Source organism: Curtobacterium sp. LFS079, assembly GCF_047977865.1.
Taxonomy (GTDB): Bacteria; Actinomycetota; Actinomycetes; order Actinomycetales; family Micrococcaceae; genus Arthrobacter.
Window position 1 is genome coordinate 284,748 of sequence record NZ_JBFPFO010000004.1, and the last position, 57,671, is coordinate 342,418.

Below are 57,671 nucleotides of genomic sequence, written 5' to 3' on the forward strand. Positions count from 1 at the left end.
CCGGTCACCGGGCCGAGCACTGTGGCGTAAATGTCGCCGCGGGCCGTCGTGAATCGGATGTCCCGATCCGTATACGGCTGACGCTCCGTATCCGTGAACGCACCTTCCGCGACGGCGGTCGGCCCTTCCCCCGGAACAATCCACGGTCGGGTGCCGTAGATGGCCTCTCCGTTCGTTGCCAACCACGACCCGACGGCCCCGAGCAGAAGCACCTCCTCGGCGGGAATTGTGCCGTCCGCCTTCGGACCGATGTTAAGCAGGAGAGCACCGTTCTTCGACACGATGTCCACGAGATCGCAGATGAGATCCACCGGATCCTTCCAGTGCTGCGGCTCAACGTGAGACCACGATGTCGTCGAAACGGAAGTGTCGGTCTGCCAGAAGTCCGGCCTGATGCTGGCGAGTTGGCCGCGTTCCACGTCGAAGACAGCAGTGCCCTCGGCGAAGGCGTCGTACTTGTAGTTGATCGCGACGGTACGCCCCCACTGCTCGGCACGCGTGTAGTAGTACGCGGCGAACCGGCGGAGATACGGCGCGAACGCGGGCTGCTCGATCCACCAGTCGAAGTACACGATGTCGGGCTGTTGCAGGTCGACCAGTTCACAGGTGCGCACCAGCCAGTCCTCCAGGAATGCAGTGCTTGGCTGCACCTCCTCCGGCGCCGCGGGTCCGTATAGATCAAGCGTCTCCGGGGCGTCGACGTCCGAGGGGAAAGTACGCCCGCCGTTGAAGAAGAACCAGTGCTCCGCCCGGTGAGTCGATACCCCGAACGCCATCCCCTGTGCGCGCACCGCATCGGCGAGTTCGGCGATGACGTCGCGCTCCGGACCCATCTCCGCTGCATTCCATCGAGACAGGGCCGTTTTGTACATCGCGAAGCCGTCATGGTGCTCTGCAACCGGCACCACGAACCGCGCACCCGACTTGGAGAGCACCCGGGCCCACTCGGCGGCATCGAACTTTTCGGCGCGGAACATCGGGATGAAGTCCTTGTAGCCGAACTCGCGCTGGTCTCCGTAGGTGAGCCGATGGTGAGTGTATTCGGGCGTCCCCGGCCGGTACATGTTCCGCGAATACCACTCGTTGGCGAACGCGGGAACGGAATACACGCCCCAGTGAATGAAGATGCCGAACTTGCCTTGGACATACCACTCGGGCGGGGCGATACGCAGTTTCTCCCATTCGGCTGCCCACGGGCCCGTCTCGATTACGGCGTCGATCCCTTCCAAGCGCGCGCGGACGTCAGTCTGGTCAGGGTAGTTCATCGCCCGGCCCCGTGAGCAGGCGTGTACTCAGCACGCGAGAACAGCACCTCGCCAGCAACCGCTCGAAGACCGACCGTCCGCCCAACGAATCCGCCGGCGACTTCGGTGGAGAGGTAGCGGCCGTCCAGCCTTGCCAGTTCCCTCTCGCCGTCGTCGTCCTGGACGGCAAGGACAAGATCATCCGGCCCCCCTGTTGTCGCCGGCTGCGATTCGATGATCAGGCGACGGGATCCGTCTGCGAGTTGCTGATCGTCTGCCACGGTTTGGCTCAACGCACCCACACGAATCCGGGCCTCGGCCCGCCCATCGACAAGTACTACTTCGGCCCAATGCCGCTCGTCCATGCGAACACGCACCGCGGCCGAATCGGACACCTCGGTGACGGCCGCGAAACGCCAGTGTGGGTCGGAAACACGGGCCGCAAGCATCGACGGCGCCCCGTTCGGTGAAGCGACGGAGACGATCTGCACGCCGTCGGCAGTGGGCCGGGCTATCTCAGCAGGGGCGCTTCCCGGCGAGATCCAACGTGCGTCGAGCGGGCCATCGAAGGTATCGGCGAACGCCGTGCTGGGCGCCGCGAATCGGAATCGATCCGGCACCACAACAGGCCAGCCATCCACCCAATCAATACCTGCCAGGAAAGTTTCCCTGCCATTCACATGGAACATCGGAGTGGCGCCGCGCGGTCGAACGCCCAGATAGACCATCGCCCAGGAACCGTCGAACATCTCGACCATATCGGCGTGACCGACGTTCTGCACAGGGAACACAGTGCTTCGGCGGGAGAAGATCGGGTTCTGCGGATGCAACTCATACGGACCGTCCGGAGACGAAGACCGTGCGATGCCGACGGAATGGCCACGCTCGGTACCGCCCTCCGCGTAGAGCAGGTACCAATATTCGCCGTGACGGAACACGTGCGGCCCTTCCGGGTATGCCAAGCCGCTACCTCGGGTCAGGGTACGCGGCTCATCGAGCAACCGTCCGGATTCCAGATCGACACGCACCTGCGCGATTCCCGGCACGGACGGCATGTTCGAGCAGAAAGTCAGATAGCAGACTCCCTCATCGTCCCAAGCCAGATCGGGATCGATTCCGAGGAGTCCCGGGAGCAGGGTGCTCGGCCCCCAGGGGCCTTCGATGGACGGCGCAGAGGAGATCAGCTGTCCGGGCTCTCCCGATACATTAGTAGTGATCATCCAAAAGCGACCGTTGTAATGACGAAGCGTGGGCGCATACACGCCCCCGCCCGCGCCGGCTTCGCCGGCTACCAGATGTGGATCGCCATCCAGCGCATGGCCCACGAGACTCCAGGTAACAAGATCCGGGCTCCGCCAGAGCGGGACTCCCGGCGAGTACTCAAACGTTGAATGCGCCAAGTAGTAGTCACCACCTGCTCGACAGATCGTCGGATCAGGGTGAAATCCCGGAACGATCGGGTGCTCTGCTGCCGAAACCAGCAGAGCGGACGCCTCGGCGGCGTCGAAACCTTGGGAACCATCCAAACTCGCAACATCCATCATTGGATCTTCTCCACTCGCCATCGGGTCGGAACTAAAGTCACGCAGTTCGAAACAGCCATCGAAAGTCGGCTTGGATCGAAGCGGTTCGAACAATGATCCTAGGGTGACGGGATGATTAGCGCAAGAATTTTATCGAAGCGCTTCCGCAACCAGATTCCAAGCATTATTCTCGACTGCATGCCACTGACTGACATGCCTCTTGACGACCTCCGTACATTCCGCCCCGAAGTCGCTCAGCCTGCTGATTTCGATGATTTTTGGGAACGCACCTTGGTTGAATCACGCGCGCTCGCGACTCAGGCCACGCTGAGTCCGGCCATGACCCCGATCACCGAAATCATCGTCGAAGATCTGACATTCTCCGGTTTTGGCGGTGAGCCGGTCCGCGGATGGGTCACCCGCCCCCGCAAGGAGGGAAAACTTCCCACCGTCGTTGAATTCATCGGATACGGTGGTGGACGCGGTATTCCCGGCGAGCACTTGAGGTGGGCCGCCACCGGCTACGCCCATGTACTGATGGACACGCGAGGACAGGGCTCCGGGTGGGGCTCTGGTGGCGACACTGCCGACCCACATGGATCCGCCGGCTCCGTGCCCGGATTCATGACCCGCGGCATCGGCAGCCGGGACACCTACTACTACCGACGAGTGTTCACTGACGCGGCGCTGTTGATCGATGCCGTTCAACAGTTCGAGTTCGTCGATGTCGAGCGCATCGCCGTTACCGGAGGCAGCCAGGGCGGTGGGATCTCCCTCGCCGCGGCCGCTCTCAACCCGGCTGTCCACGCGGCAATGCCCGATGTTCCGTACCTGTGCCACTTTCGCCATTCTGTTGGGCGCACACCAGAGCATCCGTTCCGCGAGATCGAGCAGTACCTGGCGGTGCACCGCGAACGCGTGGACACAGTGTTCGAGACCCTTTCGTACTTCGACGGTGTGAACTTCGCGCGCCGCATTACCGTCCCGTCATTGTTCTCAGTGGGCCTTATGGACTGCGTGGTACTGCCCTCCAGCGTGTTTGCGGCATACAACTACTCCGCAGCGGTTGACGCCGAAATCGAGGTATATCCCTTCAATGGCCACGAAGGTGGCCAGATCTCCCAGTGGGTACGCCAGACCGAATGGCTCGCCAAACGCTTCGGAGTCTTGACTCCCGCCGACACAATGGTTGGCTCCCGGTAGGGCCGCCGATGAGGGCCCCAGTGCGCCAATCGAAGCTGGCCGCGCCGCAAAAGCGGCGCGGCCAGCTTTGTGGAGTTGGTCGGTAAGTGGCGGTGTTCTTTGATCGGTATCTGTCGCTAGTTGCCGATGACGAGGACGCTGGCGGCTGCTTCGATGACGTCGTCTGTGATTGTTTCCAGTTGGTTGGTTTTCAGGACGCGGGTGATTTGGGGGAACAGCCGCTCGAGGAGGCGGAAGTTGCCGCGGGTTATCCGCTCGATTGCGGCGATGGCTTGGGCGTCGGTGAAATCCTCTGGGTCCAGTGTTTTTCCGAGGCGTTTCCAGTGGCGGTCCAGGACGAAGAGGAGTTCTTCGCGGCCGAGGGTTCGGTAGCGGTGGGAGAAGCCGAGGCGGCTATACAGCTGTGGGTAGTGGCGAAAGCGTTGGTCAATGCCGGGCATGCCAATAAGCATGATCGCGATATGGGTGCGGTCGTGTTTGTCTCTGAGCTGCTCGAGGATGGTCGGAGTAAGCCGTTCGGCTTCGTCGATGATCAGTAGTTCGACCCATCTGTTGGTGTTACTGGCGTGGACACCCGTGACCTTGCCGATAAGACGTTGGTGTTCGTCCGCGCAGATGCCGATCCTGACCTGTAGGTGGTCGATGTCGCGCATGAGGTCCTTGGGCCTGGGTAACACTTCGGGTGTGTAGAAGACCGTGCGGGAACTGTTGGCCAGAGCGTAGTGTTTGGCATCATGGTCGCCCCGCGGGCCCCATTCTGTGATGTAGGGCTCCAGCTTGTCCCAGTTGGCGTAGCGGCGTGCGGACTGAGTCTTGCCTACTCCGGCATCACCATGGCAGATCCCGATGGTTTGTTCTTTGCGGACGGCATTAGCGAACTCCGTGAAGCGCCTGTGCTCCTTGGTAACGATGAAGTCCTGGTTCATGGTCAGTCCTCTTCATAGGTTCGAAGCCGGCGCCTGGTTGGTGTTGGTGTTGTTTGTCGTGGTTCCTCGCGGGTTACGAGCGCCGGTACGCAGTCGTTGATGGTCCGGCGCAATTCGCGCCGGCGGGCCCGGCGGGCGGCTTCGATGTCACGGAGGCTAAGCCTGAGGTTGGGATGGTTTTCGTCGATGGCAATGCAGATGAAGGTGTCGTGGTCGTAAACCCTGATTTCGGAGATGTCTCTAGGGTCGTAGCGGATCGTCACTGTATGCCCAACGAACGGTGCGAGGGTTGGAGCCAGGTAGCGCTGGCCCTGAAAGTGGATTCCGTCGCGCTGGACCGTGCGGTGTTTAGGCACTGTGAGCAGCAACCCGTCGAGCTGTTCGAGGCTATCAGGCATCCGGGGAAGCCAGCCGCCTGCAACCCAGGCGTCCCGCGGAGATCGCCCGAGTTCCTGATGAGGCCGTTCGTTGTAAGTGGCGATGAAGGAGCCGATGGCGCCGTCAAGGGCGGCAAGATCAAGCGCAGGTTTGGGCTTGCGGCTTCCAGATCCAAGATGGCCAGGGAGAGCCGCGAGGACTTCGGTGTTGATGGTGCCAAAAAAGCGCTCGATCTTCCCTCGTCCCTGGGGCCTGGCAATCGTTGAGAACATGAGGCGGATGTGAAGTTCGATGGCGGTGCGTTCACGGTGGTGGCTGGTGAAATCGGAGCCATGGTCGACGTGCAGCACATCAGGAATGCCGCACATCGCCCAGGCGGCATCGCTCTTGCGCCAGATGGCCTGCCGGAGAGCGAGGGCTGTGTTCATGGCCGAGGGTGCGCCGGTGAAGACCATATATCCGCACAGTGCCCTGGAGTGATCGTCCATCACGGTTGTCAACCACGGCCGGTCCGGTTTCCCGTTCGCTCCGATGATGAGGATGTCGAGTTCAGTGTGGTCGGCTTGCCAGATCTGGTTGGGGTGGTCGGCGCGGTGACGGAAGACGAGTTCGTGCTGGTCGCGGTAGGAGGCGGGGCCTTCGAGGGCGAGGGTTACCAGAGCTGGATCGAGGGCTTGAACAATGCCGCGCACCGTGGCGTAGCTGGGCGCGGGCAAGCCTCCTTGCGCTGCTTCGGAAGCGGCCAGGCGGTGCAGCGTCGCCAAACTCGGCCGCGGTTTAGTCAGGGCCAGTCTTTCGACGAACGCTACCGTCTGGGGATCCGTGTACCGCTTTCCTGTGTCGGAGCGCGGGTTCTTGTCCAGCGCCTTGATACCGCCGGCCTTGCATAGCCGGTGCCAGCGTTGGAGGGTGCGGGCACTTATGCCCGTGTAACGTGCGAGAGCGGCGAGGGGAACCTGGTCCTCGACGTGAAGTCGGAGGATCTTCCAGCATTCGTCGCCTCTCATTGTGGCCTAGGCGCCGGTACGCCTACGGGCCGCTATGGCCTGCTGATGCCGATACAGGGTTGCCCGGCTCCAGCCTACGAGGCGCGCAGCGTCCGGTCCACGCGCCACACCACGACCGTGTCGCCTTTCTCGGCGTAGGCGAGCAGCTTCTTCATCCCGGGCCGCTCAACCGCAGCCTTGCTCCCGGAGGTGACATCGGCGAAAACATCACCCTTCTGAACCCCAGTAGCAAGCAAGGCATCGAGCTGCAGTTGGGCATCCTGGCTCGAAGTGCTCACCCGCGTATATCCGAGAAGCCTCACCCAGCCATTATGCCTCAAAAAGTCCCAGCCAGACGCCGTCCAAGACAGATTTCACCGAGACGAGTTTCCAAGACATGCTGCGGGCCGAAACAGCGCGGTGCTGCGCAAACACATTCGCCTCCAGACAAGTGACTTGAAAACCTGTGGCTTTTTGAGGCATATGACTTGCCGCGGGCGACAAACTATGACATTGTCCTCTCGTTTTTGATATCTATTGGGGGGATTTGCCTTGTACAGAAAGATGGCTGTTGCCGTTGGCGTGACACTGTTGATGTCCGGCCTTACCGCTGGATCAACAACGCCTCTGCACACACAGACGGCGTTCCTACGGTGAAAATAGGGGTGAAGCCCAGAGTCGATGATCCTGGGCGCGGATCCGTGAAACTGCTCGAAGAATCAGCAGAGACGGGCGAGAAAGTCTACACGGGGACACTGAAATCAGGTGAGCCCATCCACGTCATTCAGTACGAAAGCCCAGTTGACGCGTTTGAGTCGCCGAGGCAGAAACCGCAGATAGATACTAGGAAGATGGACTGGATCGGAACATCCTCCGCCGAGAATCCAGGGTTGGTGGACGCATCCACCAATAAGAACCAGGTCGATGTCCGACCGGATTCGATGAAACCGAACCTTGCCGTCGCCACGACGGACCACACTGTGAGTCTAAGCTGGCGCGTCTCCGGGGCCGACACCGTCTATCAAGTCTTCCGGGATGGCGGCCTCTTGTCTGAGGGTGTGACTAACAATTTCAAGGAAGGCGGGCTGAGCCAAGATTCAACACACGAATACAAAATCGTTGCCAAAGGAACGTCCGATGCTCCATCGGCGGTTTCCGAGAAAACCCTAAGGATATCCGTATCCGGGACAACGAAGCCCGCCCCGAGGGCTTATCAGCCGTATACGAACGCTGTCGAGTACAAGACCTTTATTCCGGACAACAGGGTCACTCTGGACGTTGCCGGGGCGATCAGCTGCGGCGTGGTAGGCCAGGATGGCTGGAGCTTTGGCGGCGACAACCGGAGCTACCGGGCTCCGACGACAACAGCGCCCGCCGGTGAGTCGCAATTCCGGACGTTCATGTGGGCGAACGTCAATTGGGGTAATCCTGATAGCCAGTCGTTGGTCCTGCTCAAAGCCGTTGGGCCGACGACGCGGTACCGCAACGGTGTCTTTGTGGATACCCGCACGGCTAGCTCGGCGGGTATGGAGTTTCTGGAAGCCTATCGGAGTGGTTCCTACGCTCAGGTCAGGTTCAAGCACAACGTCGGAAACCCTTACTGCAGCATCGGGTCCATCCAGTACAACGTAATGAACCGGATCTACCGCTCGGGTCTCATTGAAATGGTTGGCTGGCGGTTCCAGGCTCCCGCGCACGAAGCGTACGCTCGTTTCAACTCGACAGGATCTGACACATGGAAGACATTGATTCAGCGTCCCAACCTCGGTTTCTCATGCCTGTTCGAGCCGGCCTGCGCTACCGACAACATCAACGTCTCTGTGGCTGGATGAGAAGCCTCATCCAGCTCCACGAGCTGAAGGTTTATGCAATATTCCTCGGCGCATCACTGGTTCTGTGCTCGGTGTATGTCTTCGTCATTCTGGCCAAGCCGGTAGTGCCCGGAAGTATTTTGACGTCGTACGCCATTACGCTGGCCGTCGCACTGGCGATGACCCAGTTTCTATGGGCCCCGATATTTTCCCTGCTGAAACGTTCCGAGACACCGAAAATATTGATCCCGGCGGCCCTCGTGGCAGCTACCCTGCTTCTCGCCTTGGTCTTCGGCATTTTTGAGATGAGTCTTCTTCATTCGGCAGCTGTGGCCATTCTCGTGGGGATTTATTTGAGTTCTATTGCCCTCATTGGTGGATGTATTTTAATGATGCTGGAAACGCGCGCGTCCTCATGATCGGGCCAACCAGGCGGTCCATCTTTCGCCGTTCCGGAAAAGGACTGAACACCACGTCACTGATGTGACCTTCTCGGAAGCGAACTGACGACCATTAGCAGGGACCGGGCCAGTTGCCCGGTCCCTGCTCTTGCACCCTCACCTTGCAGAAGATGAATTGCGAGATTGCCGGAAACACACCTCGACAGCGGGGTAAGCGTCTCAGAGGCACGGCAACTTAGCTACTCCTCCACGGCTAGCGTCCTCGTCATAGGCAACTAGCGACAGATACCGATCAAAGAACACCGCCAATTATCGATGAACTCCACAGCCAGCTTGGCCTGTTTAACGGGCTGCGACTTTAACGGGCTGCGACCTGGATGATGATGCTTTTGGCGTCGGCGGATTCCTCGACGGCTGCCAGGATCCGTTGGACGGCCAGGCCGTCATCGAACGACGGCGACGGTGCGGTTCCGTTGTTGATGGCGGTCAGGAGGTCGCGGATCTGGTGGGTGAAGCTGTGTTCCCAGCCGATCACGTGGCCTTGCGGCCACCAGGCGCCCATGTAGGGGTGGTCGGGTTCGTTGACCAGGATGCGCCGGAACCCCTGTTCCCGGACGGGAAGGGTGGCGTCGAGGAAGCCGAGTTCGTTGAGGTTTTCCAGGTCGAACAGCAGGGAACCCTTGTCCCCGTAGATCTCCAGGGCCAGGGAGTTCTTCCGGCCGGTGGCCATGCGCGAGACTTCCACGGAGGCGATGGCCCCGGAGGCGAGGGTCAGCGTGGCCCAGGCGGCGTCGTCGACCGTTACTTGTTCCGGACCGCCCGCGCCGGGGCGGTGGTTCACGAAGGTGTGCAGGCGGCCGGAGACTTCGGTGACGGTGTCCCCGAGGAGGTACAGGACCTGGTCGATCGCGTGGGAGGCGATATCCCCCAAAGCCCCGGACCCGGCGGTTTCCTTGTTCAACCGCCAGGTCATGGGTGCCTGGGCGTCGGTTAGCCAGTCCTGCATGTACGAGGCGCGCACGTGCCGGACCGTGCCCAGCCGGCCCTCGGCGATCAGTTCCTTCGCCAGGGCCAGGGCCGGGACGCGGCGGTAGTTGAAGCCGATCATGGACTGCACACCCCGGGCCCTGGCTTTGGCGGCCGCGGCGGTCATGAGTTCGGCTTCGGCCAGAGTGTTCGCGAGGGGTTTTTCAACCAGAACGTGCTTGCCTGCCTCGAGGGCCGCGATGGCGATTTCGGCGTGCATCCAGCCCGGGACACAGATATCCACGATATGGATGTCGTCCCGGTCGAGGACCGTGCGCCAGTCCGTGGCCGATTCCGCCCAGCCGTACTTCCCGGCGGCCGCGGCGACCTGTTCCGGGTCCCGGCCCACGAGCACTTTCTGCTCGAAGGCCGGAACATCGAAGAAACTGGCCACGTTCCGCCACGCATTCGAATGGGCTTTGCCCATGAACGCGTATCCGATCATCGCCACGCCCAAGGTCCTGGCGCTGTCAGTGCCCTGCGGGCCGGCGCCGTCCTTGTTTTCGGTAGAGTTCATGGCCTGATTCCTAGAGTGCGGATGCGGTGGGGATGCTGTTCGAGGCCGTGCGCAGGTCCAGCCACGATGCCTGCTCCTCATTCAGTTCGATGCCGAGACCCGTCATCGTGGAGCGATACTCCGCGATGGACCGTGGCCCAACCAATGCAAAGGTCGGGAATTGCTGGGCCAGCACGTAGGCCAACGCCACAGCAGTAGCCGGCACTCCGAATTCCGCTGCCAACTGTTCAGCGCGGCGCTTCCGCTCAAAGTTCGCATCGCCGTAGAAGCAACGTACGAGATCTGAGTCACTGAGGTTGTCAGGGTTCGCGCGGGCGAAAAACCCTCGGGCCTGTGAAGACCAGGGCAGGAGCGCTACGTCGCGTTCGGTGAGCCATCGCTTGGACGCCGGGTCAGTAGCAGTTCGACATCCGGTCCAGGGGACATCGTAGGCCTCCGCCAAGCCGAAGTAGTTGCTCAGTACCGTAAGGGGCCGCTTGCCATTCGCGGCCGCCCAGGCATTGGCTTCATCGAACCGCTCCACCGTCCAGTTCGAACCGCCAAAGGCCGTAATGCGCCCTGCGCCGGCGTGCGCGTCCAGTACATCAACAAACTCACCGACTGGGATGTCAGGATTGTCCCGGTGCATGAGGTACACATCGGCATACTCGAGTCCCTGCCGGTCCAGGGATTCCAGCAGTTGCCGGGACAGGGAATCTGGATCACAGTGCGGCGTGTGCGCTCCTTTCACAATGACGACCGCCTCCTCACGGACCCCGCGGTTGGCGAGCCATTTTCCGAACCGCTTCTCGTGTTCACCGTCATTGCCGTACAGCCATGCCGTGTCGAATGCGTTGCCCCCGGCCGACCAGAACGCGTCAAAGAGTGCCGAGGCATGCGCCAGGTCCGGCTGGTTGTCACAGCCCATGACAAGCCTGGAGACGGGTTTGTCCAACCTCGGAATCTGCGCGTAGCGCATGGGTGCATCCGGCATTACAGCCAATGGCAGGCCGGAGACGGTAGGAATGTTGGCCTGATCGGCTTCGAACGGAAATTGCACGCCGACCTGGTCCCGCCAGCGGTCCAGTACAGCGGAGGTTCCCAAGGTGTCGTCAAGGAACATCTCTACGGGCTCCTGGCCGGTTGCGACCGCTTTGGCGAGGGCGTCGGCCTCCAGGGCGTAGGCCCGGTTGGCCGGGTTGTCCGAAGCGAACGTGAACGTCTGCGGCTGCTCCCCCACGCGCCGGAGGACCAGCTCCTGGCGGTCGTGAATTGTCCACGGATCAGAGAGGAACAGGGTGCCCTCCGAACCGGAGACTGTCACCTCTTCGGGGTTCTCCATACGAATCCCCGCACGCAGAGTTGCCGTGAGGTTTGAGGGAAAGGTCAGCTGTGCAAGCGCCCACTCGTCCACGCCCGTGCCGCCGACATATCCGGCCGCCCGCAAATCGATGGGTTCAGCGAAGGGGCGCCCCAGAGCTGCGCCTGCCACGGCACGTGCCATCGTCACGGGATAGCCACCGACGTCGAGAATGCCTCCACCGGCAAGGTCCGCGTCGAACAACCGGCCCTTCTTCTCCGGCACGTCAAAGCAGAAGCTGGCGTCGACGTGTTGGACGCGCCCGATGGCTCCCTCGCGGATGAGCTCGAGGAGCTTCACGGTCTGCGGATGGAACCGGTACATGTACGCCTCGATGAGGATGACGCCCGCCGTGCGCGCGGCGTCGACAACTGCCATGGTGCTCCCATGATTCGGCGCGAGCGGTTTCTCACACAGCACATGCTTGCCCGCGCGCACCGCGGCCAGGACGAGCTGCGCGTGACTGGTGTTCACAGTTGACACGTAGACAGCGTCAACGTCCGGGCTCGACAGCACCTCTTCGTATGTGCCGGTGATCGCGTGCGGGACACCGACTTCGACCGCGAAGTCCTTCGCACGGGTCCGGTCAGAACTGCCGACCGCTACGAGTTCCCCTGTCTGGCTGGACGGAAGTTCCTTTGCGAATTTCCTGGCGATGTACCCCGGGCCGAGGACACCCCACCTGATGGGCTCCGTGACAGACGCCTTCATGACAAACTCCTTTGCGCTTCAACTTTCATGGAATGACTGGGTGCCAGGGATTCAGAGGGCGACGGCGACCGTCCGGCCGCCTTCCACGGTCACCTCAAAACCGGCAAAACCGCCGTCGGCCTTGGGAACGACCACGGTGCGCCGGTGCCCGTCCACCGCGGCGAAGGCCTTGAATTCCAGCTCGTTGGCCCAGTCATATTCAGGCCTGTCGCTGACAGTTCCGAGGGGTAGCACTGCACCCTGGCGGACGTAGACGGCGGCCTCCATCACCGGGAACGCCTTCCTGTGCCAGCGGGGTCCGGACAGCTGTTCACCGCTTTCCAAATGCGTCCACGTTCCCTCCGGCAGGTAGAAGTCCACCGAGCCGCCGCTTCCCATGACTGGAGCCACCAGCAGTTCGGACCCCAGCATGTACTGGCGGTCAAGGTGGGCGCAGGCGGGGTCGTCCGGGAACTCCATGAACATGGGCCGCATCAGCGGTGACCCTTTCTGGTGAGCGTCCTCGGCTGCCGAGAGCAGGTACGGCATCAGCCTCATCTTGAGCTCGGTGAAGTGGCGCAGGACGTCGCTGGATTCGTCGTCCACCAGCCACGGCACGCGGTACGAGTTTGAGCCGTGAAGCCGGGAGTGCGAGGACAGCAGCCCGAACGCGATCCACCGCTTGAACAGCTCCGGATCCGGCGTGCCCTCGAACCCGCCGATGTCATGGCTCCAGAACGCGAACCCGGACGAGGCCAATGACAGGCCGCCGCGCAGCGATTCGGACATCGCCGGGAACGTGGACTCGCAGTCCCCGCCCCAGTGCACGGGCAGCTGCTGCCCGCCGGCAGTGGCCGAGCGGGCAAAGAGCACGGCCTCCCCCTCGCCGAGCTCTTTGCTGAGCAGGTCGAACACGGTCCGGTTGTATAGCTGGGCGTAGTAATTGTGCATCTTCTGTGGATCCGACCCGTCGTGCCAGGCCACGTCCGTGGGGATCCGCTCGCCGAAGTCCGTCTTGAAGGAATCCACTCCCTGGTTAAGCAGGGTGCGCAGCTTGTCCTGGTACCAGGTGACGGCGTCCGGGTTGGTGAAGTCCACCAGGCCCATGCCGGCCTGCCACATGTCCCATTGCCAGACGGAGCCGTCGGCCCTTTTGACCAGGTAACCCAACTCGGCGCCTTCACCGAACAAGTGCGAGCGCTGCGCGATGTAGGGGTTGATCCACACGCACACCTTGAGGCCCCGCTCGTGGAGACGGCGGAGCATGCCCTCGGGGTCCGGGAAGGTGGCGGGGTCCCAAATGAAGTCGCTCCAGTGGAAGGCACGCATCCAGTGGCAGTCGAAGTGGAACACGGACAGCGGAAGCCTGCGCTCAGCCATCCCGTCGATGAAGGACATCACGGTCTTTTCGTCGTAGTCCGTGGTGAAGGACGTTGAGAGCCAGAGTCCGTAAGACCATGCGGGCACCCGGGCGGGCGTTCCGGTCAGCTCGGTGTAGCGGCGCAGGATGTCTTTCGGCGTCGGTCCGTGGATCACAAAATACTGGAGCTTCTGCCCTTCGACGCTGAACTGGGTGCGGGACACCACTTCGGAGCCGATTTCGTAGGACACCCGCTCCGGGTGGTTCACGAAAACGCCGTAGCCCGCGTTTGTGATGAAGAACGGCACGTTCTTGTAGGCGAGCTCACTGGACGTGCCGCCGTCCTCGTTCCAGATGTCGATCGACTGGCCGTTCTTGACCAGCGGCCCGAACCGCTCGCCCAGGCCGTAGACATTGGTGCCAACGCCGAGCGTCAGCTGTTCGTGGATATAGTGCTTCCCATCCTGGTCCGTGATCAGGCCGATGCTGCGGGGCATCGAGCTGGTCAGCAGCCGGCCGTCCCCCAGGAAGTCAACGTTCCACTCACCCGCTGTGCTGATACGCGCGGTGAGGCCGCCCGAGGTGAACGTTGCCGTGCCGCCGTCGTTGCCGATGCTGACGTCCGCGGTGCCGTCCTTCAGCCCGAAGTGCGGGCCCTTGTTCACGCCGCCCTGGAAGTGTTCGATGGTCACGCCTATGACATCCGGCAGGGGGGACTCGAAGGTGATGGTCAGCTGGGGGCAATTCAGGGCGTCACCGCGGTGCGCGATCCTCTTGGTGGGCGCGTAGACCCGCAGCGTGTCTTCTGAGGCTTCAACATCCGATACATCCCGCGGATGCAGCGCTGACAGGCCCTTACGGTAGAGCCAGTAGCCGTCCGTGAATTTCATGGGTTCCCCTTATTTCGCTGGTTCTTTGAGTACGAGCGCCCCGAAAGGCGGCAAGGTCAGGTGCTGGTTGTGCTCGGCGCCTGTGAGCAGGTCTACGGAGGCCCAGCCAAGCTGGACCGGCTGCGGCAGGTTCGAATGGTTGAGCAGGAACAGATGGCCGCCACGGCTGGCAGCTTCCACGGGTTCGGGAAGCGGTGCGGCCAGCGGAGAGGTGATGCCGGCCGAGTCCAGGGCTGCAGCCATGACCAGGTCCAGCGCCTCCGCCGGAAGATCCGCGCCGACGTACCATGCACTTCCCTCGCCTTTGCGGTTCCGTACGACGGCGGGCTTTCCTTCCAGCCGTCCCGCGCCAAAGTGCGCCACGGCTTCCGCGGTTTCCTCCCTGAGTGCCAGGTTTTCGGCCCAAATGCCGGCGTGCCAGGATTCCTTGGTCCCTTTGGCGGGTACGGTGCTGCCAAACTCAACGCCCAGCGGCGCGGGGAGCGGCAACCACTCCTCGCCATCCACACCAACAAGTTCCGCCAGCACTCCCGGGAAGCGTCCCGGAACCAGATGTCCGTTTACATCCGCCACTGCGCTGAACGGACCCACCACCAGGTGTCCGCCGGACTGCACAAACGCGCCAAGGGCGTCCGCGTTCTCCGCCGCAAGCATGAATAGGCTGGGTGCCAGTACAAGCTCGAACCTGCCCAGGTCCGCGGACGGATGGACCACTTCAACGGCCAGCCCTCTCCCAAGGAGTGGCGCGTAGTAGGCCTGGACCTGTTCCAGGACACCCAGCCGGTTGGTGGGAGTGTCCGGTGATTCGGTAGCCCACCAACTGTCCCAGTCAAAGAGGACCGCGATCTTTGCCCTGCATGGCGTGCCCGCCAGCTGGCGCAGGGAGTGCAGGTCATTGCCGAGTTCTGCCACTTCGCGGAACACTCGTGTCTGTTCTCCAACCAGGGGCACGACCGCTGAGTGGAAGCGTTCGGCGCCGAAGCTGGACTGGCGGAACTGGAAGTAGCAGACGCCGTCTGCACCACGGGCAATGGCCGACAAGGCATCCACCCGCAGTTCTCCCGGTTCCTTGGCGACGTTGTGGTCGCGCCAGTTCACTGCCGAGGTTGCGGACTCGATGAGCAGCCACGGTTCGCCGCGGGAGAGCCCCCGGCACAGGTCGTGGGTCAGCGAGCCCAGCTTGTGGGACTTCGGATCGGACGGGTCGGTGTACCAGTCGTTGGCCACAACATCCGTTTCCTTGGCGAAGGAGAAGTAGTCGGCGCCGCGGAAGAACCCCATCAGGTTGGTGGTGATAGGGCTGGTGGCGTCGTAGCGGCGGATGATGTCCCGTTGGCTGCGGTAAAGGGATAGCAGCTGGTCGGACGTGAAGCGCTGGAAGTCCAGGGCTTGGCTCGGGTTGATAAGGTACGGCGCCCGTCGCGGCGGCATGATCTCGTCCCAGCTGCCATACAGCTGGCTCCAGAAGGTGGTTCCCCAGGAGCGGTTCAGTTCCTCCAACGATCCGTAACGCCGCATCAGCCACGCACGGAACGCCAGGGCACTTTCGTCGTCGTAGCTGACCTGGCCCAGCTCATTTCCCACGTGCCACATGGCAACTGCAGGGTGGTCCGCATACCTTTCGGCCAGCGATTCCGTGATGGCTGCCGCGGCACGGCGGTATCTCGTGGATGACGGGCTGAACTGGTTGCGCGAGCCATACCAGAGCGTGCGCCCGTCGGGGTCCACGGGCAGCGTCTCGGGGTTAACGTGTCCCAGCCAAGGCGGCGGTGATGCCGTGGGGGTGGCGAGGCAGACCCGGATGCCACCTTCGTGCAGCAGGTCCAGGACGTCGTCCAGCCAGCCGAAGTTGCGGGCCCCTTCCCTGGGTTCGAGAAGTGCCCAGCTGAAGACGCCGACTGTGGCGAGGTTGATGCCGGCCTCCTGCATGAGCCGGATATCCTCCGGCCAGCTTTCCGCCGGCCACTGCTCGGGGTTGTAGTCCGCGCCGTGGATGAGTCCGAGTGTCTCCGTCAGAGAGGCCAAGCCGGGCTTGAGGGTGGACGCGGGAGAATGGTCAAAGTTGGTCATGGTATCGAATCGCTTCAATCAAGGCTGAACGGTGGGCTAATCTAAAGCTGAGCTGGTACGCGCCGGGGCAATCGAATTTGATCGAAATGGTGCGGCGTTCCACGAAATTTCAATGGCTATGATGGTGGGTGTCCCACCCGCGGAGAAAGGAGTGGCCCGTGGCCACCATGAGTGACGTCGCCAGGACTGCAGGAGTGTCCACCAGCACCGTGTCTTACGTGCTGAGCGGCAAGCGCACCATCTCCGAGGAGACCCGTGAACAGGTCCTCGCAGCCATCAGGAAGCTGGACTACAGCCCCCACTCGGGCGCCAGGTCCCTTGCCTCCAGCCGGTCCAACGTGCTCGGACTGATGGTTCCCCTGCGGGCCGACGTGAACGTCAGCGTGATCATGCAGTTCGTGGCGGGTGTTGTGACCACCGCCCGGGATTACAACCAGGACGTGCTGCTCCTGACCCAGGACGACACCGACGGCATCCACCGGGTGACTTCCCAGTCCATCGTGGACGGGCTGCTCATGATGGATATCGAAGCCCGCGATCCCCGGATCCCCCAGCTTGCAAAGCTCCGGAAGCCGGCTGTCCTGATCGGCATCCCGGACGATCCGCAGGGCCTGAGCTGTGTGGACTTCGATTTCGCAGCCGCCTCCCGCACTGCCGTGCGGCACCTTACGGAACTCGGCCACAGGAGCATTGGCTTCATCGGCTCCCCGCAGGCCTCCCTGGAGCGCCACGCCACCTACGCCGACCGTGCCCGCAAGGGCTTTGAGGACGCCTGCCAGGCTGCCGGCGTCGTCGCCGCCCTCAGGGCCGCTGAGCCTACGTCCGGCGCGCTCGCCGGCGCCCTGGACGACATGCTCTCGGGTCAGGAGCCACCCACTGCACTGGTGGTCCACAACGAAGGACTGCTCCCCCTGCTGCGGGAGGCCCTCGCCCTCCGCGGGCTGCAGGTCCCTGGGGACATCTCGGTTGTTGCCATCGCTCCCGAAGACGTGGCGATGGCGTCCGCCCAGCCGTGGACGGCGGTTTCCATACCGGCCCACGACATTGGACGTACCGCCGTCGAGATGGTCATGGACCGGCTCAACTCGGACAAGCCCGTGGAGATCCGGCTCATTGTGCCGTCCCTGGTGCAGCGCGAAACCTCTGCGGCCCGCAGCTAGGATGGCCTGTCCGGCACTGTCGAAAGTCACCCCTTCACCGCACCGATCATGACTCCCTTGGTGAAGTGCTTCTGCACCAGGGGGTAGACCATCAGGATGGGCACCACCGCCACCACGATCACTGCCATCTGCAGGGCAAGGGACGGCGCTGCCCCCTGCCCCACGGCAATCTGGCCCGGAATCATCACGCCCTGCAGGACGTAGGAGCGCAGCACCACCTGGAGCGGGTTCATGGCGCTGTCGTTGATATAGAGCACCGCATTGAAGAACGCGTTCCAGTACCCCACCCCGTAGAACAGGGAAATTACAGCGGTCACTGCCTTCGACATCGGGAGCACAATCTGGAACAGGATCCGCCATTCGCTGGCCCCGTCTATCCGTGCGCTGTCCAGGATTCCGCGGTCAATCCCCATAAAGAATCCGCGCAGGATGATGATGTTGAACACCGAAATGGCACCCGGCAGGATCAAAGCCCAGTAAGTGTTGATCAGGCCAAGGCTCGAGACCAGGAGGAAGGCCGGAATCATGCCGGCGCTGAAGAACATGGTCAACAGCAGGGTGAACAGGAGCGGCGTATGGGCAAAGGAACCCGGCCGTGACAAGCCGTACGCGCAGAGCACCGAGACCACCATGCTGAGCAGGGTCCCCACGGCGGTGACGCCTACGCTGACCAGCACGGCCCTGGTGACCACTCCCCCGCTGATGATCTGGCGGTATGCGTCCAGACTGATCTCCCCCGGGACAATCACCATTCCGCCCGCCGCTGTAATGGTGCCCTGGGAGGAGAGGCTGGTCAGGACGATTGAGTACAACGGCCCCAGCACGGCAATCACCACTATGGTGAGCACCGCCGCCTTGCCGATCCTGGCCGCCGGGCCCGGCTCCTCTTCCCATGCCGGCCTGGACGAATTCTTGCGGCGCAGTGCCGCTGAACCCGATGCCGCTGAACCCGTTGCTGCCTGTTTGGTTATGGTGCTCATGATTTTGAGTACACCCCGCTCTCTCCGAATAGGTGGGCCAGTTTGTTGGCCCCGAGAATGAGTGCCAGCGATACCACGCCCTTGATCAGGCCGGCCGCCGCGGCATAGCTCCAGTCGCCGTTACGAATGCCCGTGTAATACACAAAGGTGTCCAGGACCTCGGATGCTTGCGCTCCTACGGCGTCGCGTTGCAGGATCAGCTGTTCGAAGCCCACCGACAAAGCATCACCCAGGCGAAGAATCAGCAGCAGGATGACGACGCTGCGCAGCGCTGGCAGCGTCACGTACCACATCCGCTGCCAGCGGTTCGCTCCGTCGACGGCCGCTGCCTCGTACTGCTCCTGATTGATGGCGCTGAGAGCGGCCAGGAAGACGATGATTCCCCAGCCGGCGTCCTTCCAGATTGCCTGTGAGGTAATCAGGAAGAGGAAAGTGTCCGGGTTGGTCATGATGTCCGTGGCCTGCCAGCCATGTGCCCGCAGGCTCTGGCTCAGGAGGCCTGCCCCCCCGAACACCTGCTGGAAGACAGACACCACCAGCACCCACGAAAAGAAGTGTGGCAGGTAGACGATTGCCTGGATGGTGGAACGCAGTGCCGGAGACAGCAAGGAGTTGAGCAGCAGTGCCAGCAAAATGGGGATCGGAAAGAAGAAGACCAGCTGGAAGGCCGTGATCACCAGCGTGTTCGTCACGGCGAGCCAGAAGCCCTGGTCCCCCAGGACGCGGGCGAAGTTGTCGAGCCCGACATAGGGGCTGTCCGGGATGCCCACGAAGGGTGAGTAGTCCTGGAATGCCACAACGTTGCCGAGCATTGGGATATAGGCGAAGACCAGGAGCAGGGCAATGGCCGGCAAAGTCATCAGCACCAGGGATTTGTCCCGCAACAGCCTGGCCCGCAGGCCCGCGCTCTTGCGGGTTGTGGACGTGCCCCCTTGGCTGGCGAGGTCCGGGCCGCCCGGGCGATCGGCGCGTCGTGCTGGAACCGCCGAAGCGGTCAGGGTGGATTCGGAGGTGGTCATGGCGGCCGTCCTAGGCATTCAGGAATCCTGCGTAGAACTCACGCAGCTCATCTCCGCCGTTCTTCTTCCAGGTGGCGACCGCTGCGTCCAGATCGGAGAGGCTCTTTCGTCCACGGAGAATGTCCTTGTAGAGGTCGTCGAACGGTTTCCCGAGGGAACCGAACTTGCTGGGTTCCTGGATCTGCATGCCGTAAAAGAGGGGATCGACCACGTACGGGGCTTGGCGGACTTCCCAGTCCGTCTTGGTCTTCACGAAGCCGGGGTACTGGACGGAGTTGTTCACCGAAGCGGAGTTCACCAGGAACGCGTACGTGCTGGTGACTTCCTCCTTGCCCTTGGCCGTGGCCTGCGGAACATTCTGTGCGTCGCGGGTGTAGTGGATGCCTTCAACGCCGTTGACGATCAGCATGTTCTCCTCCGTGCCGAAGGGCGCGGCCACAAAGTTGGCCAGGGCCAGCATTTCCTCCACCTTCGAAGGATCATCCGTCTTCTTGATGAAACTGAAGATGGCGGCAGGTGAGCCGCGGAACAACGTTGGCTTGCCGCCGTCGGCAGCAAAGAAGTCCATGGGCTGCATCTGGAACTTCGGGTTGCTGGACAGGTTCCGGCCCAGGGCTTCACCCCAAGCACCCACCCCGTCGCAGGTCATCAGCACCGCGCCGGACTCAAAGCGCTGCTTCTCCTTCTGGGAGTTGCCGGCCACGGCATCCGGGTGGACAGCGCCTGAGGCGAAGAGTTTTGCACCCCATTCCAGGGCAGCCCGGTATTCGTTGGACTCAAACTTGTTCTGGAGCTTGCCGTCCACCAGTTTCCAGTTATCCACGCCATGCATCATCTGCGCGCCGGTCCATACCTCTTCCGAACCCCAGCGGTTCTTGGCCGGGTTCGTGATTTCCTTGGCCACTGCGATGTATTCATCTGCGGACTTTGGCGGTTCCAAGCCCAGCTCATCGAACAGGTCCTTACGGTAGAAGAAGGCGTTCGTGACCTGATCGGACGGGTACGGCAGCCCATAGAGCCCGCCCTCGAAACAGCTGTACTTCCAGGCAGAGGTGGGGAGATTTGCCAGGTTGGGGTACTTCTTGATCTTGTCGCCGGCAAGGTACTCGGAAAGGTCCGTGAAGAGACCCTTGACTGCCTGGCCAAATCGCGGCGGGATGTTCCAGGAGGGGATGACCACCCAGTCCGGCACGTCCTTGGGTGAGGCCAGCACTGTCTGGATCTTGTCCCCGTAGGTATTTCCGTCACTGACCTGGAAATTCAGCTTTGCACCCAGCCGTTCGTTGACAGCCTTGAAATAGCTGTTGTCGGACTGCGGGATTGCCCACCAGGCCGGTGTCATGACGGTGTAGCTGCCGCCTTTGCCCGGAATGCCCTGCACTGACTTGACTAAGGATGAGGGGATCTTGGTGAAACCGGGCGAGGAGCCGTTCACACTCGGAATGTCCGGTTTGACGATGTCGAGCGGGATGTAGCTGGGCACGAGCTTGGACGTGGCGGCGGACATCCCCGCGGAACTGGTGGGCTGCGCCGCCGCTCCCCCGCCGCTGCATGCGGTGAGCGCAGGGAGGGCGGCAAAGGCCACGGCACCACCCACGAGGCCCAGGAAGGACCGGCGGCCTACTGCGGTACGGCCGAGCCCATTCAGGGACGGGCTGCGTTCCGGTGAGGCATTTTTTCCAAGCATGATTTGCACTCCTTCGTGTGAACTTCTCTTGGTATGAGGCAGGCCTGACTGCCGGACTGGCTGCTGCGCTGCGCAGCTTCGCGACGGGGCGGCTTGGCCAGGAAAATGTCGAAGCGATTCGATTGGCTCAGCTTAGGTGATGCCAAATCAGACCGCAAGGGTTTTTTGTGTTGCAGCTCACACGGCAGAATGCCACACTGGTTGTCGAGTTATCGGCACGCAAGCGTTTAAACAATTCGGCTCCAAGGACGGACCAATCATGCCAACCGCATTAACCGCCACCACCGCTGCCACTCCCCAGGCCCTGCTGGCCCGCCTCACGTTGGACCAGAAGATCGCGATGCTCCACCAGCACGCGCCCGCCGTCGTCGAACTGGGCCTGGCCCCGTTCCACACCGGAGCGGAGGCCGCCCACGGGGTGGCGTGGCTGGGACCCGCCACAGTATTTCCGCAACCCGTGGGCATGGCCGCCACCTGGGACGAGGACCTGATCCGGCGTGTGGGAACAGCCACCGGCCACGAGCTTCGCGGCAAGAAGGCGGCCGACGCCTCAGTCGGCACCAACGCCTGGGCCCCTGTGGTGAACCCGCTGCGGCATCCGCTGTGGGGGCGGAACGAGGAGGGATTCTCGGAGGATCCGCATCTCACCGCAGCGTTGGCCGGCGCGTACTGTGCCGGGCTGAAAGGGGACCACGAGGATTTCTGGCTGACGGTGCCCACGTTGAAGCACTTCCTGGCCTACAACAACGAGGCCGACCGGAACGTATCCAGCAGCCAGCTGCGGGCCCGCGTGCTTCACGAATACGATCTTCCGGCCTTCCGCGGGCCCATCGAAGACGGCGTGGCCGGCGCCGTGATGCTCTCCTACAACCTGGTCAACGGACGGCCGGCCCACGTTTCCGAGCTGGTGGGCAGCGAGCTGCGGCAATGGCGGAACGGTGATGACATCACCATCGTCACGGATGCCGGCGGACCTTCCGCGCTCTACACGGCGGAGAAGTATTTCGACGACGGCCCATCGGCCTACGCCGCTGCCCTCCATGCCGGTGTGGACAACTTCACGGAAGACAGTGACAACCCCGGGCCGTCCCTGCGACACCTCCACGACGCCCTGGACCGGGGACTGATCACAGAGGCCGACATCGATCGCGCGGTCCTGCGGCTCCTGACCCTGCGGGAGCGGACCGGGGAATTCGAACCGGACGGCGGCCCCTACGGTGCCCTCGGAGCGGAGCTCGTGGGCGATCCGGCCCACGTGGCACTTGCCCGGGAATCCGCACGGAAGGCCGTGGTGCTGCTCCGCAACGGGCCCGCCGGCGGCACCGAAGCACCGCTCCTTCCGCTGGGTTCGGCCCCGGGGAAGATCGCGGTTATTGGCAGCTTGGGCTTCACGGTCCTCAGCGACTGGTACAGCGGCACTTTGCAGAACGAGGTCAGCATCGCGGCCGGGCTGTCCGGGCGGTACGGGGAGGTGGTGGCCGAGGCAGCCCTTGACCTGGTCTCGCTCCGCTGCGTCCGTACGGGCACGTACCTCGGTGCCGCGGATCCCGGATCCAGCCTCACGGCCGGCGCTGCAACCCCCGGACAGGAGCACATGTTCCAGCTCAAGGACTGGGGCGCCGGCGAATGCACGCTGCAGTCCCCTGCCACGGGTAAGTTCGTGACCGGCGACGGCTATTATCTTTCCGCCTCCGCCGACCGGGTGGGCGGCTGGGTGGTGCAGGAGACCTTCCGCCTGCACCGTGGAGCGGATGGAACCACAGCCATCCAGCACATCGGGACTGGAAAGTGGGTGCGGATCGAGGCGCACACAGGCAGCGTGGCCCTGTCCGCCGCGACGGAGGACACGGCGGACCGCTTTACGCTGCGGACCGTGCGCTCCGGGCAGCAGTCCGCCCGGGAGGCTGCCGCCGCAGCCGATGTCGCCGTCGTCGTGGTGGGCAATGATCCCCATCTCGGTGGCCGGGAAACCCTCGACCGGTCCACCCTGGCACTCCCCGAGTCCGAGCAGGAGCTCATCAGGCTGGTCCGGGAAGCGAACCCGCGCACGGTCCTGGTGATCGTGTCCTCCTACCCCTACTCGCTGGGCGCCTTGGCAGACACTCCCGCAATTGTGTGGACGTCGCACGCCGGGCAGGAGCTGGGCAACGCACTGGCGGACGTGCTCAGCGGCGACTTTGAACCCAGCGGGCGGTTGGCCCAGACCTGGTGGCAGCGGGACGAAGACCTCGCGGACATCCTGGACTACGACCTCATCACCTCCCGCAGCACCTACCTTTACAGCGACGCCGAGCCGCTTTTCGCGCTGGGGCACGGGCTGGGCTACAGCACCGTCAGCTACGAATCTGCTGTACGGGCCGACGACGGCCTGGACGTGGTCCTGCGCAACACCGGAAGCCGCACTGCGCACGAACTGGTGCAGGTCTATGCCGCCTCCCCCGGCCACCGCTTCGACTTTCCGCGGCGGTTGCTCGTTGCGTACCGGCGGGTTCGCCTCGAACCGGGCGCACGCAGCACCGTACGGATACCCGTGCCTGTGGACCGGCTCGCCACGTACAGCGTTACCGCCGGCAGGATGCTGGTGGAACCCGGCACGTACGAGCTGATGGTGGGTCCCTCGGCAAACGACCTTCCCCTGGGCGTTGAGTTGACGGTCGCCGGCGAAGGCAGCGGCCCGCACGCCCGGGGCGCCTGGATCCGGGCGGAATTGTTTGACGAATGCTCCAACCTTGCGCTGGTGCCGGAGAGTCGGATGGCAGGTACCGCCGTCGCACCGGCGTCCCCGGCGGAGAGGGCGACGGCGGTCTACCGGGGCTGGCGTGGCAGCTCACCCGAGTGGGTGTCGCTCCGGCTCTCAGCCACGTCCGCCGGCAGGGTTGCGGTGCAGCTCCCGGGCCAGGGCGGGACCTGGCGGGACTGCGCCAGCGCAGCGATAAAGCCCGGGTTCAACGGTGGGCTGCGGCTGGAGGTTGCCAGCCGCAGCACTGATTTCGAGGCTGTGCGGATAGTCCTGGAGGGGCCGGTGACGGTGAGCGCGCTGCAGCTGGGCGAGTAGAACGAGCAAATCTTTTCCGGCCAAAAGCCGCGTCCTGATCGCGGCGCTCAACGAGTGGCTGTGATCAGGACGCTTGGCCGCTGAACAAACTAGGTGCCTGTCCTTGCTCTCTTGGGGGAGCTGGTCGAACTCCGTGTGATGAGACGCGTTGCGAGCTCAATCCTGGGCCCGTCCGTGTTTGGGTCGATGCCTTCCCTCTGATTCGTCAGGCGCAGGAGCATGCGAAAGGCGGACGCTCCCATTTCCTGAATGGGCTGCCGGACAGTGGTCAGTTGCGGTGTCGCCCATGTTGCTTCGGGAACGTCGTCGAATCCGACGACGCTGACGTCTCCGGGGATGTCGAGCCCGAGGTAGCGTGCGGCGTCGTAGACGCCGAGAGCCATCATGTCCGATGCCGCGAAGATGGCCGTAGGCCTGTCCTCCCGGCTCAGGATCTCGACGGCGAAATCGCGTGCCTCGTCGCGGTTCCAATCGGCAGCGCCGACTAACCCAGGCTCGACTTGCAGGTCCATGGCCGACAGGGCAGAACGAAAACCGTCGAGGCGCGCCCGACTGTAGAGGTGATTCTTCACTCCTCCGATGAGGGCGAAATGGTTGTGCCCGAGGCCCAGGAGGTGTTCTCCCGCAATCCGTCCACCTTCCCAGTTCGCCACGCCCACGCTTGCGGTATTACGCGGAGCAGGACTCATCGGATCGACGAGGACGACGGGGATGCCAGCCGTATCGAGTGCACTCAGCTGTGTCGACGTGGGATCGACCAGGACGACGATGGCTCCGGTTGACGGGCGGCGCAGGAGCCGGCTCACCCAATCGCGACCCGCGCGGGCGATCGTAAGGACCACATCGCAGTCCGCGACCGCCGCAGCTTCTTCGACGCCAGTGAGGATGCTGTTGGCCCATGAGCCTTCGATGTTGCTCACGACAAGATCGACGAGGCGAGGCGCGTTCTCGGCCGAGCGACCCACTGGGCGTGGTCCCTTGGTCTTCGCGTAACCCATCTCCTGCGCGATCCGGACCACGCGCTCACGCGTTGCGAAGGACACATCTGTCGCTCCGCGGAGAACCTTTGACACTGTCGGTGTGCTGAGGCCGGCCGCGGCCGCCACGTCCGCCAAAGTCGGCTTCTTGCCGTCAGCCACTGAACTCAGCTCTTTTGCGCAAAATAATTACCCTTTGATCTCTGTATTCCGATATGTATACTCTCTCTGCGCAAAAGCATATTTGAAAATTGCGCAACTTTTCAAATAACTATGACCCGGTGGCGGGTCGAGGAGGAGAGTCGATGGAGACTTCACGTCTTACTACATCCAGGCGGGGCTTCTTGGGCCTTGTGGGAACCAGCGCGGCCGCCGCCGCCCTCGCGGCTTGCTCAACCGGGGGTGGTGGCGGTGGTGCGAGCGGTAGCTTGAAGTTCTGGAACATGCCGTGGGGTACCCCCGCGTTCAACACGCTCGACAGCAAGATCACCCTCGGCTACAAGCCGGCGTCGGGACTTCCGGCGGCGAGCTACCAGGCGATCCAATGGGCGAACTTCAACCAGTCCTTCTCCTCAGCCCTCGCATCGAAGACCGGACCGGCCGTATCGTCGGGCGGCGGGACTCAGGCGTTCCAGTTTGCCAAGCAAGGCTTCATCGCCCCTGCGGACGACCTCCTCGAGAGCTGGAAGTCCAACGGGATCTACGACGACTTCCTCCCCGGAGTCCTTGACACGATGAAGACCGACGCCGGCTACGTAGCAGTTCCTTACAACCTGGACATGCGGGTGAACTGGTACAACAAGCAGCTCCTCGAAAAGGCGGGGGCGACCCCTCCCACGGACTGGCAGTCCTACCTCGACGCCGCAGCCGCCCTGAAGAAGATCGGTGTGTTCGGGTTCGCGGCCAACGGCAACGCCAGCGGCGGTAACGCCTTCCAGATGATCGTCGGCTTCATGATCAACAACGGCGGCGGCATCTTCGACGAGGAGCACAAGCCGAATCTGGTGACCGCGGCGAACATCGAAGCACTCGAGTTCGTGCAGGAGAACATCAGCAAGGGCTACATGGACCCTGCCGCCATCAGCTACACGGCGACGAACGCGAACTCGCAGTGGAAGGCCGAGAAGTTCGGCATGGGGGTCGACGTCCCCAACCTGGCGGCCAACGTCGGTGGAGCGGCCGCATCGCAGCTTGTCGTCAGTGACCCGCTCACCAGCGCCAGCGGCAAAAAGGGCGCCCTGTACTTCCCGAACAACATCATGATGTACAAGAACACCCCCAGCCAGAAGGGCTCGGAGGCGTTCATGACCTATTACTACCAGAACATGAAGTCCCTGTGGACCCAAAATACGGGCATCGGCCTCCCGGTTTTGAAGTCGATCGCGGCGACCCCGGAGTTCCAGTCGGACGCAAACCAGGTAAAGATCGTCAAGATGTGGCAGCCCATCGCCAAGACATGGGCAGCCCCGGGCGGAACCGCCCTTTTCTCGAACATTTCTTACGTCGACAGCACGCCGGCCATCTCCGACTTCGGCCAGAACGTTCTCTCGGGCAAGTCTCCGAAGGACGCGCTGACGACGCTCCAGACGACGCTGACGTCGCTCATCAAGGACTGATCCGTGACATCCACCAGCATCGCCGAGAGCGTCAAACGTGCACGCCGTGGCGTCGGACCGGCCGGCACAGGACGCCCGACCGGCCCGGCACCGGCCCGGCGGGCGGCAAAGCGGTTTACACCGCGGACCTGGACCCTCATCGCGTTCGCGGCACCCTCCCTCCTCCTCCTTGTCCTCCTCAACGTCTACCCGCTCGTCTATGCCTTGATTCAAGCGCTCCATGACGGCACGCTCCTCGAAACCGGCCCCTTTGTCGGATTGAAGAACTTCGGCGACGTCCTCAGCCAACCCTCGTTCTGGTCAGCGACTTCCTTCACTGTGGTCTTCACAGTCGTTGGCGTGTTCGGCTCCTGGCTCGTCGGACTCGCGATCAGCCTGCTCCTTCGGACCCACATCCCCGCCGGCGGACTGTTCAAGGTACTGCTTCTCCTGCCGTGGATCGTTCCCACCGTCGTCTCCGCGACGTCATGGAACTGGCTGGTGGCAACACCGCAGAGCCCCCTTCCGGTGATCGCCGAGCATCTGGGCTTCGGAAACGTGCTTTTCCTGGCCGACCCGGTGCTCGCGAAGGTCGTCGTCTGCCTCTTCAAAGTGTGGATCTCGTTCCCGTTCATGATGATGATGATGTCGTCGGCTCTCGCCTCCGTTGACACGAACGTCTACGAGGCCGCGAGGGTCGACGGGGCCACCGGGTGGCAGTCGTTCCGGCTCATCACACTCCCGCTGATTGCCCGAACGACTTTCGTGTCGTGGATTCTGATGACGATCTTCTGCGTGAACGACTTCCCCACGATCTTCCTGCTCACCGGCGGAGGCCCGGCACACGCGACCACGTCGCTGGTCCTCCTCGCCTACCTCACCGTCTTCCAGAACTTCCAGACCGGCCCCGGGGTCGCCATCGCCTTCCTGATGACGTTCGTCCTCGTGGTCATCTCGGTCGTTCTCTACCGCCAGATCCGAAAGGTCAACATCGAATGAGAACGATCAGTGCTCCCCGCGAAGACACCCGGACAGGATCCGGAGACAGGGTAGCGGCTCCGGCCAACCGCCAGACCGCGCAGGATCTCCGCATGAGAGGCAAATGGTCCCGCTTCGTCTTGATCCTGGTCATGACCGCCGTCGTCCTGGTCCCGATAGTCGCCGTCTTCGGACTGTCCCTGACGCCCTCCCTCGGCTCGAACGCGGAAGGTTTCACCTTCGAGAACTTCGGAAACGTCTTCACGCAGACGGCCGTCCTGACCTGGCTCGGCAACAGCCTCGTCATCACCGCCGTCACTGTCGTCGTCGCCGTCGCAGTCGCTGCACCTGCCGGCTACGTGCTGTCGCGGGCCCGCAACCGTCTCGTGTCGGGTTACTCGCTCATCCTCTTCGTTGTGCAGTCCCTGCCCGTCGTCACCTCGGCGATCCCGCTCTTCATCCTGTTCGCGAACCTCGGGTTGGTCGACAACCTCTTTGGCGTCGTGATCATATACGTCGGTGCCACGATGTCCGTTGCAATCTGGATGATGGCCGCCTACTACGACTCGATACCGATCGCTCTCGAAGAAGCCGCCTGGATAGACGGTGCTTCCATCTTCGGTTCGTTCACCCGCATCGTCCTCCGGAACTCTCTCCCCGGCATCCTCTCAACAGCGATCTTCTCGTTCCTCCTGGCCTGGAACGACTACCTGATCGCCGTCGTGTTCCTCCGGTCCGACCCGAATTACACCCTTCCGGTCGGCCTGGAAACCTTCTTCCAGCAGAACGCGACCAACTGGGGCCTCGTCATGGCGGTCGCCGTCGTGATGATGCTCCCGCCGATCATCCTGTTCGCGTTCCTCAACAAGTACTTCTCAGTCGGCGGAATCGGCGGCTCGCTCGCCGGCCGCTAAGCGGCGTCCGCAAGAACGTATACACGAACCATGCCGCACCGCGGCAGCAAGGAACACATGAGCACCCCCGATCCACGATTCACGACCAAAACCGCACTTGTTGTCCGCGGCGGCTGGGACGGACACCAACCCGTCGAGGCCACCAACCTCTTCATCCCGTTCCTCGAGGAGCGTGGCTACACTGTGCGTGTTGAGGAATCACCCGCCGTCTACGCCGACAGCTCCTACATGCCCTCGGTCGACCTCATCGTCCAGTCGAACACGATGACCTCGATCGAGCAGGAGGAGTTCGAAGGCCTCCGATCCGCCGTCGAAGCGGGAACCGGCCTCGCCGGCTGGCACGGCGGCATCGCCGACTCCTACCGCAACAACTCCGACTACCTGCAGCTGATCGGGGGCCAGTTCGCTGCCCATCCCGGCAAAGCGCCCGATGAACTGACCGGCGACCAGGCCGACAACTACCGCCCGCACACCATCACCATGACCGAAGCGGCAGCTTCGCATCCCATCACCGACGGCATCGTCGACTTCGAGCTCAACACCGAGCAGTACTGGGTGCTCCACGATGACTACAACGACGTGCTCGCAACCACCACCCAAGCCGTCCGGCCTTGGGATCCGTGGAACCGCGAAATCGTCTCCCCCGCCATCTGGACCAGGCAGTGGGGCAAAGGACGCATCTTCGTCTCGACCCCCGGCCACCGCGTCGACATCCTTGAGAACCCGAACGTCAAGACCATCATCGAAAGGGGATTGCTGTGGGCGTCCCGCTAACCGTCGGAATCATCGGCGCCGGAAAGATCAGCGAGCAGTACTTCGAGAGTCTCCCGAAGCTGCCCGGCCTCAAACTCGTCGCTGTCGCAGACATCAACGAAGAACGTGCGCGCGAAGTCGCGGCTGAGCAGGCTGTCGAAGCCCTGAGCGTCGACGAACTCCTCGCCGACCATCGAATCGACTCGATCATCAACCTGACCATCCCCGCCGCGCACGTCGAAGTCGGGACGCGGGCGCTCCGCGCGGGCAAGCATGTCTTCGCCGAGAAGCCACTGGGGCTGTCCCCGGAAGAAGCCCTCCCCATGCTGGAACTCGCTGACTCTTTGGGACTTCGGGTCGGAAGCGCGCCGGACACCGTCCTCGGCACCGGCGTCCAAACTGCGCTTCAGCTTCTCGACACAGGTGCGATCGGCACACCGGTAGCGGCGCAAGTGCATTGGTCCGCGCCCGGACACGAACGCTGGCACCCGTCACCGCTCTTCTACTACCAACCTGGCGGCGGCCCGCTGTTCGACATGGGCCCCTACTACCTGACCAGCCTCGTCATGTTCTTCGGCCCCGTCGTCCGCGTATCGGGAGTGGCCACGAGATCCGACCGTGAGCGAACCGTCGAGACCGGCCCCCTGGCCGGCACACCGATCCCGGTGGAGATCGATACCCACGTCAGTGCCCTCCTCGAGCACGCGAACGGGGTGACCACCACGATCACGGTCAGCTTCGAAGTCTGGGCCACCAGGACACCACTCTTCGAAATCTACGGCACCGACGGCACCATCACTGTCCCCGACCCGAACCGGTTCTCCGACCCTGTCGAGCTGGCAACCCGCGAAGAACCGGAACGGCGTGAGGCGCCCATCTCCGCTGGCTACGAGGATGCCGGGCGGGGTTACGGACTCGCAGACATGGCCAGGGCCATCGAGACAAACCGCCCGCATCGGGCCTCCGGGCGGGTAGCGTTCCACGTCCTCGAGGTGATGGATGCCATCGCACGCGCGAGCCGGGAGCACCGGGTCATCGACGTCGACAGCACCGTGGAGCGGCCAGCCGTAGTGCCCTTTGGGGCGGCACCAGACACCTGGTAGGCGGTGGTCGAGCACCCGCGAATCCCAGGCGTCGTTTCAGATAGGGCGCAGCCGATCCCCTTCCACGATTCAGAACCAAATCACCTGTTGTCCAACGAAAGCAGAAGCATACGAACAGTCCGGCCACGACCTAGGCAGTTTCCTCGCCTCGGCAACGGACATGGACCGGTTCATCGAATCGGTCGTTTCAACTGCCGACGCTGTCAAGGCAGAGCTCGGCAGCCGCAAGACCATAAACATCTCCTTCGACGAATGGAACGTCTGGTATGAGACCAGATTCCGGGAGGTCGAGAAGATCACAGGCATCGACAACTGGCCACAAGCACCGTCCCTGCTTGAGGACATCTACAACGTGGCGGATGCTGTCGTGGTTGGGAATCTGCTGATCTCCCTGCTGAAGCATGCCGACCGGGTGACCTCGGCATCGCTTGCGCAGCTGGTAAACGTGATCGCGCCGATCATGACCGAACCAGGCGGGCAGGCGTGGCGGCAAACCACGTTCTTCCCCATCGCCACCACCGCACGTCTGGCCCGAGGCTCCAGCCTCCGCCCCAACCTGACCGTCGAGACGTATGACACCAAGGCGCATGGTCCGGTCGGACTCGTCGACGCCGCAGCCACCTACGACGAACGGACCGGTAACGTCGCATTATTTCTCGTGAACCGGGACATCGACCAGCCTGTAACCGTCGAGGTGGAACTGCCGCGCTTCAGCACCCTCCGGGTCGCGGAAGCCGTCACACTCCATGACGAAGATCCTTATGCAAGCAATACTGCCGCCGAACCGTGCCGGGTGACTCCGGCCGCAAACGCGACAGCCCGGCTGGCACAGGGGCGACTCAGCGTCACGCTGCCGCCCGTCTCCTGGACGGCCATCTCGCTGGTGCCCGACACCGCAGGGACCATGGCATGAACCGGGTCGCAGCCGTCGCCCGGCTAACGTGCCGCGCTCCACTGCTCCCGGCGTGTGGCCCCCAGCTCGCCGTTTCTGGACTTATGCGCTGGTAAGAGGGCGTGAGAGGCACGGCTAAACCATGGAATTCGGAGGTCGGGACCAGGGGGGTTCGCATCCAAACCCTATGCTCGCTTCCCAATGATCGTAGGAGGAGGTAACGCGACGACATTGCCGCTGACCTGCATTGAGTTCACACGTATGTAGCCCGTGACCTGACACCGAGGCCGAACAAACACCGGCCGCGGCAGCCATTGTCCTTTCGATACTGCACCGGTGGGAAGACGAAGCTTTCGACCTATTCCAACCGCCCGCTCCGCTCAGCGCGGCAGGGGGTTCGGGCCAGTCGCCGTGACCAACCGCTGCGGGTCCCAGCCGTCGACATGGTGGATGCCGTCGAACGTCCTCTCGGCCGCCATCTTACGACGTGGTAAACGGCAAACGTCCCAGGCCAACCACGCCGGGCGACGGAGCGACCTGACCTGAATCGGGTCTTCGGCTGCGCGCGCTACGCACCCGGCCCACCACCGGCCCTCAGTGGCATCAGCCGCGAAAAGGAGGCGCACCGGGCATTCTGAGCGGCACCTATCTGATAACGGGCACAGGTGCCGTGTCGAAGAAAAGGTACTCCCCTTCCGGGGCGCGGATAGTTCCGGCGGCCTCCGCTTTGTCCCGGATAAAGTCACGGTCCTCCCGGCAAAGTACAACCTGCCCGTGCTGGTCAAGCTCAATGTCCCCGTGCGGGGCTTTGCAGAATTTCTCCGACATCGCCTGGGGAAGAACCAGGCACTCCGGATGTTCCAGAAGCCACGTCCTGGTCTCGGAATCGAGCCGGTCCCACCCGTCCTTGATGCTCACGCCCATTGATACCCCCCCTGACTGGCCTCCTGAATGTTAGTCCGTCCAGCCTACGCCCAGGCTCGATCAGATTGATAGGAAACCTTTCATGCAGGGAGACGTTCCGGCCACCCGTAGCGGGGCCCGGTTGTGGGGGTTTTCCTTGTCCTGAGTATCGCCGCGACGGCGGTCGGCTCGCCTGAGCCCCGGCTTTCCGCACATAAAAAGGGGCCGACGACGTCTGGAGGAGGGCAAATCTCCAAGACTGCCTCATCGTCGACCCCTTGGCAGAAGACGCCGGCAGGTCGCCCTCGGCATTTCTACTTCAATCAGTAGACACGCCTGGGATTTCCCTTGGCACGAGTAGTTTGTACTCGATTTCCAGCGTGCTCCTCAGGCGACACTAGCCGTCTGCCAGCAGCAGGACGCCGTCTGCCTCACCCCACCGGGGGCGCGCCTCCTGGCTCCGCGAAGCGATGCGTCCGCTCGATCTCGGCAACCTTCGGATCGGTTTCATCGGCGCCATAATCTGATGGCCGGGTCTTGTCCTGCCCCGCCGGCACCTTCAGCGCGCGCAGCACCAACGTCAGGACAGCGGCGACGATGAGGTTGAGTGCGAAGGCCGTAATGGCGATATACACGCTGAAGCCGGTTCCCGGGATGGGTGCGAGGGATCCACCGAAGTGCGCGTGGGTCACCGGGTTGACGACGTTGTAGGCCGAGACGGTACCGAAGACTATGCCTACCGCCCATCCGGCAAGCAGCGCCCAGCGGTCAAACCATCGTGTGTATAGCCCGGCGACGACGGCCGGGAACGTCTGGAGGATCCAGATGCCGCCCAGCAGCTGCAGGTTGATCGCGGTGGTCTGGTCCATGGCGATGACGAAGATGAGCGCGCCCACCTTGACCACCAGCGAGACGATCTTGGAGACGCTCGCCTCTGTCTTGGCGTCGACGTCGGGCCGGATGAAGTCTCGGTAGACGTTGCGCGTGAACAGGTTCGCCGCGGCAATGGACATGATGGCCGCCGGCACCAGGGCCCCGATGGCAATGGCCGCGAGGGCAATCCCGGCGAACCACGCAGGGAAGTGGTCCAAGAACAACTGCGGGACCACGAGTTGGGGATTGACCGATCCGTCGAGGTCCGTCGGCTTGGTGCCGGCTTTGATGGCCACGTAACCCAGCAGTGCGAGGAACCCGAGCATGAGCGAATAAAGCGGCAGGATGGCTGCATTGCGTCGGATCGTGTTGCGGCCCTTCGACGCGAGGACGCCAGTCACCGAGTGCGGGTACATGAAGAGCGCCAAGGCTGAGCCGAGCGCCAGGGTCCAATAAGCGGAGTAGTTGGCGCCGCCCGGGATGAACACCCCGGCCGGCTTGCCCGTTGCCTGGTTCACTGTGCCCAGCTTGGTTTCCGCCGCACCGAAGATCGTGTCCCAGCCGCCGAACTTGATCGGAAGGTAGATTACCGCCACGATGACGGAGAGGTAGATGAGCAGGTCCTTGACGACGGCGATCATGGCCGGCGCCCGCAAACCTGAGGTGTAGGTGTAGGCAGCCAGCACGACGAATGCGAGGATGAGCGGCAGGTCCGTCAGCAGCACGTTCTCCGAGCTGCCGAGGCCGAGCACTGTGAGGACGGCCTTGATGCCCACAAGTTGAAGGGCGATGTACGGCATCGTCGCCACAATGCCGGTAAGGGCGACGGCGAGCGACAGCCACCGGCTCCCGTACCGACCGCCAACGAAGTCCGCGGACGTCACGTAGCCGTGCCTGTGGGACACGGACCACAGCCGGCTCATGATGATGAAGATGATCGGGTAGAGGACGATCGTGTACGGCACAGCGAAGAAGCCGCTCACCGCGCCCGTGGCCCACATCGCTGCAGGCACGGCCACGAAGGTGTAGGCCGTGTAGAGGTCGCCGCCCAGCAGGAACCAAGTGATCCACGTCCCGAAGCTGCGACCGCCCAGCCCCCATTCATCGAGGCTGTGGAGCCCGTCGTCCGACTTGCGCCACCGAGCGGCCAAGAAGCCCATGGCGGCGACAATGACGAACAGCAGGATGACGATGATGAGGGCGATCCAATTGATCTCGCGTCCGTTCATGGCCGATCCCCTCCGTTTCTGTTCCCTGCGCGGGCCGCTGTCCGCCGTCGTCGATCCTCTGTGCTGACCAGCCAGTAGGCGATCCCGCTAAGGCCTGCCGAGATGGGCACCCAGAGCAACTGGTACCAGTAGAAGAAGGGCATACCGCCTACGCGGGGCGCATCGACCGAGTACAGCTGCGGCATGAGTGGGAGCACGATCGCGATGGCCAGCAGTATGCCTGCCACCACATAGGGTAACGGCCTCGCCGGTCCTCGGGTTGGCGTCTCGCGAGTTGGCTGTCCGCCGGGCGGAACAGCGGGGAAGGGGCCCTGATCCGGACCCGCACCATTTTGATTGGACACCCGCGACCTCCTTGTCAGCCATACGTGGAGGGCGAATATGTCCTCCCCACCTCTTTTGTACCGCTGTCTGTCCCGCTCGGGAAGGCTTCATCGGCCTATCCGAAGCAACTCGTCGAGGCGGCCTCGGTGTGCGTCCGACCCGCCGCTGGTGCAGCCGGAATCAGGCGGGCGGCAACCCTCCGTCGAGATCGGTTTCAACCAGAGCTACCAGTTTGTCGAAGGCCTCCACGCTTCCCGGACTCTCGGCGCGAAGCACCACGATGTCGCCGTAGCCGGGCTGTCATGGACAGCGTGTTCACGCCCAGACCGGCCAGGACGACGGCGAGTGCCGGGTCCGCGGCGGACTCGCCACAGACGCCCACGGCCTTGTCTCCGGCGGTCTTCGCGCCTTCCACGGTCGGCTGCACCAGGCGCAGCACGGAGAGCTGCCAGGGGTCATTGAGACCGGCCAGCGAGCCGAGCATACGGTCTGCGGCCATCGCGTACTGCGTGAGGTCATTGGTGCCGTGCGACGCGAACGCAACCTCAGCATCGATGGCGCGGGCGCGGATCCGCGGTCATGTTACTTCGTTTCCTGTGTCACTTGCCGCTGTAGACCGGGAAAGCGGCGTGCTCGCCGTAGTTCACGTATTGCAGCTCGCGCAGGGCGGCCATGTCGTCATCGGCGATCACGAAATCGACTTCGGCGTTAGAGCGCATGTGCTCGGGGTTCGCGGTCTTCGGCAGCGACACCGTGCCCAGTTGCACTGTGTACCGGATGCACAGCTGCGGCACCGTCACCCCGTACTTCCCGGCCATCGCCCGGACCTCAGCGTTCTTCAGGATCTCCCCGTGGGTGATGGGCGAGTAAGCCTGGACGAGGATGCCCTTGCTCTCACAGTAGGCCAGCAACTCCACCGGGGTGTTGCCCGCGTGGACCAGGAGCTGGTTCACCTGCGGGACCACCGTCGCGGTGGACAGGATGTTCTCCAGGTCGGATGCCAGGAAGTCGGACACCCCGATGGAACGGACCTTCCCGGCCTGGTAGACGTCTTCCAGAGCGCTCCACGCTTGGCGGTTGCCCTCGGTGTAGTCACCGCCGCGGAAGTCGTTCCAGGGCTGCGGGCTGTGGATGAGCATCAGGTCGAGATAGTCCAGCCCAAGGGTTTCGAGCGAGCGGTCGATCGCGGCAAGCGCGCCGTCGTAATCCTTGATCTCGGCGGCGAGCTTCGTGGAGACGAACAGCTCGTCCCGAGTCACGCCGGAGGTCCGGACGCCGTCGCCGACCCCGCGCTCGTTGCCATAGGCCTGAGCGGTGTCGATGTTCCGGTAGCCGATCTCCACCGCGGTTCGGACTGCGGAAGCTGCCTTGTCATCGTCGACGAACCAGGTGCCGAGCCCCAGCTTCGGTATCTCGACGCCGTTGGCCAGGGTGTAGCTCTCGTTCAGGATGCTCATGCATTCTCTCCGTTTTTCGGCAGCGCGCCATAGACCTCGTCGGTGACGGGCTCCAGCCATTCGTTGCTGACTCCTTCGCCCGGGGTGATGAAGGCGAGGTGGGAGAACCACGAGTCCGCCTTCGCACCGTGCCAATGCTTCGTCCCGGCCGGCACACGGATTACTGTTCCCGGCTCGAGGCTGACGGGGTCCTGGCCCTCGGCCTGGAACCAGCCGCTGCCCGCCGTGCACAGCAAGATCTGGTCCCCTCCGCCGGCAGTTCCGTGGTGAATGTGCCAGTTGTTGCGGCATCCTGGCTCGAAGGAGACGTTGCTGACCGGCACGCTCCCGCCGGCGAGCGGAGCCAGGTAACTCTGGCCGATGAAGTACTGGGCGTAGGCGTCGTTCTTTGCCCCGAGGGGGAAGATCTGCTTGAAGTTGTTGTCAGTCATTCTGATTTTCCTTTTTTGTGATCAGTGGTTGACGTACGCCATGTGCTCGGCGTTGTAGCGCTCGCCGCGGACGCCGATGCGCTGGGCGAGGCTGTCGAGGTCCGCGCGCTCGTCCGCGGAGAGTGCGAGCTGGGTGGCTGCTGCGTTTTCGCGGATACGCTCGGTGCGTCGGGTACCGGGGATCGGCACGATCCACGGCTGCTGTGCCAGCAACCAGGCCAGGGCGATCTGGCTCGGCATCGCACACTTCGCGTCGGCGAGGCCCTTCACAGTGTCTACGAGCGCCTGATTCGCGGCGAGGTTCTCCGTCTCGAACCTTGGGACACGGTTGCGGATGTCGCCCTCGGTGAACGCGGTGGATGCGTCGACTGTGCCAGTGAGGAAGCCCTTGCCGAGCGGGCTAAACGGCACGAATCCGATTCCGAGATCCGCCAGGGTCGGCAGCACCTCTGCTTCAGGATCACGTGTCCAGAGCGAATACTCGCTCTGGACCGCGGCGACCGGGTGCACGGCGTGAGCGCGGCGGATCGTGGCGGCCGATGCCTCGGAGAGGCCGAAATGCTTCACCTTGCCCTCGGCGATGAGCTCGCCGACGGTGCCGGCAACATCCTCGATCGGCACATCGGGGTCGACGCGATGCTGATAGAACAAGTCGATCGCCTCGGTGCGGAGCCGTTTCAGCGACGCCTCGGCGACGCGGCGAATCTGCTCGGGTCGGCTGTTCAGCCCCGCCATCCGCCCGTCTTTGATGTTCCAGCCGAACTTAGTGGCGATCACCACCCGGTCGCGGATCGGCTCGAGCGCCTCACCGACGAGCTCCTCGTTGACGTAAGGCCCGTAGACCTCTGCCGTGTCGAAAAACGTCACGCCCTCGTCGACGGCCGAGCGCAGCACGTCGATCATCTCATCGCGATCGCCGGGGTTGGGTCCGTAACTCTGGGACATGCCCATCGCGCCGAGCCCGATCGCGGAGACCTCGAGGCCCTGGCCAAGTGTTCTGGTGTGCATGATCAGCCTTTCTTCGTGGCAATGTTGTCGAGCGCCGGATGCCGCGGCGAGGACGCGCTCACGGTGGCGGCGAGGCTCGCCAGCAACTGGAGCCGTTGTTCGCTCGGAGAACCGGGCTCGGCTGTGTAGATCAGGAACGAAAGTCCCGGCTCGGCAGTGAGCTCCAGTCCCTCGTAACTGAGGGTGATGTCTCCCACCTCGTGGTGGTGGAAGTTCTTCGTGCCTGAGCCGTGGCGGCGGACATTATGGGTTCCCCATCGTGTGCGGAACGCATCGCTGAGGGTGGAAAGCTCTCCGACGAGGTCGTGGAGCTGCTTGTCCCGAGGGTCATGGCCTGCTTCTGTGCGAAGGATCGCCACGGTGACGTCAGCAGCCGCTTCCCAGTCTGGATAGAACGCCTTGGCCCGCTCGTCGAGGAAGCAGTACCGGGCAAGGTTCCCCTGGCCGGGACCGTCGAAGACCTCGTCGTAGAAGACTCGGCCCAGGGCGTTGGTGCCCAGGATGTCCATCCGCCCGTTGCGCACGAACGCCGGGCCATTCACGATCACGTCCAGCGCACGGGTCAAGCTCTCCCGTGGCACCCAGGTCTTCGCCTTGCGCCGGCGAACGGGCTGTGCACCACCGTTTGCGGCCCGCGCCAGGTCAAAAAGGTGCTCGCGCTCGGCGTCGTCGAGCTGCAGGGCCCGAGAGACGGACTCCAGTACGGAGTCAGAAACTCCGACGAGGTTGCCTCTCTCGATCTTGGCGTAGTACTCCGGACTCACGCCCGCGAGCGTCGCCACCTCGCCCCGCCTCAAGCCCGCCACGCGACGGTGCCCCGAGACCGGCAGCCCGGCCTGCTCGGGGCTGATGTTCGCACGACGGGACATGAGAAACTGGCGTGCTTCATCCCTGGTGTTCATACCAACAACGCTAAATCGACCACGGGCCATCAGGGAGTCCCCACTGGTACACCCTTCTCTGGAGACTCCCTCCGTGGCCGTTTTCGCGATGGACTGGACTCATCCAATCACCGACGAAGGAGTAAAGCCCATGAGCATCAAAGAGCAGAACACTGGCTGGAGCGGTGGCAAGAACGCTTTCGGAGACTTTGCTCCCGGGATGGTCCACTACACCGACAAAGTCCTTTTCGACGAAGTCTGGGAGCGTGATGATCTGTCCAAGCGAGACCGCAGCCTCGTCACCGTCGCCGCGTTAACCGCGCTGGGCAAGACCGAGCAGCTGAAATTCCACCTGGGCTTCGCACTGAAGAACGGAGTCACCGCAGAAGAACTGAAGGAGGCCCTGCTGCAGTTGGCGTTCTACACGGGCTGGCCGAACGGCATGGGTGCGATGAGCGTATTGAAGGGCATCATCGAGGAAGAGAGTTGAGCGTTTACAGCCGCTTGGCACCACCAAGCTGGCTCGTCTGGTAGCGATCTGCGGGCATGCCTGCAGACCCGCGGCTGATAACAATCCGGCGGGTGCCCGTCCCGACTCGATCGGTCGAGCGCCCGTTGCACCGCCGAATTGACCCAAGGAGACATGATGACCGATCCGCGCTCACCTGTCCGGCGTAGCCCCCGCGGGCAGGCCATGGCCCCGCCGTCGGTGCCGATTCGGGCCCAGGCCTTCGATGATCCGCACGGCACCGTCCTTTACTGGCTCGGTATGGCGGGATTTCTGATCAACGCACGAGGAACGCTGCTGGCTGTCGACCCGCTGCTTCAGGACTTCGACATGCCCGTGCTCATCGACTTCCCGCTCCACGCGGTAGACGTCCCCCGACTCGATGGGATCCTTGTCACTCACGCGGACAATGACCATTTCAGCGTGCCAACCTGTACGGCCCTGAATGAAGTCACCCAGCGGTTCCACTCGACCCGCTACGTCGCCGATCTGATGCAGGAACCGGGCATGCCCGCCGACGGCCACGACATCGGTGATGCCTTCACCGTCGGTGAGGTCCGGGTAACCGTCACGCCGGCCGACCATGCCTGGCAGAATGCTGCGCCCAAGCCGGGGCAGCGCACCTTCCACGATGAGGACTCGTGCGGCTTCTGGATCGAGACCCTTGACGGCGTGATCTGGGCACCAGGGGATTCACGGCTGATCCGCCAACACCACCTGACCATGCCGACTCCGGACGCGCTATTGTTCGACTTCTCGGACAGCGAGTGGCATTTCACCCTTGACGGGGCGGTCGAGATGGCAAATGCCTACCCCGACGCGGACTTGCTCCTGCACCACTGGGGCAGTGTGGATTCCCCCGAGTTCGCCCCGTTCAATGCCGACCCGGGCACCCTCCGGGACGTTGTAGTCAACCCCAACCGCATCCGTGTACTCGCACCGGGCGAGCCTTTCCGGCTGGGCGGCGCGTCAGCTTAGTCGCGAAGCAATCAGCGGTTGACGTAGTCGGAGATTCGACTCGAGCCCCGAAGCCTGGCATGAGCATCGCGATTTATCAGTATCCCGGCAAGCTGGGTTCCCCGGGCTTCAGGCTCGGACAGGCATTCATGGACCCGCGCCAGGCGAAACATATCTTGACCCTGAACTTGACGGGCTGAAAAATGTCTCCATGGCGGCTCAGACAGAAGCACAAGCGTTGTTGGCAGTGATCGATCGCCTGGCTTCGCGCTTTCCGGAACAACCCCGTGCAGACATCGAATCGGTTGTCGCCGAAGAGCACGGCAAACTCAGTGAAGGTCCGATCCGCGACTTCGTTCCGCTCCTCGTGGAACACGCTGCGAAGAACCGGCTCGCAGAGTAGCTGGACCGGGGCCAGACCACAGCATGGCTGATCGTGCACCTTGCCGCCGGCACGCAACCTGCCGAGGTTGGCGAGAAAAGCATTCACGGCCGGGTGGGCCTGGGGTCGTAACCTCTCCCCCGGGGCCGAAAACCCGGTCTCAACTACGGACTAAACCCGGGGGGGCCGGAATCCCTTGCGATTGAGAACGGGCACGCTGCGCCGAGACGACATGATCGAGCCAGACCTGGTGGAGGAGACGTGAAGGCAGTCGTGTACGAGCGATATGGTCGCCCGGACGTATTGCGGGTCGAGGACGTCCCGACGCCCACGCCCGCCGCCGGGCAAGTACTGGTGGAGGTCGCGGCGACGTCGATCAACCTCAGCGACTGGGAGTGCCTTCGTGGCTCGCCCTTCTACGCGCGCCTGGGCGGGTTGCGCACGCCGGCGCGCCCAACGCTTGGCTCGGACATCGCCGGCCGGGTCGAGGCCGTGGGCACTGGCGTGACTCGATTCCAGCCAGGCGACGAGGTCTACGGCGACAACCTCCGGCTCAAGGGCGGCTTCGCCCAGTACGCGGTCGCACCCGAGTCTGCCCTCAGCCTCAAGCCCGCCGAGCTGTCGCTCGCCGAGGCATCGACGATTCCGCAGGCCGGCGCGATCGCCCTGCAAGGCACGGCGGGCGCCGCGAACGGTCATCGGGTTCTGATCAACGGTGGGGGCGGAGGCTCGGGTTCATTCGCCATCCAGCTGGCCAAAGCACAGGGTGCGCACGTCACCGGCGTCGACAACGGCGGCAAACTCGAGTTCATGCGATCGCTCGGCGCCGACGAGGTGATCGACTATCGCCGGGACGACTTCACCCGTGATCACGAGCCGTACGACCTCATCTTGGACCTGGTCGCTCATCGGTCCGTGTTCGCGCTTCATCGAGCACTCGCTCCGAGTGGCCGGTATCGGTGCGTGGGCGGGTCCGTGCGGGCGCTGCTTCGGGTACTCACGATCGGCGCTGCCGCCGGACCGGTCACCGGCCGCCGGCTCGGGGTGCTGGCCGTCAAGGAGGGTCCACCGCACTTCGAGCCGCTGACCGAAATGTGCGTCGCCGGGAATGTCAGCATCCACATCGACCGCACCTTCGGTCTTGACGAGGTGCCCCGAGCCCTCGCGTACGTCGGCGAAGGACACGCCCTCGGAAAGGTCGTCATCACCCAGCCCTGACCGACACCGGACCGGCAGCCTCGCCGCCTCGACCACGCCCCGGGAAAACGAAGAAGAGGTCCGGGCCAACGAACCCCACAGGCCCGGTCTGCTTCCTCGAACAACGACGCCGCCGGCCTATGGCCACCACCAGACGCCCTCCAGCCCCACCCGTTTCGTGCCGGCCTACTGGTCCGACGTCCACCCCCGCTGGTGAAGCCGCTCAAAACCGTCAAGGAGCAGATCGAGCGCGAACTCAAACTCGAACTGATCGTCGCAGCCGCTGCCGACAACGGACTCGTCGTCGTGCGCTGCCGCCAAGGCGATTTGCAAAAGGTTGGGATAGCTTTGGGCCATTTGCAGGGCCATGGCGGCCCGCGCCTCGACGGTCATGCCCTGTGGCTCGGTGCCGTTCGGCCCCGCAGAGTCGTTGAAGACCTCCTGCGTAAACCCCCACATGCGGCTGCCCAGTGCGTGCATGATGTGGTGCGTGAGGTCTGCGGAGAATCCGCCCGCCAAGAACATTCCGACGAATGCTTCCATGTACTCCAGCACGGCTGGCGTGGTGTTGGTACGGGTCTCAACTACCGGGCGGGCCCACGGATGCCGGAGAAATACCCGCCTCGCCGCAAGGACCCGCAGCCGGACCGCGATCTTCCAGGGGGCATCGCGGACCGCCGGATCGATCTCGCCGACGATTGTGTCCACCATGCCGTCAAGGAGTTCTTCCTTGTTGGCTACATGCTTGTAGAGCGCCATCGGGACCACGCCAAGCTCCTGCGCCAGCCGTCGCATGCTCAGAGATTCAATGCCCGCCTCATCCGCAAGCGCGACAGCGGCCACCAGCACCCGCTCCCGGCTCAGGGGGCGACGGCGGGTTGCCTCCATTTGCTGGGTCATCTGAAATGGCCTCCCGCGTTGATATCGCCTCCGTTTTGCGCCCCCATTTGTCCTCCATTGACAAGTGTACAACGTACACCTACTCTGTGACTCGTGAGGTGTACGCCGTACACCACTGAGCCGAAGGCGGAGCCATGACGACAGAAACAGCCAGCTCCGTCCCCGCACTCCGCGGCCGCCGTCGGGCACAGTGGTTCGTCCCCGCCGCGTTGTTCTTTCTCAGCCTCATCCCGGTGATAGCCGGGGCGGCACGTCTCACTGAACTAACCAGTGGTGCAGCCGTAACTTTGCAGAACGAGCGCTTCTTCGCATCACCGATCCCGGTGGTGACCCACATTGTCAGTGTCACCGTTTACTGCCTGCTCGGGGCCTTTCAGTTCGTTCCCTCGCTTCGATCCGGCACGCGCGGATGGCACCGGACCGCCGGACGCATCCTGGTACCGGCCGGCCTGCTCGCGGCCTTGTCCGGCTTATGGATGTCGGTGTTCTACGCCCTTCCGCCCAGCGACGGCGAAGCACTCCTCGTTCTTCGGCTCATCTTTGGTTCGGCCATGGTCGCAAGCATCGTCCTCGGATTCCTTGCGATCCGCCGTCGGGACTTCGCTCAGCACAGCGCATGGATGACCCGCGGCTATGCGATCGGCCTTGGCGCGGGAACCCAAGCCCTGGTGTTCATCCCCTGGATGCTTGTCATCGGGCCCACAGACACGACAACCCGGGCAATACTCATGGGGCTTTCCTGGGTGATCAACCTCGCCGTGGCCGAGTACGTTATTCACCGGCGCTCGTCCAGGACGTCCCGGCACTCGTGGAATCAGAACTGAAGGCTTACGTCCGCCGCCGCGCCAAAGACTGCGGAGAAGGGTCCTCGACCTTAGGACTGACTTGTCGGTTCCCAGCCCTTTCCTTCCGCCCGGTCAGAACAGAGCTTGAAGGCGACGCCTGCCGCCCTGTTAGTCGCCTCGGCAGGTGAAACGTCGGAACCCAGGCTTCCTTTCCCGGCTTCAAGCCCGGCGGCGTAACCGACCATGAAAGCCGTCACCGGCGCCGCCGCATGGATCACGGAGTCTGCAGATTTCCTGGCCAGGTCAAGGACCAACTCCTGGTCAACGTCAAGATCCAGGATCTGCAGCGCCCTCGCCAGTTCCTGACTCCATTGGGACAGAACCTGTGCTTCGTCGTCGTTGGGCATGATTTCTCCTTGCTGAAGGTCTCTGAGGGGTCGGGGGTAGTGCCACGAGAATACAAGGCATTCACCCCACGAGTCAGTGGGTTGCCACCGAAGGTTTCCGCAGTTCTGTCGAGTACCACGCGCCGCTTCTGGAACAGGGCGTAATCGCTGTCCATAGGCAGCGGCCGTGACAGACTGGTGCCATGCTGCTCGATGAGCTCGTGAGGACCTCGGAAGCCGTCGCGGCCACCCGCTCCCGGGTCGCCAAGGTCAACGAACTGGCAGGCCTGCTGCTCCGGCTCGACCCCGCGGACATCCCGACGGCGGTCGGCTTGCTCACCGCCAAGCCTCGCCAGGGCCGAGTCGGGGTCGGCTGGAGCGGCATGAGGGCGGCCAAGGGCGAGCCCGCTCCTGAGCCGAGTCTCACTATCGCCAACCTCAACGTTGCGTTGGACCGGCTGCTGGCAGCCGCAGGGACTGGCTCGACCGCGGAACGCGCCGCCACCCTTCGGACTCTGATGGCTGAAGCCACCGAACGAGAGCAGGCCTTCATCGCCGGCGTGCTGCTCGGAGAACTTCGTACCGGTGCACTCGAAGGCGTACTGACGGATGCGGTTGCCCGCGCCGCCGGCCGGCCGGTCGAGGCCGTACGCCGCGCAGCGATGCTCTCCGGCGATCTCGGCGGGACCGCCCTGCTGGCGATCACGGGCACCGCGGCCCAGCTTGACGCAGTCGGCCTCGTCGTCGGGCGTCCCGTGCAGCCCATGCTCGCCGCAACCGCGGCCAGTGCCGGCGAGGCGCTGGAGGCGACGGGGGAAGCGTCGGTGGAATACAAGCTCGACGGCGCACGCATCCAGGTGCACCGTGCCGGCGACGACGTGCACATCTACACCCGCACCCTGGCCGAAGTGACCCATCGGCTGCCTGAGGTGGTGGAGGTGGTGCGCGGACTGCCCGTGCGCGATGTGATCCTCGACGGCGAGACCCTGGCCCTCGACGAGGACGGCGGGCCCCGGCCGTTCCAGGAAACCATGTCCCGGTTCGGGGCGAACGCGGCGCGCACCACACTGCTGCATCCGTGGTTTTTCGACGTGCTGCACGTCGACGGGCGCGACCTGCTCGACGAGCCGCTGGCCACACGCATCGGCGTGCTCGAGCGGATCGCCCCCGGTCACCGCATCCCGGGGAAAATCACTGCGGATGCGGCTGTTGCCGAGAGCGTGTCCCGCGATGCGCTGGCCGCCGGCCACGAGGGTGTGGTGGTGAAGGCGCTGGGCTCGGCCTACGCCGCCGGGCGGCGGGGTTCGAACTGGATCAAGGTGAAGCCGGTGCTTACCTACGACCTGGTGGTGCTCGCCTGCGAATGGGGGTCGGGACGGCGCGCCGGGCTGCTGTCGAACCTGCACCTCGGAGCCCTGGACCCTGCCGGCGAGTTCGGCGAACCCGGCGGTTACGTGATGGTGGGCAAGACTTTCAAGGGCCTCACCGACGCGCTGCTGCAGTGGCAGACTGAAAAGTTCCAGGAGTTGGAGGTGCGGCGTACGGCGGGCACGGTGTGGACCGAGCCGGTCACCGTGGTCGAGATCGCCATCGACGGCGTCCAGCACTCTCCCCGCTATCCGGGTGGAATCGCCCTTCGGTTCGCACGCGTCAAGCGCTACCGTGACGACAAGACTGCCGCGGAGGCCGACACCATCCAGACGTTGCGCGCTCTGCTCCGTACCCCAGGGGGCAGAAAGGTATCGCCCGCGCCGGCGGAGCCAGATTCGGGGAGAGAGGCCCCACTCCCGCAAAATCGGGTTTAACGTTTTTCCGTGCAAGCGCCTGCACGAGTTCAGATCCCAGCAGCGGCGAAGGTCTTGATGAGTCCACAGTCGCCGCGCGCCGGGCCCTCCGGGCCTTGGCTGCGGATCCTTGATTAGGATGTTGCTTTGACGGAGGGAAGCCGGTGAACAAGAACCGCCTGGAGGCGTTCAGTGATGGTGTGCTCGCCATCATCATCACAATCATGGTGCTGGAACTCCATGTGCCGGACGAACCGACCTGGCGTGGTTTGGGGTCCGTCCTGCCCACGTTCCTCAGCTACCTGCTCAGCTTCGTCTACGTCGGAATTTACTGGAATAATCACCACCACATGATCCATCTGGCAAGCAGGGTCAACGGCGCTATCCTCTGGGCCAATCTGCACTTGTTGTTCTGGCTTTCACTAGTCCCGTTCACCACTCGCTGGATGGATGAGTCCGGTTTCCTGCAGATCCCGGTGCTGACGTACGGGATCAACTTGCTGTGCGCCGCGATCGCCTACTTCATCCTGGAACAGGCACTGATCCGCCAACAGGGCCGGAAAGGCCCCCTCGCGCAGGCAATCGGCCGGGACTGGAAAGGCAAAACGTCCCCACTGATTTACCTCGCAGGCCTTGGGCTGACCGCAGTCCAGCCACTGCTTGGAGTGGCGGCCTACGCCATCGTGGCCCTGATCTGGCTAATCCCTGACCGCCGGGTTGAGCACTTCGTCACCCGGGCTCACCGGGACTGACCCCGGCCGGGTGACTGTGTCAACCTTTCTTGGCCCCAGCATGACGGTTATTCCTGGCCCCATTGAGGAATGAGTATGCCACCTGATACAGAGTCACTCCGGCGGCCCGATTCAGGACCATCCGTGACGCCCTGCTGAAGAACCGCCCGAGGGGCACCCTGGAGTTCAAAGTGTGGTGCACATTCTCGGGTGAGGTCTGAACGGCATTCTCAGGCGGTGAACGGAGTTACCGAAGTGTTGGGGGTAGTGCCGATCGTGGTTCCGGTAAGGCACCCAGCGGTCCGTCTTGGCTCATGCCCTGGCGAATCAGATGCGAACCGGTCATTTCGAGAAGGTGAGATCGACCTTACGCCCGTTGCTGATGTGGACGTCGGTCGGGGTGGGCGTGCCAGGCAGCGCAGCGGATGGAAGTTGCTCTGACTTCTTGTTCGGCAGCAGGGGTGCAAAGAAGGCGCCCAGTTCCGCCGTTGCAGTGAGAGGCAGGACGTTTGCCACGTACTGGTCGGGGCGGACCACCACGACGACGCCGGCGCGGTCCACGCCGCGCAGGTCGAAGATGTCCGAGGCGGGATCCGTGGCGTAGACCTTCTCGTAGTCCGTGAGCTGGAAAGGTCCGACTTGGGGTTTGAACACTGCGGGAACGGTGTTGATGTCGACGCTCGTGTGGTCCTGCTGGTAGATCACCTTCAGATCGAACCATGCGTCGGGGTCGGCACCTTCCGGAGTGGCGGCGAGCGGCGATTCGGGTGAATTGGCGATCCACTCGGCGAATTCTTCGGCCGGTGAGGCGGTTCCGGTTTTCGGGTTTTGGGGTGTCGCGGGGTCGGCGAAGACATAGATGCGCCAGCGACCGTCCGCCGTTGCGTGATGGCCGAGGTGCATCGGGTTGCTGTCACTCGCCCGCACGACAGGCGCGGACTTGAAGCGCTTGCCGATGGGGAAGCCTGTTGCAAGGTGCTGGTATTCAGGGGCGGCTACCAACACTGAGGGAGCGTATTCGGTCATGAATCCGGCCGGGAACTCGGCGGTGCGGACGTAGAAGTCCTCGAGCCCCGAGGGGTCTTCGAACTCCTCGGGCTTTCTGGCCATGAGGGTTGACCATTCCTTGTCGAAGTCGATGAGGTTCTTTGCCACCACCTGCCGCTCTTCGGAGTAGGTGGACAGCAGGCTTTCGGGGCTTCGGCCCTCGAGAACGTGGCCGAGCTTCCAGGCGAGGTTGAAGCCGTCCTGCATGGAGACGTTCATGCCCTGGCCGGCCTTGGCGCTGTGCGTGTGGCAGGCATCGCCGGTGATGAACACCCGGGGGGTCCGTGCCCCGCGGTCCTCGGGCAGGACATCGTCGAACCGGTCCGTGAGCCGGTGGCCAACCTCGTACACGCTGTGCCATGCGATGCTGCGGACGTCGAGGGTGTAGGGGTGGAGGATCTCGTTGGCCTTGCGGATGATTCCATCAGTGGAGGTTCTGCGCACGGCGCCCTTGTTGTTGGGGTCCACCTCGCCTAGGTCAACGTACATTCGGAAGAGGTGGCCGCCTTCGCGTGGGATCAGCAGGATGCTGCCGCCGGTTCCGGACTGGATGGCGCACTTGAGGCGAACATCTGGGAAGTCCGTGACTGCCAGGACATCCATGACGCCCCAGGCGTGATTGGCCTGGTCTCCGGCGAGGGTACAGCCGATGGACTCGCGGACCTTGCTGCGTGCACCGTCGGCGCCGATAACGTATTTGGCTTGGACAAGGCGTTCCTGCCCTTCGTGGGGGCCGGAGGTGTGGACCAGGGTCACCGTGACGGGATATTCTCCCTCCTCGGCGACGCTCAGGGAACGAAACTCAAAGCCATAGTCGGGGGACATCCGTGTGGGCGAATTGGCCATGAACTCGGCGAAGTAGTCCAGCACGCGGGCCTGGTTAACGACGAGGTGGGGGAATTCGCTGATGTCGGCGGGGTCATCCGGGGTACGGGCAATGCGAGTGATGCGCGAGGGGTCCGTGGGGTCGGGCTTCCAGAATGCCGTCGCGGTGATCCGATATGCCTCGGCGATGATCCGCTCGGCGAATCCGAAGGCCTGGAACGTCTCTACTGTGCGGGTCTGAATACCGTCCGCCTGGCCAATGGCGAGCCTCCCGGGACGGCGCTCCACGATGCGCGTGGCGACACCTGGGAATTGGGACAGTTGCGCGGCCGCGAGCATGCCGGCGGGCCCGGTGCCGACGATCAGCACGTCGACCTTGCTGGGAAGTTCAACTGGCCGGTTGATGCCGACTCCTGCTGCCGGCTGGATCCGGGGGTCCCCGGATACATAACCGTGATGGTGAAACTGCACGGGAAATTCCTCACTTCGTTGTAAGTCGGTTAGCGTCGAAGCTCTTCAGAACTAGACGCGCGTATCTGAAATTTGACTCTCCGCATCTGGATGCCCCGCCCAATGCCTGTAGTCCCTTGAGGTACTCGTCCAGCCGCGTTTGATCAGCCACGGTCGGCGCGTGCGCGGGAAAGTCAGTGGTAATTCGGATTCAAGGCCCTGCGCGGGCGACAATGCTGCACCTTTAGCTTGTCCGTGGGGGCTGTTGCTCCATCGACGCAATGAGGCGGTGGCTGAATTCTTGGGCCAGTTGGAGGTGCTCGGGTTTCATGGCGCAGGATCTCAGGACAGTGGTGTAGTCACTATCAACTACGACCCATGGATGGTTCCTCGCAAGCCACTTGCTGTCGACCCGATACAGTGCCAGGTGCCAGCCGTCCTGGGCCATAGCCGCGAACGCATCCTCTGTTGCCTCAGATATTTGCCCGGTGGTAGGACGTCGAGGGAAGGCGCAAACGATGTCAAGTTCGGGTTCGACGACGAGCTCGGCACCGTCGGCGGCTCTGATGATGTCAGCTATTTGCAGCGCGGCCTTTCGGCCGTCGGCGATAATCGATCCCATTCCCTCGCGTGACAATCCCAGAGCTTCAACTGTGGTCCAAAATGCGGCGGCGGACGCTCCCGCTCTGGAGCACTCCAGGCTGATCTCACCGAGATGAAGGTCAGAAGAAGAGAAGTAGGTGTACGGGGAATAGTGCGAGTAGAGCTTGCCGACAGATGGGTCAGCGAAGAGCACAGATCCGCATCCGTACGGTTGAAGTCCGTGCTTATGTGGATCTACGACGATTGAATCCGCCCGGCGTATGGCCAGGAAGGGGGCAGGATCAACCAGCGGTTCGGGACCAGTTGCCAGGAGGGTGTGAAATCCTCCGTAAGCCGCATCGATATGCAGCCGGGCTCCGAATTCGGCTGCCAGGTCCGCGGCCTCATGGACCTGGTCCAGTGCACCAAGACCGGTCGTACCCAAAGTGACGACAACAGTCCCGACCCCGCCTTGCGCGAGCCTAACCCTCAGATCCGCCATTGAAAGACGGCCGAGGTCGTCTTCCGGAATGGTTTCATGCGGGGTTCCGAGCAACCGGCACATGCGCTCGTGCGTGTAGTGGGCGTTCGTTCCCGACAGTATGACCTTGCCTGGATGCAACTCCCTGGCAACCCAGAGCGCCTCAAGATTTGCGATGGTGCCGGAAGATGTCAGATGGCCCAGATGTTCTTCATAACCGAACATTTCCGCAAGTTTGGCCACGACTTCCTTTTCCAGGACCGCGGTCGCCGGGCCTCCGTCCATGGCATGGTTATTCGGATTGATCAGTGCTGTAATGGCCTGCGCAACCCAAGCCACAGGGTGCGGGGGCTTAAGGAGTTGGCCGATGTACTTTGCATCCCCGTACGGATACATGTTGGCCAGCCGTTCAACCAGGGAGGAAAGAGCAGCTGAGCCTGATGAGTCAATTGCTGGTCCTCCGCCCCACAACGAGGAATGCGCCTCCAAGTCTTTGGCGCGTTGCCTTAGCTCGGCGATCACGGTGTCGTCCAACCGGACGTCATGAGCCCTCATGAGTATCTCCTATAGCTCTAGCTGGTTCGGGGAGCCGGGTGGTGCAGCAACAGCTTGCGCAGCAGTTCGGCCAGGATCGACGCTTCGGTTTCGGTGAGCCCCGCGGCCCAGGCTTGCTCGCGCTGGTTGTTGATCTGGAAGAGATCGGCCAGCATTTGCTCGCCTTCGTCCGAAAGCTGCACCACGGTTTTGCGCTTGTCCTCTGGATCCGGTTCTCGGGTAACGAGCCCGCTCTTCTCCAATGTGTTGAGCAAGCTGGCTATGGAAGCCGTGGAAACGCTGGACAACCGGGCCAGCTCGTTTGGGTTAACCTGTCCCACCGACTTGATGGTGAACAGGAGGCGGTACCCGGCGAAGCTGATGCCCATGGGGCGGTGCACCGAGACTTCCATGTCCGTGGTCATCCTGTTTGCGGCTCGGATGAGATTGAAACACAACGCCATGGCGGGCGAATTGACGTCCGGGTACAGCTCAATGGCAGCGGCACGGGCCAGTGATTCGTATTCAGAAGACCCGATGCGCTTCGCCTTCTGGGCACCGGCAGTCATCTGGAAGGGCTCCTCAGCGGTTGCAGATTCCTCTGGGGCTCAGGGATCACAGTATCTCCAATAACGGTCAGAAGGTGGCAGCTGTATTTGCTAGAAGTCTAGCGTAAATTCACTAACTGCGCCATTTAGAACCGAAGGTAGTCGGGAGGCTCGCCCGCCGCCGACCTAATAACGGGAGAAGGCAAGCATGAAATAGTTATCAGGTTCTAGTGGCGGCGGAGAGATGCTGCTGCGGCTCCCGGTGTGAATGAACAACACCTCGGACAGGGGAACCTTCATCGAGCACTGTGCCTAGATAGCTTCCGGAGCCCGAAAAACAAAGCTAGATGTCTAGTTTCTGGATCGATCACTAGCTGTATGAGGTCATGACGTTGGTGACACCGATTCGGGCTTTGGCGGCTGGTGGCTGATTTCCTACGGCGGTGTGTGGACGGTGGTAGTTGTAGTGGATGTTCCAGACGGAGAGGGCCTCGGCGCGCTGGGTCTCTGAGGTCCATTCGCGGGCGTACAGGAATTCCTCGGACAGGATCCGGTTGTAGCGCTCGACTTTTCCGTTGTGCCGGGGTGTGTACGGGGTGATGCGCTGGTGCCGGGATCCCTGAAGGACGTGGGCGAAGTCGTGAGCGCGGTAGCAGGCCCCGTTGTCCGTGACGATCCGTTCGATCTGGGCGATCCCGTGGGCGGCGAAGAATGCCTTAGCGCGAGTCACGAATCCGATCGCGGTGCGGGCCTTCTCATCTGGCAGGGCTTCGGTGTAGGCCAGTCGGGTATGTCCGTCGACGGTGGAGTGCAGGTAGACGTAGCCTCCGCGGGCTCCCTTAGTCTTGACTCGGTCGACGGCCTTGGCCTGGGTACTGCCGCGGCCGTGGAGCCGGTGCCCGCCTCCGTCGGGGATTCTCCCGACCTTCTTCACATCGACGTGGACCATATGGCCCGGCCGGCGGGCGATAATCTTCCGCGGTTCGCGATTCGCTTCTCCGTTGGGATCGATGAACTTCCGGCGATTCAGCCCCAGTGCCTTCAGGTGCCGGGACACGGTGCGGCGTGAGACCTGCACTCCTTCCTGGGTGAGTTCGAAGGCGATCCGCGAAGCGGACCACTTCCGTTCCCGCCGCATGGACTCGATCCTGACCACCGCTTCTGCGGGGGTTGCTGTGGGTTGCCGGTGCGGAGCGCTGGAGTGGTCGAGCAGACCGAGTTCTCCGTGTTCCCGGTGCCGTTTAACCCATTTCGAGGCGCAGGTGCGGGAGATGCCCATCTCGGCGGCGATGTGGGCGATCGGACGGTTCTTGCATCGTTCGACCAATCGACGGCGTCCTTCGATAGTCAACGGGGCGTTGCGATGTGACATGCTGGGTCCTTCTTAGAGGCATTCATCAGTGGCCCGACGTGGTGCCCGGTAACAAGGGCAGGTCAGGGCGGTGTCGCCGTTGGCGATTGGCCCGATTCGACCTCTTTTCGAAGCCGATCAGTAGGAGATGCGTGCTCGCCGGGTCGTTTGTCGCGGAATGATTGTGGTTGGCAGTGAATGCCGTCGTGGAAGGACGGATGCGGTCCCAGCCAGGATCTGGTCTGCGAGGAGACTGGCCGCCAGTGCTGCTTGGTCTTCCACTGGCTGTGCGACGGTGCTCAGGTGCAGAAGCGAGCTGATCGGGTGATCATCGATGCCCACAAGGGAGACGTCTTCCGGTGGTGCCAGGTCATGTTCCTCTAGCGCCTTGAGGGCTCCGAAGGCGATCTCGTCGCATCCGGCGACCACGGCGGTGGGGCGGCCACGGTGGCTCAGGAGCTCATTCATGGCGCGGTAGCCGCCATCGATCGAGGTGCTTGTGGTGACGACCAGGTCCTGGTCCGTGTCCACGTCATGCTCCGCCAATGCCCGCTCATACCCTGCCCGGCGTGCGGTCATGGTGCTGTCGGTTCCAGCCAGAACGGCCAGGTTCCAATGCCCGAGATCGAGCAGATGCCTGGCTGCGGTCCAGGCGGCGAGTTCGTTATCGATCCCCACCGTGTCCCACCGGTCCGTCTCCTGGCCCATCTGGATGACGGCGATACCTGCGTCTTGGAAGACGTCGGCTTGTGGGCCTCCGAGGTCCAGTCCCATCACCAGGGTGCCCTCGGCATGCCTTGTCACCTGGGCCAGGAGGGGATTGAGGTTGTCTGTGCCAGGAATCGCCGGGCCGAGTTCCTGATGGAGGCTGAAAACGGAGGATGCGATTCCCCGCTGCTGAAAGATGCGCTGCGCAGTGTTTGCTGATTGTGCGTAGAACCACGAGGTCAGTCGGCACGACGATCTTTACGCTCATGGGGGTTTCGCCGGCCATGAAGGGTACGGGGTGGTAGCCGAGTTTCCCCACCGCGGACGACAGACGATCAGCCTGGTGCCGCGGCAGCCCCGCCTCACCGTGGAGCGCCTCCGAGGCGTCGAGGACGGAGAGCCCGGCGAGCACGGCGACGTCGTAAAGAGTGGCGGGCTGCTCAGACAACGAGGCCCCCTGCGCGGACGATCTCAAACACGCCGTAACCGAACGGGGCAACCGTGACAGTGCCGCCGTCGGCGAGCATGACGCCGTCCGCTTCCAACGGGCGTGCTGTGAGGCCGCGCAGCTCGGGCAGGGTGAGCTCCCGGACGGTGCCGGAGGGGTTCACGACCACAAGGTGTCGTTCTCCTCGGCGGTAGACGAAGGGATAGCCGGCCGTGAGGACGGTGGTGGCCGCCGTGGTGCGCAGCTCCGGGGTGGTGCGGCGCAGCGCGAGGAGGCGACGAACGCGTTCCAGTGTCGAGGACGGCTCGCCGAGCTGCTGTGCGACGGCGGGACGGTCCGGTTCGGGGTCCTGCGGCAGATAGATCTTCCCGGCCGGCGCGGTGGAGAAGCCGGCGTTCGGCTGGCGGTTGTCCCATTGCATGGGGCTGCGGCAGCCGGCGCGGTTGAAGCCGGGGCTCCATTGGCTGCCTTCGTGCACGGGCAGGCCGGTGAGGTAGCGCATGCCGATCTCCTCGCCGTAGTAGATGGACGGCACCGAACCCCAGGTCAGGAGGAATGTGAACGCGGCGCCGAGTTCCCGGGGCGTGCGGGGTGCGGTGTTCAGGCGGGAGTAGTCATGGTCCGAGGTGGGCAGCACCACCAGGCGGTGCCCGCCGGAGCCGTCCTGGTGGTCCTGCCAACGGGTCAGGAAGTCGCCCAGGGTGGTCTCGGGGTCCGGACCTGCGGCGTCGAAGTAGCAGGCCGAGTGGTTCGGGAGGGTGGATAGGGTGCCTGCGCCGCCGTTGTTGAACAGCAGGCCGTGGGCCTTTTCGATGACCAGGAAGAAGTCCGCATCGAAGCCTGCAGCTGCGCCCTTGCCGGGGGCCAGGCGGTGGTCGTTCTCTGGGACCAGCACGGCGTCCGGGTGGGCGGCCTTCACCCGGGCGGACAGTTCCGCCCAGAGAGCGACGGTGGCGTCGAAACCTTCGTCGTCCTTCACCAGCGAGTACGCCATGTCCACGCGGAATCCGGCCACGCCGCGGCTCAGCCAATAGTCCATGATCTCGAAGAGGGCGTCCAGGTTCTTCCGCGGCCCTGGGGCGTCCACGCTCTGCCGCCACGGCTCGGATGGGTTCAGGCGGGCGTAGCCGAAGTTGAGGGCCGGCTGTTCGTCGAAGAAGTTCTTCAGGTAGTAGCCGGGCCGCGGTCCGGGGGACGGGACGAAGCCCTCGCTTGGGCGGTCGGACCAGATGTACCGGGCATCGTCCGGGTCCTGCATGGATGCTTGGAACCACGGGTGGTTCACGGAGGTGTGCCCGGCCACGAGGTCCAGGAGCACACGGATCCCGCGTTTGCCTGCTTCGGCGACGAAACGCTCCATGTCCGCGTTGGTTCCATAGCGCGGCGCGATGGTGAGGTAGTCGGCGACGTCGTAGCCGGCGTCGCGGAACGGCGAGGCGAAACATGGGTTGAACCAGACGGTGTCAATGCCGAGCTCCGCTAGGTGGTCCAGGCGCGCGATCGCACCGGGCAGATCGCCGATGCCGTCGCCGTCGCTGTCCGCGAAGGAGGGCAGGAAGATCTGGTAGATGACGGCGTCGTCAAGCCAGGTGGTCATGTCAGGCGTCCTTTACGGAGTCGGAGGAATCAAACCAGCGCCGCAGCGTCTCGCGCACGCCATGAGCGTGCAGGGACCGGAGGGCTACGGTGTAGTGCGAAGTGAAAACGGGGTTCTGGGCGAGGCCACCGAAGAGACTCTCGTCCCGCAGGAAGGCCAGCGGCTCTTCGTGGTTGCGTGCGGCACGGGCGGTGACGGCGTCGCGGCGCCGGTCCACAACGTCGATCACCGCACCGTGTTCGTCCACGCCTTCCGCGTAGCGTGCCCAGGCCGCGACCACCAGGGCGGCCAGCGGCGTTACGCTTCCCTGCGCGAGCCGCTCGTGCACCACGGGCAGCAGGAAGGTGGGGATACGGTCTGAGGCATCCGTGGCGAGCCGGGCCAGGGTGTCCGCGACTGCCGGGTTCGCGAAGCGCTCCACCAGGTCGCGGCGGTACGCGTCGAGGTCGACGCCGGGCACCGGGGCGAGAGTGGGGGTGGCCTCCTGTTCCATGTAGTCCAGGAGGAAACGGGCGAACAGCGGATCCTGGGCGGCCTCGTGCGCGTAGCGGTACCCTGCCAGGACGCCGAGGTACGCGATGGCCTGATGCCCGGCGTTCAGCAGCCGCAGCTTCATCAGCTCGTACGGCAGGACATCCTCCACCAGCTGGGCGCCGGCGGCCTCGAACGGCGGACGGCCGCTGGCGAAACGGTCCTCCAGAACCCACTGGGTGAAGGGCTCGCAGACCACGGGCCAGGCATCCTCCATGCCGAATCCCGCAGCCAAGGCGTCCCGGTCCTCCTCAGTGGTGACCGGGGTGATGCGGTCCACCATCGAATTCGGGAAAGCCACGTTTTCGGTGATCCACTCAGCCAGTTCCGGGTCCCGCTGTGCGGCGAAGGCGGTGATCATCCGGCGTGCGAGGGCGCCGTTGCCCTGGATGTTGTCGCACGACATCACGGTGAACGGTACGATACCGGCCGCCCGCCGCCATGCCAGGGCTTCGGTGAGAAGGCCGAACGCGGTCTTCGGGACCGAGCCCGGTGTCAGATCGGCTCTCAGAGCACCGTCGAGAATGAGCTCCCCGCTCGTGGGGTCGGCATGGTAGCCGCCCTCCGTGATCGTCAGGGACACGATCCGGATGGCCGGATCAGCAAGGACGGCGAGGACCGCCTCCGGGTCCTCCGGAGCGAACATGTAGTCCAGCATGGAACCGATAACGCGGGGCTCCAGAGTGCCGTCCGGGTGCTTGGCCACCACGGTGTACAGGTGATCCTGACCGGCGAGGGCGTCCCGCATGGCGGCGTCCTGCGGCAGGAGGCCGATGCCGAGCAGACCCCAGTCCTGAGCCAGGCCTTTCTGGAGCAGCGAGTCGAGGTAGACGGCCTGGTGCGCGCGGTGGAAACCCCCAACCCCGATATGAGCAATGCCCGGGGTGATGGCTGCGCGCCCATAGTCGGGCACAGTTACACGGGGGTCAAGCCCGGTCAGGGCATCTGAGCTGAGTCGGGTCATCACTCCAGGTCTTCCATCAAGCAGGTCAAGGACAGCTCGATTATGTGCAGGAAGAGAGAGGAACTGCACGCCCGAATGGGCGCCCTGAAATGCCCGGTTCATGCCCGACTCGGAGACCTCGAAATCGCCGATCCGCAAAGGGGTTGCAGCAACCGCCCTGAGCCAACGCACAGGCTCAGATACGCAGAACCCGCGGCCCCAACGCCTCGTAGCGCTTGGCCTCGTGGACAGAAAGGCCCTGGTCGGTAACGATCGTTTCGAAATCGGGGACCATGGCAAACCGGCAGAAGCTGCTGACGCCGAACTTGGTGTGAGTGCCCACCAACACGCGCCGGCGTGACTGGTTGACAGCCGCAGTCTTGATGGCGGCCACCGCCGGGTCCGGTGTCGTAAGCCCGTGTTCGCGGGAGATCCCGTTAGCGCCGAGGAACGCCACGTCGATCTGGAGCTCGCCGAGCATCCGCAAGGCCCAATGATCTACAGTGGCGAGGGTGCGCCCGCGCATCCGCCCGCCTAGGAGCAGGACTGTCACGCCAGTGCTGGAAGCGAGGGCCTGAGCTGCCGGCAACGAGGCCGTGACGACCGTGAGCCGGGCAACGGAGGCGAGTTCCTCCGCGATGAGCCTCGGCGTGAAGCCCTCGTCGAGATAGACCGACTCGGCGCCGTGCAGCAATGCTGCCGCGGCCGAGGCGATGCGGCGCTTCTCTCCGACATTCGCACTCGCCCGGTACCCGGCATCAGACTCGAACCCGGTGGTCTCCACCGCCACAGCACCCCCGTGTACCCGGCGGAGCACACCCCGGTCGACCAAGGCGCGCAGGTCCCGGCGGGCGGTCTCCACGGCAATACCGAAGGTGGACGCCAAGCCAGCAACGTCCACCTTCCCCTCTGCCCGAGCCAGGTCCAGAATTCTGTGCTGACGTTCCTGTGAGTCCATACAACTATTGTGATGCCCACACGGGCAGCTTCTGCATCAGATTCGTGTCCCGTCACCAACCTCATGACCCGCAACAACTAGCGAAAGACGAGCTTCGGGGTAAGGTCGGTAGAACAGCAGCGCCACCCTTTGTGACCCACTGGACACACCCAGTCCCCAGCACCCGAGCGAACGCCCGGTACTACGCGTTGCGACGGTGAGCTTTGCTTTGATTGTTCTGGCATTAGACATCACGGACTTTGTCTCCGCTAAACCACTGCCCACACCCTTGGAGGCGACCCGCATAACGCGGACGGTGCGTAACGCTCTTTCGTAGCGAACTCCTGTCGACCAACGCGCCCACTCTGGTCAGGTAGCGGTTTGTTGCGCGATGGTGTGGGCGAGGCGGTACGAGTCTGTGCCTGTTTCGATGATGGCGCCGTTAAAGGTCAAACGGTCCACGATTGCAGCGCAGA

At 63.5% G+C, this 57,671-nt stretch carries 46 protein-coding genes and 3 pseudogenes (2 of these 49 cut by a window edge); 18 read left to right on the forward strand and 31 right to left on the reverse strand.

Annotated elements, in window-relative coordinates; all coding sequences use genetic code 11:
* Positions 1 to 1,265 carry the 5' portion of an alpha-L-fucosidase gene (locus tag ACNQPB_RS09625; RefSeq protein WP_498751142.1) on the reverse strand. It extends 313 nt beyond the left edge of the window, so only the first 1,265 of its 1,578 coding nucleotides appear in the window; the start codon lies at positions 1,263 to 1,265; its stop codon lies off the left edge, out of view.
* On the reverse strand, positions 1,262 to 2,881 hold the full coding sequence (locus ACNQPB_RS09630) for a glycoside hydrolase family 43 protein (protein ID WP_498751144.1): 1,620 nt from the start codon (positions 2,879 to 2,881) through the stop codon (positions 1,262 to 1,264). Before ACNQPB_RS09630 ends, ACNQPB_RS09625 begins: the two co-directional genes overlap by 4 nt.
* Positions 2,882 to 2,965: 84 nt before the next feature.
* Between ACNQPB_RS09630 and ACNQPB_RS09635 the strand changes: the two genes are divergently transcribed.
* Positions 2,966 to 3,970 (forward strand): acetylxylan esterase, encoded by a 1,005-nt coding sequence (locus ACNQPB_RS09635; protein ID WP_498751303.1) that lies wholly within the window; start codon positions 2,966 to 2,968, stop codon positions 3,968 to 3,970.
* A 116-nt stretch (positions 3,971 to 4,086) separates the two neighbouring features.
* On the opposite strand, the gene ACNQPB_RS09640 is transcribed toward ACNQPB_RS09635, so the two are convergent.
* The 3 genes and pseudogenes from ACNQPB_RS09640 to ACNQPB_RS09650 all read right to left on the reverse strand — a co-directional run.
* Complete coding sequence (locus ACNQPB_RS09640; protein ID WP_498751146.1) at positions 4,087 to 4,896, reverse strand: AAA family ATPase; 810 nt, start codon at positions 4,894 to 4,896, stop codon at positions 4,087 to 4,089.
* A 2-nt stretch (positions 4,897 to 4,898) separates the two neighbouring features.
* Entirely contained in the window at positions 4,899 to 6,281 is a 1,383-nt protein-coding gene (locus ACNQPB_RS09645) for a transposase (protein ID WP_498751148.1), read from the reverse strand.
* 80 nt (positions 6,282 to 6,361) lie between these two features.
* Positions 6,362 to 6,583: pseudogene (locus tag ACNQPB_RS09650) on the reverse strand (recombinase family protein); the annotation flags it as partial.
* Positions 6,584 to 6,961: 378 nt separating this feature from the next.
* On the opposite strand from ACNQPB_RS09650, the gene ACNQPB_RS09655 reads away from it, so the two are divergent.
* Both ACNQPB_RS09655 and ACNQPB_RS09660 read left to right on the forward strand, forming a co-directional pair.
* Positions 6,962 to 8,092: a hypothetical protein gene (locus ACNQPB_RS09655; protein WP_498751150.1), complete on the forward strand. Its 1,131-nt coding sequence runs from the start codon at positions 6,962 to 6,964 to the stop codon at positions 8,090 to 8,092.
* Positions 8,089 to 8,490, forward strand: coding sequence for a hypothetical protein (locus ACNQPB_RS09660; RefSeq protein ID WP_498751151.1), 402 nt, complete (start codon positions 8,089 to 8,091; stop codon positions 8,488 to 8,490). The genes ACNQPB_RS09655 and ACNQPB_RS09660 overlap by 4 nt, the downstream gene beginning before the upstream one ends.
* Positions 8,491 to 8,830: 340 nt before the next feature.
* Here the strand turns inward: ACNQPB_RS09660 and ACNQPB_RS09665 are convergent, their stop codons facing one another.
* Genes ACNQPB_RS09665 through ACNQPB_RS09680 form a run of 4 tightly spaced genes read right to left on the reverse strand, consistent with a single transcriptional unit; the run spans position 8,831 to position 16,364 of the window.
* Positions 8,831 to 10,015: a Gfo/Idh/MocA family protein gene (locus ACNQPB_RS09665; protein ID WP_498751153.1), complete on the reverse strand. Its 1,185-nt coding sequence runs from the start codon at positions 10,013 to 10,015 to the stop codon at positions 8,831 to 8,833.
* Positions 10,016 to 10,025: 10 nt separating this feature from the next.
* Positions 10,026 to 12,065 (reverse strand): aldo/keto reductase, encoded by a 2,040-nt coding sequence (locus ACNQPB_RS09670; RefSeq protein WP_498751155.1) that lies wholly within the window; start codon positions 12,063 to 12,065, stop codon positions 10,026 to 10,028.
* A gap of 51 nt (positions 12,066 to 12,116) precedes the next feature.
* Entirely contained in the window at positions 12,117 to 14,294 is a 2,178-nt protein-coding gene (yicI, locus tag ACNQPB_RS09675) for an alpha-xylosidase (protein WP_498751157.1), read from the reverse strand.
* A 9-nt stretch (positions 14,295 to 14,303) separates the two neighbouring features.
* Positions 14,304 to 16,364, reverse strand: coding sequence for a beta-galactosidase (locus tag ACNQPB_RS09680; protein WP_498751158.1), 2,061 nt, complete (start codon positions 16,362 to 16,364; stop codon positions 14,304 to 14,306).
* Between the two features lie 167 nt (positions 16,365 to 16,531).
* On the opposite strand from ACNQPB_RS09680, the gene ACNQPB_RS09685 reads away from it, so the two are divergent.
* Entirely contained in the window at positions 16,532 to 17,524 is a 993-nt protein-coding gene (locus tag ACNQPB_RS09685) for a LacI family DNA-binding transcriptional regulator (RefSeq protein WP_498751305.1), read from the forward strand.
* A 26-nt stretch (positions 17,525 to 17,550) separates the two neighbouring features.
* Here the strand turns inward: ACNQPB_RS09685 and ACNQPB_RS09690 are convergent, their stop codons facing one another.
* The 3 genes from ACNQPB_RS09690 to ACNQPB_RS09700 are packed head-to-tail and all read right to left on the reverse strand — an operon-like array spanning position 17,551 to position 21,210.
* Positions 17,551 to 18,504: a carbohydrate ABC transporter permease gene (locus ACNQPB_RS09690; protein WP_498751160.1), complete on the reverse strand. Its 954-nt coding sequence runs from the start codon at positions 18,502 to 18,504 to the stop codon at positions 17,551 to 17,553.
* On the reverse strand, positions 18,501 to 19,523 hold the full coding sequence (locus ACNQPB_RS09695; RefSeq protein WP_498751161.1) for an ABC transporter permease: 1,023 nt from the start codon (positions 19,521 to 19,523) through the stop codon (positions 18,501 to 18,503). Before ACNQPB_RS09695 ends, ACNQPB_RS09690 begins: the two co-directional genes overlap by 4 nt.
* Positions 19,524 to 19,533: 10 nt before the next feature.
* On the reverse strand, positions 19,534 to 21,210 hold the full coding sequence (locus tag ACNQPB_RS09700; RefSeq protein WP_498751163.1) for an extracellular solute-binding protein: 1,677 nt from the start codon (positions 21,208 to 21,210) through the stop codon (positions 19,534 to 19,536).
* Positions 21,211 to 21,469: 259 nt separating this feature from the next.
* On the opposite strand from ACNQPB_RS09700, the gene ACNQPB_RS09705 reads away from it, so the two are divergent.
* Positions 21,470 to 24,265, forward strand: a complete 2,796-nt coding sequence (locus ACNQPB_RS09705) for a glycoside hydrolase family 3 C-terminal domain-containing protein (protein ID WP_498751165.1) — start codon at positions 21,470 to 21,472, stop codon at positions 24,263 to 24,265.
* An 89-nt stretch (positions 24,266 to 24,354) separates the two neighbouring features.
* Here the strand turns inward: ACNQPB_RS09705 and ACNQPB_RS09710 are convergent, their stop codons facing one another.
* Entirely contained in the window at positions 24,355 to 25,404 is a 1,050-nt protein-coding gene (locus ACNQPB_RS09710) for a LacI family DNA-binding transcriptional regulator (protein WP_498751167.1), read from the reverse strand.
* Positions 25,405 to 25,685: 281 nt separating this feature from the next.
* On the opposite strand from ACNQPB_RS09710, the gene ACNQPB_RS09715 reads away from it, so the two are divergent.
* The 6 genes from ACNQPB_RS09715 to ACNQPB_RS09740 all read left to right on the forward strand — a co-directional run bounded on the left by ACNQPB_RS09715 (position 25,686) and on the right by ACNQPB_RS09740 (position 31,498).
* On the forward strand, positions 25,686 to 26,858 hold the full coding sequence (locus tag ACNQPB_RS09715; protein ID WP_498751169.1) for an ABC transporter substrate-binding protein: 1,173 nt from the start codon (positions 25,686 to 25,688) through the stop codon (positions 26,856 to 26,858).
* A 138-nt stretch (positions 26,859 to 26,996) separates the two neighbouring features.
* Positions 26,997 to 27,836: a carbohydrate ABC transporter permease gene (locus ACNQPB_RS09720; RefSeq protein ID WP_498751307.1), complete on the forward strand. Its 840-nt coding sequence runs from the start codon at positions 26,997 to 26,999 to the stop codon at positions 27,834 to 27,836.
* 92 nt (positions 27,837 to 27,928) lie between these two features.
* The gene (locus ACNQPB_RS09725) at positions 27,929 to 28,729 is read left to right on the forward strand and encodes a carbohydrate ABC transporter permease (RefSeq protein WP_498751171.1); all 801 of its coding nucleotides are present in this window, start codon (positions 27,929 to 27,931) and stop codon (positions 28,727 to 28,729) included.
* Positions 28,730 to 28,786: 57 nt separating this feature from the next.
* The gene (locus ACNQPB_RS09730; protein ID WP_498751173.1) at positions 28,787 to 29,503 is read left to right on the forward strand and encodes a ThuA domain-containing protein; all 717 of its coding nucleotides are present in this window, start codon (positions 28,787 to 28,789) and stop codon (positions 29,501 to 29,503) included.
* Positions 29,488 to 30,585: a Gfo/Idh/MocA family protein gene (locus ACNQPB_RS09735; RefSeq protein WP_498751175.1), complete on the forward strand. Its 1,098-nt coding sequence runs from the start codon at positions 29,488 to 29,490 to the stop codon at positions 30,583 to 30,585. Before ACNQPB_RS09730 ends, ACNQPB_RS09735 begins: the two co-directional genes overlap by 16 nt.
* Before the next feature lie 160 nt (positions 30,586 to 30,745).
* Positions 30,746 to 31,498, forward strand: a complete 753-nt coding sequence (locus tag ACNQPB_RS09740; RefSeq protein WP_498751177.1) for an alpha-L-arabinofuranosidase C-terminal domain-containing protein — start codon at positions 30,746 to 30,748, stop codon at positions 31,496 to 31,498.
* A gap of 1,313 nt (positions 31,499 to 32,811) precedes the next feature.
* Here ACNQPB_RS09740 and mctP read toward each other — a convergent pair.
* From mctP to ACNQPB_RS09775, 7 genes and pseudogenes are all read right to left on the reverse strand, one after another.
* Positions 32,812 to 34,482 (reverse strand): monocarboxylate uptake permease MctP, encoded by a 1,671-nt coding sequence (gene mctP / locus ACNQPB_RS09745; RefSeq protein WP_498751178.1) that lies wholly within the window; start codon positions 34,480 to 34,482, stop codon positions 32,812 to 32,814.
* Complete coding sequence (locus ACNQPB_RS09750) at positions 34,479 to 34,826, reverse strand: DUF3311 domain-containing protein (RefSeq protein WP_498751180.1); 348 nt, start codon at positions 34,824 to 34,826, stop codon at positions 34,479 to 34,481. The genes mctP and ACNQPB_RS09750 overlap by 4 nt, the downstream gene beginning before the upstream one ends.
* A gap of 272 nt (positions 34,827 to 35,098) precedes the next feature.
* A pseudogene (locus tag ACNQPB_RS09755) lies at positions 35,099 to 35,377 on the reverse strand (putative PEP-binding protein); the annotation flags it as partial.
* Between the two features lie 28 nt (positions 35,378 to 35,405).
* Positions 35,406 to 36,263 carry an aldo/keto reductase gene (locus tag ACNQPB_RS09760; protein WP_498751182.1) on the reverse strand — a complete coding sequence of 286 codons (858 nt, stop codon included), beginning with the start codon at positions 36,261 to 36,263 and terminating at the stop codon, positions 35,406 to 35,408.
* Positions 36,260 to 36,694: a cupin domain-containing protein gene (locus ACNQPB_RS09765; protein ID WP_498751184.1), complete on the reverse strand. Its 435-nt coding sequence runs from the start codon at positions 36,692 to 36,694 to the stop codon at positions 36,260 to 36,262. Before ACNQPB_RS09765 ends, ACNQPB_RS09760 begins: the two co-directional genes overlap by 4 nt.
* A 21-nt stretch (positions 36,695 to 36,715) precedes the next feature.
* Entirely contained in the window at positions 36,716 to 37,702 is a 987-nt protein-coding gene (locus tag ACNQPB_RS09770; RefSeq protein ID WP_498751185.1) for an aldo/keto reductase, read from the reverse strand.
* A gap of 2 nt (positions 37,703 to 37,704) precedes the next feature.
* Positions 37,705 to 38,604 (reverse strand): helix-turn-helix transcriptional regulator, encoded by a 900-nt coding sequence (locus ACNQPB_RS09775; protein ID WP_498751187.1) that lies wholly within the window; start codon positions 38,602 to 38,604, stop codon positions 37,705 to 37,707.
* Between the two features lie 130 nt (positions 38,605 to 38,734).
* On the opposite strand from ACNQPB_RS09775, the gene ACNQPB_RS09780 reads away from it, so the two are divergent.
* The 4 genes from ACNQPB_RS09780 (at position 38,735) to ACNQPB_RS09795 (ending at position 41,648) form a co-directional block, all read left to right on the forward strand.
* Complete coding sequence (locus ACNQPB_RS09780) at positions 38,735 to 39,073, forward strand: carboxymuconolactone decarboxylase family protein (RefSeq protein WP_498751189.1); 339 nt, start codon at positions 38,735 to 38,737, stop codon at positions 39,071 to 39,073.
* A gap of 153 nt (positions 39,074 to 39,226) precedes the next feature.
* Entirely contained in the window at positions 39,227 to 40,069 is an 843-nt protein-coding gene (locus tag ACNQPB_RS09785; protein WP_498751191.1) for an MBL fold metallo-hydrolase, read from the forward strand.
* Positions 40,070 to 40,259: 190 nt separating this feature from the next.
* Positions 40,260 to 40,451, forward strand: coding sequence for a three-helix bundle dimerization domain-containing protein (locus ACNQPB_RS09790; protein WP_498751192.1), 192 nt, complete (start codon positions 40,260 to 40,262; stop codon positions 40,449 to 40,451).
* A gap of 240 nt (positions 40,452 to 40,691) precedes the next feature.
* Positions 40,692 to 41,648, forward strand: coding sequence for an NAD(P)-dependent alcohol dehydrogenase (locus ACNQPB_RS09795; protein WP_498751194.1), 957 nt, complete (start codon positions 40,692 to 40,694; stop codon positions 41,646 to 41,648).
* Positions 41,649 to 41,813: 165 nt separating this feature from the next.
* Here the strand turns inward: ACNQPB_RS09795 and ACNQPB_RS09800 are convergent, their stop codons facing one another.
* Complete coding sequence (locus ACNQPB_RS09800) at positions 41,814 to 42,527, reverse strand: TetR/AcrR family transcriptional regulator (RefSeq protein ID WP_498751195.1); 714 nt, start codon at positions 42,525 to 42,527, stop codon at positions 41,814 to 41,816.
* A 134-nt stretch (positions 42,528 to 42,661) separates the two neighbouring features.
* On the opposite strand from ACNQPB_RS09800, the gene ACNQPB_RS09805 reads away from it, so the two are divergent.
* Entirely contained in the window at positions 42,662 to 43,351 is a 690-nt protein-coding gene (locus ACNQPB_RS09805; RefSeq protein WP_498751196.1) for a DUF2306 domain-containing protein, read from the forward strand.
* 50 nt (positions 43,352 to 43,401) lie between these two features.
* Here the strand turns inward: ACNQPB_RS09805 and ACNQPB_RS09810 are convergent, their stop codons facing one another.
* Positions 43,402 to 43,719 (reverse strand): DUF6457 domain-containing protein, encoded by a 318-nt coding sequence (locus tag ACNQPB_RS09810; RefSeq protein WP_498751198.1) that lies wholly within the window; start codon positions 43,717 to 43,719, stop codon positions 43,402 to 43,404.
* A 182-nt stretch (positions 43,720 to 43,901) separates the two neighbouring features.
* Between ACNQPB_RS09810 and ACNQPB_RS09815 the strand changes: the two genes are divergently transcribed.
* Together ACNQPB_RS09815 and ACNQPB_RS09820 are read left to right on the forward strand one after the other, a co-directional pair.
* Positions 43,902 to 45,503, forward strand: a complete 1,602-nt coding sequence (locus tag ACNQPB_RS09815) for an ATP-dependent DNA ligase (RefSeq protein ID WP_498751200.1) — start codon at positions 43,902 to 43,904, stop codon at positions 45,501 to 45,503.
* Positions 45,504 to 45,646: 143 nt separating this feature from the next.
* Positions 45,647 to 46,234, forward strand: coding sequence for a TMEM175 family protein (locus ACNQPB_RS09820; RefSeq protein ID WP_498751201.1), 588 nt, complete (start codon positions 45,647 to 45,649; stop codon positions 46,232 to 46,234).
* 321 nt (positions 46,235 to 46,555) lie between these two features.
* Here the strand turns inward: ACNQPB_RS09820 and ACNQPB_RS09825 are convergent, their stop codons facing one another.
* The 9 genes and pseudogenes from ACNQPB_RS09825 to istB form a co-directional block, all read right to left on the reverse strand.
* A complete protein-coding gene (locus ACNQPB_RS09825; RefSeq protein WP_498751203.1) occupies positions 46,556 to 48,556 on the reverse strand; it encodes an FAD-binding monooxygenase in 2,001 nt (666 codons plus the stop codon).
* A 223-nt stretch (positions 48,557 to 48,779) separates the two neighbouring features.
* Positions 48,780 to 50,153, reverse strand: a complete 1,374-nt coding sequence (locus tag ACNQPB_RS09830) for a pyridoxal phosphate-dependent decarboxylase family protein (RefSeq protein WP_498751205.1) — start codon at positions 50,151 to 50,153, stop codon at positions 48,780 to 48,782.
* A 17-nt stretch (positions 50,154 to 50,170) separates the two neighbouring features.
* Positions 50,171 to 50,701 carry a MarR family winged helix-turn-helix transcriptional regulator gene (locus tag ACNQPB_RS09835; protein ID WP_498751207.1) on the reverse strand — a complete coding sequence of 177 codons (531 nt, stop codon included), beginning with the start codon at positions 50,699 to 50,701 and terminating at the stop codon, positions 50,171 to 50,173.
* Between the two features lie 349 nt (positions 50,702 to 51,050).
* The gene (locus ACNQPB_RS09840; protein ID WP_498751209.1) at positions 51,051 to 52,052 is read right to left on the reverse strand and encodes an IS481 family transposase; all 1,002 of its coding nucleotides are present in this window, start codon (positions 52,050 to 52,052) and stop codon (positions 51,051 to 51,053) included.
* Positions 52,053 to 52,169: 117 nt separating this feature from the next.
* The gene (locus ACNQPB_RS09845) at positions 52,170 to 52,835 is read right to left on the reverse strand and encodes a LacI family DNA-binding transcriptional regulator (protein ID WP_498751211.1); all 666 of its coding nucleotides are present in this window, start codon (positions 52,833 to 52,835) and stop codon (positions 52,170 to 52,172) included.
* A gap of 344 nt (positions 52,836 to 53,179) precedes the next feature.
* The gene (locus tag ACNQPB_RS09850; RefSeq protein ID WP_498751212.1) at positions 53,180 to 54,784 is read right to left on the reverse strand and encodes an alpha-amylase family glycosyl hydrolase; all 1,605 of its coding nucleotides are present in this window, start codon (positions 54,782 to 54,784) and stop codon (positions 53,180 to 53,182) included.
* A 1-nt stretch (position 54,785) separates the two neighbouring features.
* The gene (locus ACNQPB_RS09855) at positions 54,786 to 56,279 is read right to left on the reverse strand and encodes a mannitol dehydrogenase family protein (protein ID WP_498751214.1); all 1,494 of its coding nucleotides are present in this window, start codon (positions 56,277 to 56,279) and stop codon (positions 54,786 to 54,788) included.
* Positions 56,280 to 56,454: 175 nt separating this feature from the next.
* Complete coding sequence (locus ACNQPB_RS09860; protein ID WP_498751216.1) at positions 56,455 to 57,216, reverse strand: DeoR/GlpR family DNA-binding transcription regulator; 762 nt, start codon at positions 57,214 to 57,216, stop codon at positions 56,455 to 56,457.
* 348 nt (positions 57,217 to 57,564) lie between these two features.
* Positions 57,565 to 57,671 (reverse strand): annotated as a pseudogene (gene istB, locus ACNQPB_RS09865) (IS21-like element helper ATPase IstB); its annotated part runs 492 nt beyond the window's last position; the annotation flags it as partial.

Coding starts and splice junctions, on each gene's coding strand:
- ACNQPB_RS09730 (WP_498751173.1), top strand. CDS start 28,787: ATGAGCACCCCCGATCCACGATTCACGACCAAAACCGCACTTGTTGTC.
- mctP (WP_498751178.1), bottom strand. CDS start 34,482: ATGAACGGACGCGAGATCAATTGGATCGCCCTCATCATCGTCATCCTG.
- ACNQPB_RS09805 (WP_498751196.1), top strand. CDS start 42,662: ATGACGACAGAAACAGCCAGCTCCGTCCCCGCACTCCGCGGCCGCCGT.
- ACNQPB_RS09700 (WP_498751163.1), bottom strand. CDS start 21,210: ATGCTTGGAAAAAATGCCTCACCGGAACGCAGCCCGTCCCTGAATGGG.
- ACNQPB_RS09800 (WP_498751195.1), bottom strand. CDS start 42,527: ATGACCCAGCAAATGGAGGCAACCCGCCGTCGCCCCCTGAGCCGGGAG.
- ACNQPB_RS09850 (WP_498751212.1), bottom strand. CDS start 54,784: ATGACCACCTGGCTTGACGACGCCGTCATCTACCAGATCTTCCTGCCC.
- ACNQPB_RS09660 (WP_498751151.1), top strand. CDS start 8,089: ATGAGAAGCCTCATCCAGCTCCACGAGCTGAAGGTTTATGCAATATTC.
- ACNQPB_RS09665 (WP_498751153.1), bottom strand. CDS start 10,015: ATGAACTCTACCGAAAACAAGGACGGCGCCGGCCCGCAGGGCACTGAC.
- ACNQPB_RS09855 (WP_498751214.1), bottom strand. CDS start 56,279: ATGACCCGACTCAGCTCAGATGCCCTGACCGGGCTTGACCCCCGTGTA.
- ACNQPB_RS09640 (WP_498751146.1), bottom strand. CDS start 4,896: ATGAACCAGGACTTCATCGTTACCAAGGAGCACAGGCGCTTCACGGAG.
- ACNQPB_RS09645 (WP_498751148.1), bottom strand. CDS start 6,281: ATGAGAGGCGACGAATGCTGGAAGATCCTCCGACTTCACGTCGAGGAC.
- ACNQPB_RS09635 (WP_498751303.1), top strand. CDS start 2,966: ATGCCACTGACTGACATGCCTCTTGACGACCTCCGTACATTCCGCCCC.
- ACNQPB_RS09740 (WP_498751177.1), top strand. CDS start 30,746: ATGGACCGGTTCATCGAATCGGTCGTTTCAACTGCCGACGCTGTCAAG.
- yicI (WP_498751157.1), bottom strand. CDS start 14,294: ATGAAATTCACGGACGGCTACTGGCTCTACCGTAAGGGCCTGTCAGCG.
- ACNQPB_RS09695 (WP_498751161.1), bottom strand. CDS start 19,523: ATGACCACCTCCGAATCCACCCTGACCGCTTCGGCGGTTCCAGCACGA.
- ACNQPB_RS09785 (WP_498751191.1), top strand. CDS start 39,227: ATGATGACCGATCCGCGCTCACCTGTCCGGCGTAGCCCCCGCGGGCAG.
- ACNQPB_RS09765 (WP_498751184.1), bottom strand. CDS start 36,694: ATGACTGACAACAACTTCAAGCAGATCTTCCCCCTCGGGGCAAAGAAC.
- ACNQPB_RS09815 (WP_498751200.1), top strand. CDS start 43,902: ATGCTGCTCGATGAGCTCGTGAGGACCTCGGAAGCCGTCGCGGCCACC.
- ACNQPB_RS09705 (WP_498751165.1), top strand. CDS start 21,470: ATGCCAACCGCATTAACCGCCACCACCGCTGCCACTCCCCAGGCCCTG.
- ACNQPB_RS09835 (WP_498751207.1), bottom strand. CDS start 50,701: ATGACTGCCGGTGCCCAGAAGGCGAAGCGCATCGGGTCTTCTGAATAC.
- ACNQPB_RS09760 (WP_498751182.1), bottom strand. CDS start 36,263: ATGAGCATCCTGAACGAGAGCTACACCCTGGCCAACGGCGTCGAGATA.
- ACNQPB_RS09780 (WP_498751189.1), top strand. CDS start 38,735: ATGAGCATCAAAGAGCAGAACACTGGCTGGAGCGGTGGCAAGAACGCT.
- ACNQPB_RS09790 (WP_498751192.1), top strand. CDS start 40,260: ATGGCGGCTCAGACAGAAGCACAAGCGTTGTTGGCAGTGATCGATCGC.
- ACNQPB_RS09860 (WP_498751216.1), bottom strand. CDS start 57,216: ATGGACTCACAGGAACGTCAGCACAGAATTCTGGACCTGGCTCGGGCA.
- ACNQPB_RS09840 (WP_498751209.1), bottom strand. CDS start 52,052: ATGTCACATCGCAACGCCCCGTTGACTATCGAAGGACGCCGTCGATTG.
- ACNQPB_RS09810 (WP_498751198.1), bottom strand. CDS start 43,719: ATGCCCAACGACGACGAAGCACAGGTTCTGTCCCAATGGAGTCAGGAA.
- ACNQPB_RS09690 (WP_498751160.1), bottom strand. CDS start 18,504: ATGAGCACCATAACCAAACAGGCAGCAACGGGTTCAGCGGCATCGGGT.
- ACNQPB_RS09830 (WP_498751205.1), bottom strand. CDS start 50,153: ATGAGGGCTCATGACGTCCGGTTGGACGACACCGTGATCGCCGAGCTA.
- ACNQPB_RS09680 (WP_498751158.1), bottom strand. CDS start 16,364: ATGACCAACTTTGACCATTCTCCCGCGTCCACCCTCAAGCCCGGCTTG.
- ACNQPB_RS09725 (WP_498751171.1), top strand. CDS start 27,929: ATGAGAGGCAAATGGTCCCGCTTCGTCTTGATCCTGGTCATGACCGCC.
- ACNQPB_RS09770 (WP_498751185.1), bottom strand. CDS start 37,702: ATGCACACCAGAACACTTGGCCAGGGCCTCGAGGTCTCCGCGATCGGG.
- ACNQPB_RS09685 (WP_498751305.1), top strand. CDS start 16,532: ATGAGTGACGTCGCCAGGACTGCAGGAGTGTCCACCAGCACCGTGTCT.
- ACNQPB_RS09715 (WP_498751169.1), top strand. CDS start 25,686: ATGCCGTGGGGTACCCCCGCGTTCAACACGCTCGACAGCAAGATCACC.
- ACNQPB_RS09670 (WP_498751155.1), bottom strand. CDS start 12,065: ATGAAGGCGTCTGTCACGGAGCCCATCAGGTGGGGTGTCCTCGGCCCG.
- ACNQPB_RS09775 (WP_498751187.1), bottom strand. CDS start 38,604: ATGAACACCAGGGATGAAGCACGCCAGTTTCTCATGTCCCGTCGTGCG.